This is a genomic window from Kaistia defluvii (assembly GCF_026343955.1).
GTDB lineage: Bacteria > Pseudomonadota > Alphaproteobacteria > Rhizobiales > Kaistiaceae > Kaistia > Kaistia defluvii.
In genome coordinates, this window is record NZ_JAPKNI010000004.1 from 56568 (window position 1) to 114238 (window position 57671).

A 57671-nucleotide genomic window follows, 5' to 3' on the forward strand; every position below is an offset into this window, starting at 1 on the left:
TATCACGTCTGAAACAGCGTGATCGGCTGGGCGCTGGCGTAGATCGCGCTCTCGTCAATGGAAAACATGCGCTGATGCATGATCAGCGCACCGCCGAGCGCCGGGCCTTCAAGCCCCAGCGCAGAGACCTCGATCCTGGGCATCGGGAACCCTTCGAGGAACTCGCTGCGCATGGCTTCCTCGACCTCTTCGGCGACGAAGCGGAACAGCGGCGCCACCGTGCCGCCGAGGATGATCACGCCGGGGTTGAGCACGCTCGATAGCTGGATCAGGCCGATGGCGAGGCCGCCGCCCCATTCGCGCGCCGTGCGGATCGCGCTCGCCTCGCCGGCTGCCAGCGCTGCCAGCAACTGGTCGAGATCCGCCCCTTCGGCGGCGCCATTGGCGCGGTAGCGCGCCAGCACGGCGTCCTTGCCGATATAGCTTTCGAGATGGCCCGGCTTGTGCCGCCCGGCATAAAAGCCCTCGCTGCCGAGCACGATCTGGCCGAATTCGCCGGCAAAGCCGGACGAGCCGCGAAACAGCCTGCCACCGATGACGATGCCGCCGCCGGCGCCATTCTCGATCAGCAGGAAGGCGACCGTCTCGGCGCTGTGCTGGGTGTCGCGATAGGTCTCGGCGATGGCGAAGGCATTGGCGTCGTTCTCGATCGAGACCGCCAGTTCCAGCTTGGGAAAGCGGGCGGCGAGGCGTCGGGCGATCAGGCTCTTCAGGTCGACATCGCGCCAGCCGATGATCAGCGCGTTGAGCACCTTGCCGTCGGCATCGAGCAGCGCCGGCAGGGTGACGCAGAGACCGCGGATCTGGCCCTGGTCCGGCAGCCCCTCGATGATCTCGCCGATCATCGCGGCGATGCGGTCGATGCCGTCCTCGACGGGCAGCTGATGGGTCGGGAACGGGGTGGAGATGCGCCGGATTTCGTTGGCGCAGAGGTCGATGGCGACGACGGTCAGCCGGTCGACGCCGATCTCGGCGCCCAGGAAGGTCGCACCGGCCGGATTGATCTCGATGTTGATGCCGGGCCGCCCGGTCCTGGCGGCGTTCTCGCCCCGGCCACCATTCGGCAGTTCGACGACGAGCGCATCGGCCATCAGGTTGGTGATGATGTTGCCGGTGGTCGAGCGGTTGAGCCCGAGCCTGCGCGCCAGATCGGCCCGGCTCATTCCCCCGCTGCGAAACAGCGCGTTCAGCGCCCGGATTTCGTTGAGGTAGCGGACGGATTGAGGGGTTGCCAAGATCTGGGACTCATTCTGGAACGACTTGGAGGCTTCCCGGAACGCGCGAGACTTGAACCCGCGCGGGCGGAGAGGGAGAGGCGGCCAAGACCGCCTCTCCAAAGGGCCTGCGCGCAATCTCTGCGCGCTACGCCTGATTACTGCGTCTTGCGCATTTCGAGAAGGCCGTCGACGTTATCGAGCGTGACGGGGATCCAGGGCACGGAGTAATGCTGCGACTTGCCGCCTTCCCAGGCCAGCTTGCCGCCATTGACGTCCCAGACCTTGGCCTGCGGCTTGTAGTCGGGCTGCTTGGCGACAAGGGCGAGGTCGATCGCGCCCTGGGCCTGTGCGTCGGCATCCTGCAGCGTCGACATCATCTCGCCGCGCTTGACGGCGAGCAGCGCGTCGGTGACGCCATCGACGCCGGCGACCGGGATGGTCTTCGGGTCGAGGCCGTGCGCCTTGATCGCCTCGAGCGCGCCGATGGCGATCTCGTCATTCTCGCCGATGACGCCGTTGATCTCGCCGGCATGGGCGGTCAGCCAGTTTTCCATCAGCGACAGGGCCTCGGCGCGCGACCAGTTGGCGGTCTTCTGCTCGAGAACCTTGATGTCGGGATAGTCCTTCAGCGTCTCTTCGATGCCCTGCAGGCGCTGCACCTGGGCCGACTGGCCGATCATGCCTTCGCCGATGACGACATTGCCCTTGCCGCCCATCTTGTCGAAGACGGACTTGGCCAGCATCTTGCCGGCTTCGACGTCGTTGGAAGCGATGTAGGCGTTGTAGAGGTCGGTATTGGAGATCAGCGTGTTCGAGCCGATGACGGTGATGCCGGCATCCTTGGCGCGCTGGACGGGATCGTTGCCGGCGTCGATGTCGACGGGCACGAAGATGATCGCGTCATACTTCTCGCTGATCGCGGTGTCGAACTGGTTCGACTGGGTCAGCGCGTCCATGCGGCCGTCGAGCACGGTCAGCTTGACGCTGCCGTCCTTGACCAACGGATGCTCGTTGGCGGCATTGGCCCAGAGCACGTTGAACTCCGTGTCGAGGCTCTGCACCACGGCGGCGATGCGGACAGGGTCGGCGGCTGCCGCCTGCCCGATCGTCAGCGCCGCGATGCCGACGCCGGCCAGCATGGCCAGCCCCCGGCGGGTAAAGGTGTTGAGTGCCATTATGGGTTTCCTCCCTCAGTCATAGCTCTGCATTCCCGCGCGCAAGCGCGCGGATCCCATCAAGGATTCAGGTTTCTGGAGCGGTCGATCAGGACGGCGACGACGATGATCGCGCCCTTGATGATCTGCTGGTAGTAGGACGACACCCCCATCAGATCGAGACCGTTCGAGATGACGCCGATGATCAGCGCGCCGATCAGCGTGTAGACCACCGAGCCGACGCCGCCGGTCAGCGAGGTGCCCCCGATGACGACCGCGGCGATCGCGTCGAGTTCGTAGCCGAGGCCCGCCTGCGGCAGCGCCGAGGTGGTGCGGGCCGTCAGGATCATGCCGGCGAGACCGGCCAGCGCGCCCATCAGCAGATAGGCCGAGAAGATCACCGTGCGGGTCGGGATGCCGCTGGTCTTGGCGCTCTTCACATTGCCGCCGACGGCGTAGATCCAGCGGCCATAGACCGTGTAGCGCAGCGTGATCCAGGCCGCGATGAAGACGATCGCGAAGATGATGACCGGAACCGGGATGCCGGCGATGAAGCCTTGGCCGAGCCAGCGGAATTCGGGCGAGAGATTGGGGATCGGCCGACCGTTCGAGTAGAGCAGCGTCGCGCCGCGCGCCATCGACAGCATGCCGAGCGTGACGACGAAGGCGGGCACCGAAAATCGGGCGATCAGCGTGCCGTTGACGGCGCCGAACAGAGCACCGACGCCCACGGCCGCGAAGAAGGCGATGGCCGGATTATAGGGATCCCCGCCGGTGACCAGGCTGCCGGCGACAACGCCGGTCAGCGCCAGCACCGAGCCGATCGACAGGTCGATGCCGCCGGTCAGGATGACGAAGGTCATGCCGATGGCGAGGATGCCGTTGATCGACACCTGCCGCAGCACGTTCATGAGATTGGCGGTCGACAGGAAGTTCGGATGCGCGAAGGAGAGGATCACGAACAGGATGAGGAACGACAGCAGGATGCCGTAGCGCGACAAAAACCGGCCGATCGCCTGGCTTCTGGCTCCGGCAGCGCCGGCGGTGGTGGTGAGTTCGGTCGACATGGGGCGCCTCGGTCGCTCAGCTTGCCAGATGGACGAGCGCCTCTTGGGTCGCAGCCGCGCCCTTGAGTTCGCCCGCGATCCGCCCGCGCCGGAACACGAGGATCCGGTCGGCATTGGCGAGAATTTCGGGGATTTCGGAAGAGATCATCAGCACGGAATTGCCGGCCGCCGCGAAGGCGGAGAGGAAGGCATAGACCTCCCGCTTGGCGCCCTCGTCGATGCCGCGGGTCGGCTCGTCGCAGATCAGGATCTTCGGCTCGGTCTCGACGCAGCGCGCCAGCACCACCTTCTGCTGGTTTCCGCCGGAAAGGCTCTGGACCGGCAGGTCGCGCGAGGCTGTACGGATGCGGAAACGCGCGATCTGGCCGTCGACATTCGACGCGACCTTCTTGCCATCGACCAAGCCTAGCCTCGAAAACTGGTCGAGCGCCGCCAGCACGACGTTCTCCGAGACGCTGGAGGTCAGGACCAGGCCCGTCTCCTTGCGATCCTCGGTGACGATGGCGATGCCATTCGAAAGCGCATCGGACGGCGAGCGGATCTCGACCGGCCTGCCCTCGATCGTCACCGTCCCGGCATCCTTGGGCGCATTGCCATAGAGCGCATTGGCGAACTCGCTGCGGCCGGCGCCCATCAGCCCGTAAAGGCCGAGGATTTCGCCCTTGGCGAGATCGAGCGAAATGTCCTCGAACTGGCCGTGGCGGGCGAAGCCGGAGACCGAAATCATCGGCTCGCCGGTGCTGGTGCTGTCGCGGGCCTCCTGGTCGCGCAGATCGCGGCCAACGATCAGCGAGATCAGCCGCTGCCGGTCGATATCGGCGAGATCGCCCGCCTCGATGAAGCGGCCGTCGCGGAATACCGTGTAGCTGTCCGCGATCGAGAATATGTCGGTCAGGCGGTGCGAGACATAGATGATGCCGACGCCCTGGTCCTGCAGCGAACGGATCGCCTGGAACAGCGTCGCCGCTTCCTTCTCGCCGATCGCCGAGGTCGGCTCGTCCATGATCAGGATGTCGCTCTCGCGGCTGATCGCCTTGGCGATCTCGACGAGCTGGATCTTGGCGACGGAGAGCGAGCGCATGGTGACGCGCGCATCGATGTCGAAGCCGAGGCGGGCGAACAGCGCGGCCGCATCCGCCTCCATCTTCGCCTTGTCCGCGAACCAGCCCAGCCGGCGCGGCTCGCGGCCGAGATAGATGTTTTCGGCCACGGTCATGTCGAGGACCGGGCTCAGTTCCTGCGTGATGATGGCGATGCCGTCGGCCAGCGCCTCGGCGGCCGAGGCGTAGTGCACCACCCTGCCCTTGACCATCACCGTGCCGGCATCGGCGCGGTGCAGGCCCATCAGGATGTTGAGGAAGGTCGACTTGCCGGCGCCATTGCCGCCGCAGAGCGCATGAACGCTGCCGCGCTTCAGGCGGATGCGGCCATCGACCAGCGCCGGAACGCCGGCAAAGGCCTTGGAAATGCTGGTGGCGGCGAGGAGCAGATCCGTATCGGCGACGGCACCCTGTTCAGGCGCGGACGGCGACACGGAGGCTGGCGGAACGAGGACGTGATGCGCCTGTTCCGGCTTGCCCTCACCAGGGGAGGCAGGCTCGGCCACTAGGACGTTTCTCCCGGTTGATCGGTGCTCGAGGGCCCCGTTCTTTTTTGTTCGTTGCGACACCAAACATATTTGCGTGGGTCCGTGGAGTCAACCTGCCCTCCGGTCAGGCGGGCAGGGATTGGGCATAAGCGCAGAACGGGAATACGGTTGGGTAGCGCGCGCATTGAACCGCACGCATTACTTGCACGAATACGCGCAAGCCGCGGAAATAACGCGAATATCGGGCGATGACATAGGACGGCGGAAACGGTCGGCGTCACGCGCCACGCAATCGCGAGAGCGACGCCTCCCTCGGCCGGAAAGGATGGATGGCAGCCATTGCAGGCGCCATCCACCAAGGTGCGACACGCCCCCGGGAGGAGGGTCGGGACGAGCCGCGGATCAGGGGCAGCCAGGGGTCAGCCGCCCCCCTGCCCTCAATCAGACCGTGCGCGCGGTGATCGCCTTGCGGGCGGATTCACCCATGCGAGCCTCGATATAGGCCTTGGCCAGGCGCGCCACTTCGACATTGTCGGTCCAGGTGTTGCGCCAGATCGCGCAGGTGATCGACAGATCCTTGTCGACAACCTCGGTCGAGAAGCTCTCGAAGGTGATCCAGTCCTGGTAGTCGATCTCGAGCAGCGCGTCGAAGATCGCCGAGAAGTTGATCACGCCGGAACCGAGGAAGCCGCGATTGCTCTCGCCGATGTGGAAATAGCCGAGCTTCTTGCCGGCGGTGCGCAGCGCCTGGACCGGATCCGCTTCCTCGATGTTCATGTGGAAGGTGTCGAGGTGCAGGAAGATGTTGTCCGAGCCGGACTGCTCGATGAAGGCGAGGCCCTGCGCGGTGGTGTTGAGCAGGTTGCTCTCGAAGCGGTTGACGACCTCGAGGTTCATCGACACGCCGGCGGCCTTGCCGATGTCAGCGGCGCGGGCGAGCGCGGCGACGCTGTTGTCCCAGCCCTTCTGGGTCGGCATGCTCTGGTACTTGGTGTGGGCGGAGAAGATGATGCCGCCGAGCTTCGAGCCGCCGAGATCGCGGGTGATCGAGATGGCCTCGGCCAGCAGGGCCTCGCCGCGCTTGACCACGGCCGGGTCTTCCGACGACACGTCGCAATCGAGCGGCAGGCCCATGGTGACGACGACCTTGAGGCCATAATCCTGCAGCCGCTTGGCGAGCCAGTTGACGTCGAACTTCTTCGGGTCGAGGCGCGGAAACTCGATCAGGCCGTAGCCGAGGTCATGCGACTTCTTCATCGCGCCTTCGAGGTCTTCCTGCGTCGTGCCGCCGGTCCAGACGAACGAATGAATGCCAAGCTTCTTCATCAGCGTTTCCTCGTGGTTCCATCGCCGGGCCGGCTTCCGGCCGGATCGACATCCAGTGCGATTTCAACATCGCTTATTTGTTGGCAGTAGCAGCAAACAAACTTGCTTTCAAGCGGGGGGCGGGTCTAGTTTAGCGGAACGCACCGCCACAAACGAGCGGTGAGAAGCCATGCGCCCGGTTCGGACATGAGGTCCGGCAAGGGCTTTGGGAGGAAACCGAAATGTCTGCCAACCAGGCGTTCACCGCCGACCTGACGCGTCCCTTCGACATGACCGGCAAGGTCGCTCTGATCACCGGCGCCGCCGGCGGCATCGGCCGCGCGCTCGCCACCCTCTTCGCCGCCAATGGCGCCACGCTCGCCCTGCTCGACAAGAACGAGGCGGTGCATGACTTCGCAGCCTCGCTTGGCGCAGGCCACAAGGGCTGGACCGGCGACGTCACCGATGCTTCCGCCATCGAGCGCGCCGTCGCCGAAGTCGCGGCGCATTTCGGCAAGATCGACATCCTCGTCAACAATGCCGGCATCGGCACGCTCGCCCCCGCCGAGGCGACGACGACCGAGAGCTGGGACCTGCAGCTCGCGGTCAATCTACGCGCGCCCTACATCTTCTCGCGCGAGGTCGCCGGCCACATGATCGCCGCCGGCTATGGCCGCATCGTCACCATCGCCTCGCAGGCCGCCGTCATCGGCATCGAGGGCCATGTCGCCTATTCCGCCTCGAAGGCCGGCCTGCTCGGCATGACCAATTGCATGGCGCTGGAATGGGGCCCGAAGGGCATCACCGCCAACTGCATCTCGCCGACCGTCGTCGAGACCGAGCTCGCCAAGGTCGGCTGGGCCGGTGAAAAGGGCGAGCGCGCCCGCGCCGAAATCCCGACCCGCCGCTTCGCGCAGCCGGAAGAGATCGCCTATGCCGCGCTCTACCTCGCCAGCGACGGCGCGGCGATGGTCAACGGCGCCAACCTGCTGGTCGACGGCGGCTACACGGTTCGCTGATTTCTGGACATTGATGGAGGAGACACCATGGCCGTATCGATTGCCGGCAAGGTGATGATTGTGACCGGCGCCAGCTCCGGCATCGGCCGCGCCGCCGCCCGCCGCTTCGCCGCCGAGGGCGCCAGGCTGGTGCTGGTCGCGCGTTCGGCCGAGAAGCTGGAGGCGCTGGCGAAGGAACTGGGCGGCGACGCGATCGCCGTTCCCGCCGACCTGACCAAGGCCGCCGATGTCGAGGCGATGGTCGCCAAGGCCGAAGCGCATTTCGGCCGGATCGACATCCTGTTCGCCAATGCCGGCAGCTATGTAACCGGCGACGTCGCCACCGGCGATCCGGACGAATGGGACCGGGTCATCGGCGTCAACGTCAATGGCGTGTTCCGCACGGTGCGCGCGGTGCTGCCGGGCATGATCGCGCGCCGATCCGGAGACATCGTCGTCACCTCGTCGATCTCCGGTCATCAGGCGATCCACTGGGAGCCGGTCTATTCGGCCACCAAGCACGCGGTGCAGTCCTTCGTGCACGGCGTCCGCCGCCAGCTCGGTCCGCACAATGTCCGCATCGGCGCGCTGTCGCCGGGAATCGTGCTGAACGAGCTCTGGGGCATCACGGATCCGGCCGAGATCGAGCGCCGCGCCGAGGCGCATGAAGGCCTGCGCTCGGAGGATATCGCCGACGCACTGGTGTTCATGGTCACCCGCCCGCCCAACGCCACCATCCGCGACCTCGTCATCCTGCCGCAGAACCAGGATATCTGATCCGGCTTCCTTGCCTCTGCCTCCGGGCTCCCTCTTCAATATGCTGAAGCGGCCCGGAGGGCCGTCTCGAAGCACGCAACGCCACCGCCTTCAGGGCAGAAAGCCCCTCACCCCACCCTCTCCCGCGCGCGGGAGAGGGAGCGCACCGCACCTCGTCGCTGTTTTCCCAGCCTTAGGAATACCTGGCCTCCCCCTCGACGCCACGCCGGCCAAAAGGCCCTCGGCCGCTTGCCGGAGAGGTTGGGTGAGTGTCTTGCTTTCGACCGAGCGAAGCCGAGCAACCGACCCGCGCCCTGCCCGTATCGAAAAAAATCTTCCCCCCCTGTCGAAATCGCGCTTCCCCGCCCGTCGAGACCCTGAGGCGGCCATGCGCCGCTCGCGATTCCCATGTGAGGAGACAGGACGATGGACACCAGGACCGACGAGACAAGCGCCTTCGCCAGTATGCCCAGGGTGCTGAGCGGCGTTGCGCCGTATCTGAGCGTCGGCGGCGCCGTGAAGGCCTCGGAATTCTACCAGCGCGCGCTGGCGGCCGAGGAAGTGATGCGCGTCCCCGTCGACGAGAAGGGACGCACCATGCACATCCACCTCTACATCAATGGCGGATCGGTCATGCTGGCCGACCCCTATGAGGAATACGGCCATCCGCTGGAGACGCCGCAGGGCTATACGCTGCACCTGCAACTCGGCGACGACATCGACACGTGGTGGCAGCGGGCGATCGATGCCGGCATGGAGGTCGTGATGCCGCTCGACCTGCAGTTCTGGGGCGACCGCTACGGCCAGCTACGCGATCCGTTCGGCGTGCTGTGGTCGCTGGGGGCGCGGGCGAAGGCGGCCTGAGCCGATCCGCCAACTTGCGAGGGGCCAACCAGCGCCCCTCGCCTTTTTCGTCTTGTACGATCAGCCGACGCCCGGCGTGTGGCGCGCCAGCGCCTTGATCACCTGCTTGGCGGTGACGCGGCCGATCTGCTTGCCCTCGCCATCGACTACGCCGACCCATTGATGCTCGGCGAACAGCGGCAGCACGTCCTCGCAGCACGCATCCATCGATACCGACTGCTCGCAGGGCTCGGTCACGCCGCGCTCCAGGATCGAGCGCACATGGATGGCGCGGGCCTTGTTCACCTCGCGCACGAACTCCTCGATATGCTCGTTGGCCGGACGCAGCACGATGTCCTCGGGCTTGCCCTCCTGCTGCAGGGCTCCGTCCTTCAGCACCGCGATGCGATCGCCGATCTTCAGCGCCTCGTCGAAATCATGCGTGATGAACAGGATCGTCTTGTTCAGCGATTTCTGCAGCGTGATCAGCTGGTCCTGCATGCCGGAACGGATCAGCGGATCGAGCGCCGAAAACGCCTCGTCCATCAGGATGATGTCACTATCCATCGAAAGCGCCCGCGCCAGGCCGACGCGCTGCTGCTGGCCACCCGAAAGCTGGCGGGTGCGGGAATTCTCATAGCCCGCGAGCCCGACCGTCTCGATCCATTTCGCCGCCGTCTCCAGCCGCTCCTTGCGGCCGACGCCGCGGACCTCGAGGCCATAGGCGACATTGTCGATGACCGAACGATGCGGCAGCAGGCCGAACTTCTGGAACACCATCGCCACCTTGGTGCGGCGATAGGCGCGCAGTTCGTTGAGGCTCATCTTCAGCACGTCGGTGCCGTGCACGATGATCTCGCCCGCCGTCGGCTCGATCAGCCGGTTGACGTGGCGGATCAGCGTCGACTTGCCGGAGCCGGAGAGCCCCATGACGACGAAGATCTGCCCGGCCGCGATATCGAGCGAGACATTGTCGAGGCCGACGACATGGTTGGTCTCGGCCTGGACCTCGGCCTTGGATTTCCCCGCCCGCAGCAGCGCCAGCGCGCCCTCCGGGTCCGGGCCGAAGATCTTGGTGACCCCGCGCATGGCGATGGCGAGATCGGTCTTCACGATGGGATCGGACATTAGCGGGCCTCCTGCATGCCGATGCGGGCCTGCAACTGGCGGCCGAACGCCTGGGTGATGCGATCGAAGATGATGGCGAGCGCCACGATGCCGAGACCGGCGAACAGGCCGCGGCTGACTTCGAGGCGGCCGATGCCCTGCAATACCTGGTAGCCGAGGCCGCCCGCGCCGATCATCGAGGCGATGACCACCATGGAGAGCGCCATCATGGTGGTCTGGTTGATGCCGGCGAGAATGGTCGGCAGCGCCAGCGGGATCTGTACGCCGAGCAGGCGCTGGCGCGGATTGGTGCCAAAGGCGCGGCTGGCCTCCATCACGGCCGGATCGACCGAGCGCAGGCCGAGATCGGTGAGCCGCACCAGCGGCGGCGCGGCATAGACGATGGTGGCGATCAGCGCCGGGATCTTGCCGGGGCCGAAGATCATCACCGTCGGGATCAGATAGACGAAGCTCGGCAGCGTCTGCATGAGGTCGAGGACCGGCGTAATGCCCTGTCGCATCCGGAGCGAGCGCGACATCCAGACGCCGACCGGGATCGAAAGGATGATGGCCGTCAGCGTTGCCGCGATCATCAGCGCCATGGTCGTCATGGCGTCCTTCCACAGATCCATCACGCCGAGGAATAGCAGCGCGCCCAGCACCACGGCCGGAAGCTGCCAGCGTCGCGTGGCCAGCCAGGCGATGCCCGTCAGCAGGCCGATGATCAGCCACCAAGGCGTCGCGATCAGCAGGTTCTCGATCGCCTTCAGCAGCATGAGAAGCGGATAGGCGGCGGACTCGAAGGTCCCGCCCCAATGGCGGACCACCCAGTTCAGGCCATCGTCGACCGCGCGGCGCCAGGGCCGCGTATCAATCAGTTGAGGAAACAAGCTCTGTCTCTTTCTTCAGCCCGGCGACACGGATTGGCTTCCCAGGCGGCGTGGCAGCTTGCCCGCCCTGCCCGGCCGCGTTGCCGGGAAGCAAGGCACGGCCCAACGGGAAACGGCCGGGAAATCCCGGCCGCTCGTTTGCCTATTGGCAATGTCAGTTGAGGCTGGCCTTGACCTTGGCCGCCACTTCCGGCGCAACCCAGCTCGTCCAGCGGTCTTCCTTGGTCTTCAGGAAATTGCGCGCCGTCGCCGCCGCGTCCGCCTTGTTCTCGTCGCCATAGACGAGGATCTCGCTGATCTCGGCATTGGTCAGGCCGACCTTGGCGAGATAGGCGGCCACATTCGGCGCGTCGCTCTCGATCCACTTCGCCGCGCCGACGACGGCCGGCGAGGACGGATAGGCGGTCACGCCCGGCTTGTCGGTGCAATCGCGGCTGGTGTTGCAGGCATAGACGTCCGGCTTCGTCTCGCCGAGGTCGAGTTGCACGGCGTCGTACTTGCCGAGAATGGCCGTCGGACCCCAATAGTAGAACAGGATCGGCTCTTCACGGGTGAAGGCGCGGGCAATCGAGGCGTCAAGCGCGCCGCCGGATCCGGGCGAGAACAGGTTCCAGCCCTTGTCCTTCATGCCGAGCGCTTCGAAGAGCGCGCCGGTCGAGATCTCGCAGGCCCAGCCGGGCGGGCAGGAATAGAGCCGGCCCTTGCTGCTGTCCTCGGGATCCTTGAACAGCTCGGGATGCGCAATGACGTCCTGGGCGCTCTTGAGATCGGGATGAGCCGTCTGGACATAACGGGGAATGAACCAGCCCTCGACCGTGCCGTCCGTGATGGCGTCGGCCAGTTCGACGACCTTGCCGTCGGCCAGGCCCTTCGCCCAGGGTTCCTTGATCGTGCTGGTCCAGAGTTCAGGGGCCACCGACGGGCTGCCGCGCGTCAACATCGAGGACGAGGTCGGAACGGTGTCGCCGGTGACGATCTCGACATTGCAGCCGAAACCCTTCTCCAGAATGATGGCATGGATATGCGCCAGCGCGGCCGCGGAGGGCCAGGTCATCTCGGCGATATCGATGGTTCGGTCGGTGCCGCAGCTGACCGCGTCCTTGGCCTTCGTATCAGCGGCCTTCGTATCAGCGTCCTGGGCAAGCGCGGAAAAGCTCGTCGCGGACAAAAGCGCAACGGCGATCGCGGCGGCAATGCCACCGGATTTAAACATCATTGGATATGACCTCACGTCAGTTGATGAACACAACCATACGCATCCAGTCCAATTGTGTCAAACCAGCCAATATCTTGCCACATATCGGCGAGATAATCGCCTTAATCTTGATAGATCATCGATCGTTATGCTCTAGGCCTGCTATCTAAAGAAAAAATGATCTGAAGCATGTCCATCTCAAGCGAAACGGATACGATCCCAAAGAAAAAATAAATTTCACCCTTCGATGGATATCCTGCTGCGTCCCAGCCAAATCGCCGATTGCCGCCGGATGCGGCGCGACGCGCGGGCCAACCCCTTCCTCTAGGGAATGCCGCGCCTTAAAACTTCGGCGCCCTGCCCCGTCCCCACCTCGCGCCCCTCGTAGCGACAGCTCGAACGGATCGAGCGTCAGGCTTCGACAGCGCGGTGCGCGCCCTCGGGCACGATCCTTCCGCGCCACGTTCCGTCGGCTCGCGCTGGCGCCGGTCGCGGGGCGAAAGCGATACCGCAGCGGGCCTCGCCAACAGGGGCGCCGGGCCATGGAGGCGCCTGGCCTCAAGCCTATGCCCAGGGCGGCCTTGCGGAACGCATGGGGAACAGGTATTCTGTTCGCGTTTTGTACCTGAATGATTCCCGGATCGCCGCCTGGCAGTGGCTCGAGGGGATCGGCCTTCGGGTACGGCGATAGAACTTGGCAATGCCCCCAGCGCGAGATCACCATGCTCACCCGGAAGCAGTATGAACTCCTCATGTTCATCCAGGAGCGGCTCAAGGAAGCGGGCGTTCCTCCCTCTTTCGACGAGATGAAGGATGCGCTGGATCTCCGCTCGAAATCCGGCATCCACCGCCTGATCAAGGCGCTGGAGGAACGCGGCTTCATCCGCCGGCTGCCCAACCGGGCCCGTGCGCTGGAAGTCGTGCGGTTGCCCGAGACGATGACGCCGGCCATGGCGCGGCCGAAGAAGCAGGCCTTCTCGCCCAGCGTGATCGAAGGCAGCCTCGGCAAGGTCCGCCCGATCGACGACATGCACGACGTGGCCGAGCCGGTGATCATCCCCGTCATGGGCAGGATCGCCGCCGGCGTGCCGATCTCGGCCATCCAGACCCAGAGCCATTCCATCACCGTGCCGCCGGAGATGCTGCGCGGCGGCGAGCATTTCGCGCTCGAAGTGCGCGGCGATTCGATGATCGAGGCCGGTATCCTCGACGGCGACACGGTGCTGATCCGCAAGAGCGACAACGCCGAATCCGGCGACATCGTCGTGGCACTGGTCGATGAGGAAGAGGCGACGTTGAAGCGGCTGCGGCGCAAGGGCGCCTCGATCGCGCTGGAGGCAGCGAACCCCGCCTATGAAACGCGGATCTTCGGGCCGGACCGCGTCCGCATCCAGGGCAAGCTCGTCGGGCTGCTGCGCACCTACTGATCGGCAAGCTCGTCCTCATAGGGCGGCATCCAGGGCCGTCGCACCGGTGCATAGGCGGTGCGGATCTCGAAGCGCCGGGCTAGCCATGGATCGGGCGGCGCAGGGCGTGACTCCGCTGTGGCCGAGGGTTCCGGCGGCAGCACATCCTCGTCGTCGGCATTGCGCTCGACGCGGTCGTAGCGCGATGGCTCCATGGGGACGGCGATATCGGGGATGAATGTCTCCGGTTGCGCCGCGGGCGGCTCCGGCCCGGCGCTGCCCGCCGTTTCGGATGCCGGCCCGTCGGCACTCCCCTCTGATGAAGCACCCGCCCCGCGCGGCTCCATGAAGGTACTGGCCCCGGCGATAGCCGTCTCCAGTTGCGCCTCGGTCGACTTCGGTCCCGCCCTTCCGGCCATTTCGGGTGACTGCCCCGCGGCACTCTCCGGTGGCGATGCCACCGTCCCGCGCGGCCACATGGCCAGCGATCCTGAGCGCTCCAGCGTTCCTCGATCGATCACGGCGGTATGGCGGAGGCAGGTTTCCGGCGCGGACAAGGGCGTCAGCACCAGCACGGCGCGGCGGCAATCCTCCTCGAAGGCGGCTCGGTCGAGCGCCAGCGCCACCCAGTTCCCATCCGGCATTCGGCCGACGCAGCCGGCCGCGTCGCAACCACCCGCCTGCAACGCCGCCTTCGGGTCCCTCTCGTCGCCATCGGATCGAAGCCAAATATCGCTGACGAAGCGGTCCGGCCTGCGCGCGACGATGCGGTAAAGGCCGTCGCCGCCCCGGATCGCCATCTGCCTGCCATCCGCGCTGACCAGCAGGTCCGGTCGCGCCGGGAACAGGGCGAGTGCAATTCCCGCCAGCATGGGCACAATGCCGAGCATCCGCCAGCGCTCGCGCCAGAGCGCCAGCCAGACGAAACCACCGACGAAGAGCAGCAGGGCCGCGACGCCCGGCATCGCCGCGCCGCCGGATTGGCCCGACCATCGGGCGACCGTCGCCGACACGCCGAGCATGCCGTCAATCCCCCAGTGCACGACCGCGAGCGGCAGCGCCTCCATTCCAAACGGCATGGCGAGCACGGAGAGCAGCGCGAAGGGCATGATGAGAAAGTCGGTGAGCGGCATCGCCGCGACATTGGCCAGGATCGACAGCGGCGCCATGCGCTGGAAGTGATAGAGCGCGAAGGGCGTGGTGCCGAGGCCGCCGAGCAGCGAGGTCAGCGCCATGCCGGCGACGAACAGGAAGGCACGCCTCGGCAAGGCGGCCGCGCCGCTGCGGGCGCGCAGGCTGGGCGAGGGATTGTTGCGGCGTCGGTCGGACAGCATCTCGAAGCCGGCGACGAGCGCGATCGTGGCGGCAAACGACATCTGGAAGCTAGCCGAGAGGATGCTCTCCGGCGTGATCGCCAGCACGACCAGCCCCGCCAGCGCGACATTGCGCATCGAGATCGCCCGGCGGTCGACGAGGATGGCGAGGAAGGCGATCGAGGTCATGATGAACGAGCGCTGCGCGGCGACGTCGAGCCCGGAGATAAGCAGGTAGAAGCCGCTGACCAGCAGCGCCGCGATCGCCGCCCATTTCTTGATCGGCCGCCGCAGCGCCAGCGACGGAATCAGCGCCAGCCCCGCCCGCGCGCTCCAGAACACGACGCCGGTCACCAGCACCATGTGCAGGCCCGAGACGGACAGCACATGCGCGAGGCCAGAGAGGCGCAGGTCGTCCTCCGTCGTCTCCGCCAGGCCGCCGGCATCGCCGATGATCAGCGCGGAGGCGATATAGCGGCTCTCGCCGTCGAGATGGGCGACAAGGCGCGCGCGGATTGCCTCGCGGACCGCCTCGAGCGGCTGGCGCAGGCGGATCGACAGCGGCGCGGGGCCGAGTTCGGCCGGCTGCGCCGCGCCATAGCCGAAGCCGGTGGCGCCGATGCCGCGATAATAGGAATCGCGCGCGAAATCATAGCCGCCCGGCAGCACGGGCCCGGAAGCCGGACGCAATCGCGCCAGAATCCGGATGCCGTCGCCGACCGCCGGGGCCGACTTGCCGCGCACCGTCACGGTGACGCGCTGCGGGATGACCGTCACGCGCCTGGCGTCGAGGCCGGCCACCCGGACGGTCAGGCGATAGCCGCCCCGCCGCGCCTTGCGCTCCTCGACCCAGCCGGTGACCGTGCCCGTCACCTGCCGCTCCAGCACGCGCGTCGCCAGCGTATCGGTGCGCAGCTTGATCGCGCTGGCGCCGGTCGCGGCCATGGCGAGCACGATCAGCAGGCGGACGGACGCCGTGCGATGCCGGCGCGCCACCGCCAGTCCCCACAGCAGGACCGCAAGCCCGGCGAGCGCCAGGATCGACGGCTCGGAGGGCAGCGCGAAATAGATCAGCGCGCCGATTCCGAAGGCAACGGGAAGCCAGGGAAAGCCGCGCCCGGCCTCGATCTCGCGCTCCAGCCAGGCGCCGGCGCCGAGCCAGAGCCGATCCAGCGCCACCGCGGCGCGAAACCCCGGCGGGATGCCGGCGGGAACGAGAAAACGGCGCGCGCGAAGGCGCGCCGGCCCGTCGCTTATGCCTTCCTCGTCGCGCGGATCGCTTGCAGCCATGCCCCCGCCTTTGCGCAGCTGGGCAAACAGGCCGGGCGCCCCCAAACCCGTTTGGCCCCTGCGCCCCCCTATGCTACATGACCAGCCGCAGATCGCCGAGTGGCGAGACTCCATGCCCCTTGCGGCTTCCCGCACATCGAGAACAGTCCATGTCCAAACCGGTTGTCACCCGCTTCGCCCCCTCGCCTACCGGGTTCCTGCACATTGGCGGTGGCCGCACCGCGCTGTTCAACTGGCTCTATGCGAAGCATACCGGCGGCAAGATGCTGCTGCGGATCGAGGACACCGACCGCGAGCGCTCGACCGAGGCCGCCATCGACGCCATCCTGGACGGCCTCAAGTGGCTCGGCCTCGACTGGGAGGGCGAGACCGTCTTCCAGTTCGCCCGCGCGCCGCGCCACCGCGAGGTGGTCGAGGAACTGCTGGCGGCCGGCAAGGCCTATCGCTGCTACTGCACGCCGGCCGAGCTCGACGCCATGCGCGAGAAGGCGCGGGCCGAGGGCCGCGCGCCGCGCTATGACGGCACCTGGCGCGACCGCGACCCGTCCGAGGCGCCGGCCGGCGTCAAGCCCGCCATCCGCATCAAGACCCCGCTCGAGGGCGAGACCGTGATCGACGATCAGGTGCAGGGCCGCGTCGTCATCCCCAACAAGGATCTGGACGATCTCGTCCTTCTACGCTCGGACGGCAACCCGACCTACATGCTCTCCGTCGTGGTCGACGACCATGACATGGGCGTCACCCATGTCATCCGCGGCGACGACCATCTGACCAATGCCGCGCGGCAGATGGTGATCTACCACGCCATGGGCTGGGACGTGCCGGTGATGTCGCACATCCCGCTGATCCACGGCTCGGACGGCGCCAAGCTGTCGAAGCGCCATGGCGCGCTCGGCGTCGATGCCTATCGCGCCATGGGCTACCTGCCCGAGGCGATGCGCAATTATCTCGTCCGCCTCGGCTGGGCGCATGGCGACGACGAAATCATGTCGCTCGACCAGATGGTCGAGTGGTTCGACATCGTCGATGTCGGCCGTTCCGCCTCCCGCTTCGATTTCGCCAAGCTGGAGAATCTGAATGGCCACTACATGCGGGCGACCGATGACGAGACGCTGCTGAAGATCTTCCTCGACACGTTGCCCTATCTGCCGGGCGGCGCGGCGATGCAGGTCCAGTTGACGCCGGAGAAGACCGAGCAGCTGCGCCTGGCGCTGCCCGGCCTGAAGGACCGCGCCAAGACGCTGGTCGAGCTCAAGGACGGCGCGAACTTCCTGATGGTGCAGCGCCCGCTGACGCTGGACGAGAAGGCGACGACCATTCTCGACGCCAATGCCCGCGCCCTGCTGAAGGACGTGCATGACGTGCTGACCGGCGTCAACGACTGGACCGTCGAGGCAACCGAGGAGGCGGTCAAGGCATTCGCGGAAACGCGCGCGCTGAAGCTCGGCAAGATTGCTCAACCCCTGCGTGCAGCGCTGACGGGGCGCGCCACGTCGCCGGGAATTTTCGACGTGCTGATCGTTCTCGGCCGCGAGGAAAGCCTCGGCCGCATCGCCGACCAGGCCTTGTGAAAACCGGCGGCGCGGCAGGAGCGAACCGCCTCCCTGCCGCGCCGTCCCGTTGATATCAAAGCCTTATCATAGGCCACGCCGGGCCCGCTTGCCGCGCTGCAATAAATCGGATACCCATCGGACCGTTAATTTTCTCGGCAGCGCTGCCAGATTCACGCATGACACGCGCGCGAGCACCCGCCCGAACAAAACAATTCTTCAAGGGGGTAGGTTTCATGAGCGAAACCAAAGCGACACTCACAGTTGGTGGCGAGTCCTGGGACTTCGACGTCAAGCAAGGCACCCTCGGACCCGACGTCATCGACATCGGCTCGCTCTATTCCAAGACCGGACGCTTTACCTACGACCCCGGCTTTACGTCCACCGGCGCCTGCGACAGCAAGATCACCTTCATCGACGGCGACAAGGGCGTTCTGCTCTATCGCGGTTACCCGATCGAGCAGCTGGCCGAGAATGGCGACTTCCTCGAAGCCTGCTACCTGCTGCTCTACGGCGACCTGCCGACCGCGGCCCAGAAGGCCGATTTCGATCAGCGCGTGACCTATCACACGATGGTCCATGAGCAGATGTCGCGCTTCTTCACCGGCTTCCGCCGCGACGCGCATCCGATGTCCGTCATGGTCGGCGTCGTCGGCGCGCTCTCCGCCTTCTATCACGACTCGACCGACATCTCGGACCCGCATCAGCGCATGGTGGCCTCGCTCCGCCTGATCGCCAAGATGCCGACGATCGCGGCCATGGCCTACAAGTACCATGTCGGCCAGCCCTTCGTTTATCCGCTGAACTCGCTCGACTACGCGTCGAACTTCCTGCGCATGTGCTTCGCCGTGCCGGCGGAAGAGTACAAGGTGAACCCGATCCTCGCCCGCGCGATGGACCGGATCTTCATCCTGCACGCCGATCACGAGCAGAACGCATCGACCTCGACGGTCCGCCTCGCCGGCTCGTCGGGCGCCAATCCGTTCGCCTGCATCGCGGCCGGCATCGCCTGCCTCTGGGGCCCGGCGCATGGCGGCGCCAACGAGGCGGCGCTCAACATGCTGCAGGAAATCGGCAGCGTCGATCGCATCCCCGAATACATCGCCCGCGCCAAGGACAAGAACGATCCGTTCCGCCTGATGGGCTTTGGCCACCGCGTCTACAAGAATTACGACCCGCGCGCCAAGATCATGCAGAAGACCTGCCATGAGGTGCTCGGTGAGCTCGGCATCACCGATGATCCGATCCTCGAGGTCGCGCTCGAACTCGAGCGCATCGCGCTGCATGACGACTATTTCGTCTCGAAGAAGCTCTATCCGAACATCGACTTCTATTCGGGCATCACGCTGAAGGCGCTGGGCTTCCCGACGACCATGTTCACCGTGCTGTTCGCGCTCGCCCGCACCGTCGGCTGGATCGCCCAGTGGAAGGAAATGGTCGAGGATCCGAGCCAGCGCATCGGCCGTCCGCGCCAGCTCTACACGGGCGCCGCCTCGCGCGACTACGTCCCGGTTTCCAAGCGCCACTAGGCGTCGGGGTTCTGAAATGCAAAAGGGCGCCTTCGGGCGCCCTTTTTCGTTGGTCCGGCGTCGGCTGGCCACTCGCCCCGGCTAAACCCGCAAAGCAAGCCCCTCACCCCAGCCCTCTCCCGCGCGCGGGAGAGGGAGTCGGCTGTGCCAACGCCCTGCGGCTTGTCACTCCGGCCTTCGCCCCATCCTCGCCGTCATCCTGGGCCTGACCCGGGATGACGGCGAGGGTGGATTCAGGAAGAAGGAGGTCCGCGCAGGGGCGCAGCCCCTACCCGCGAGCGGCCAGCAGGGTGAGAACGGTGTCGGCGGCGCGCTCGGAGGGCGCGACGCCGCCCGTACTCATCAGCGCGTCGAGGCGGGCGAAGCCATCGAGCTGGGCCTGCCGGGCCGGCCCCTCGGCAATCAGCGGCTCCAGCGCCGCGACGAGCTTCTCCGGCGTGCAGTCATGCTGGATCAGCTCCGGCACGACAGGCCCGTCCAGGATGATGTTGGGCAACGTCGCGAAGCGGCCGGTGATGAAATACTTGACCAGCCGCGCCTCCCAGCCGGGAACGCGATAGGCGGCCGCGAAGGGCACGCCGGCCAGCGCCAGTTCCAGCGTCACCGTGCCGGAGGCGGCGAGCGCCACCCGGGCCGAGCGGAACGCCGCCAGCTTGGCCGCCTCGCCCGCCACGATATGCGGCCGCACGGGCCAGTCGCGCGTCATCTCGGTGACGCGATCGACCAGCCGCGGCAAGGTCGGCAGCACCAGCGTGAAATCGTGCCCCCGCGCCTTCAGCAGGGCCAGCGCCTCGCCGAAAGGCTCGCCGAGCCGCTTCAGTTCCATGCGGCGACTTCCCGGCAGGACCAGCAGGACCGGCGGCTCGCCATGGCGCAGCGCCAGATCGGCGGCAGTCGGCTGCAGGTCCGGGATTTCGCTCAGCAGCGGATGGCCAACATAGGTCGTCTCCGGCCCGCCGAGGCGATACATGGCCTCGGGCTCGAAGGGCAGCAGGGCCAGCACATGGTCGATCGATCCGTGCATCGCGCGGGCCCGGCCCGGCCGCCAGACCCAGACGGTCGGCGCCACATATTTCACGATCAGCAGGTTGGGCAGCCGCCGGCGCACCCGCGCCGCGACGCGGTGGGTGAAATCCGGCGCATCGACCAGGATAAGGATATCGGGCGGGCTGGCGACGATCGCCTCGACCGTCTGGCGCATCCGCTTCAGGATGGTCGGCAGCTTGCCGAGCACGGCGCTGAAGCCCATCGCCGTCAGATCGTCCATCGGATAGAGGCCATGCAGGCCCGCCGCTGCCATGCGGTGGCCGCCCACGCCACGATAGCGCACCGGCCCCGGCCGCTTCTCGGCCAGCGAGCGCATCAGCCCGGCGGCGAGGATGTCGCCCGATTCTTCGCCTGCGATGAGGAAGACGTCGAGCGGCTTGCTGGCCGGCAGGGTCATTTGTCGAGTCCGATGATGAACAGGCCCTTCTCGTCCGCGATGCGCACGATGGCCTCGATTTCGGCGGCGATGACGCCGCCCGCCTCGACCGCGACGCCGGCCAGCCCGGCCTCGGCGGCAAGCTCGATGGTGCGCGGGCCGATCGACGGCATGTCGAGCCGCCGGTCCTGGCCGGGCTTGGGCGCCTTGACCAGCACGCCGGCGCGGCCATGCAGCTTGATCCGGCCATTGGCGCGCAGCTCGCGGCAGCGCGCGAGCATCAGATCGGTGCCTTCCGCCGCCTCGACCGCCAGCACGCGACGGCCGCCGACGACGACGCCCTGGCCGATGTCGAACGGGCCGAGCGCGCGCACCACGTCGCGGCCGAACTCAGCGGCGGCGAGATCGTCCGCGCCCGGCCGGTGCGCGCCCAGCACGCCGGCCGGCACGAGGATATCCGGCGCGATCTCATGCGCGCCGACCAGCTCGAAGCCGTTTTCCTCGAAGATGCGCCCGACCGCGGAAAGAAGATGATCGTCGCCACCCCGGAACATGCCGAGCACGCGCGGCAGCAGCTTGAGCGAGCCCCAGTCGACCCGGAGCTTGCGGATGCTCGGGCGCAGCACCGTGCCGACGAAAACCACCTGGCGGCAGCCATGGCGCTTGAGAACGGAGGAAAGCTTGCCGAAGGCGCCGATATGGATCCACTCATGCGGATAGCGCGCCACGGCGGCGGGCTCGGCAAAACCATGGATCGGCAGCAGGAAGACGTCGCGCCCGGCCTTGAGCGCCGCCTCGGCGACCACGACCGGAAAGGCGCCGCCACCGCAGATGATGCCGAGCGTGCCCGAATCGGACGCGCTCGGCTGGGATCGGGCCGCTTCCGTCACGGCCTGCCTCTCACGCGTCCGCGTCGTGATGTTCGGTCGCGGCCGCCCGCGGCGTGGTCAGCCGGCGCTTGCCACGATTGCGGATGAACTCGATCACATGCATGACGTTGGCATCGTCGGTATAGCGCTCGGCCACCGTCTCGATGCGCTCGGCCAACTGGCCGGGGCCGAAGAACAGGTCGCGATAGGCGGCGCGCAGGCGCTGGATCTGCGGCCGGTCGAAACCGCGCCGCTTCAGGCCGATGATGTTGAGCCCGCCCAGGCCTTCCGCGCCCTCGCGGACGGCACCGAACGGAATCACATCGTGCCAGATCGGGCAGAGGCCGCCGATGATCGCCTGGTCGCCGACGCGGACGAACTGGTGCAGCGCGCAGAGGCCGCCGAGGAAGACGTTGTTGCCGATCTCGACATGGCCGCCCAGGGTCGCGCAGTTCGCCATGATGACGTCGTTGCCGAGCTGGCAATCATGCGCGATGTGCACGGCGGTCATCAGGAAGCAGCGATCGCCGATCTTGGTCTCGCGCCGCTCGCCGACCGAGCCGATGCTGATCGTGACGTTCTCGCGAATGACGCAATTCTTGCCGATCGTCACCAGGCCCGGCTCGCCCTTGTAGTGCACGGACTGCGGGTTGCCGCCGAGCGATGCGAAGGGGTGGATCACCGTCCCCTCGCCGACCGTGGTCCGCGCGGTGACCGAGACGTGGTTCTGGACCACCACGCCATCGCCGAGCACGACGTCGCGGCCGATCAGGGAGAATGCGCCGACGCGGACATCGGCGCCAAGACGGGCCCCATCCTCGATGACGGCTGTGGGATGAATGTTGCTCATGAAGCTCCGTTCACTGATCAATCAGCATGGCGCTGATCTCAGCCTCTGCGACCTTGGTGCCTGCGACGATACCCTCGCACTGGAACTTCCAGACCGCGCCGCGCGAACGCGTCTTGCGGACGTGGTATTCGAGCACGTCGCCGGGAACCACCGGCCTGCGGAACTTCGCCCCGTCGATCGTCATCAGGTAGACGACACCCGGCGGGCCCGACTTGCCGGCATTGGCGATGCAGATCGCACCCGCCGTCTGCGCCATGCCCTCGAGGATCAGAACCCCCGGCATCACCGGATGGGCGGGGAAATGACCCTGAAAATGCGGCTCATTGAAGGAGACGTTCTTGATCCCCTTGGCGCTCTCGTCGCGATCGATATCGACGATCCGGTCCACCATCAGAAACGGATAGCGGTGCGGCAGCAGCGCAAGGATCTTGTGGATGTCGGCCGTGGCCAGCACCTTGGCGTCTTCGGTCATGGGATTATTCCCCCTCACTGTCCTTGTTGTGCCCGGACTTGATTTCCCGCTGCGCGAGACGGCGCATCGCCACCTCTTCGCGATACCATTCCCGGACATTGCGCGCGGGCGCGCCGCCATAGCGGCCGCCGGCGGCCAGATCATCCTTGACGCTCGCCGTCGCCGCGACCTGCGCGCCGGAGCCGACCGTCACGTGGCCGACCACGCCGACCTTGCCGCCGAGCACGACGAAATCGCCCAGCGTCACGCTGCCGGCCAGCGCCACCTGCGAGATGATCACGCAATGGCGGCCGACGACGACGTTGTGGCCAATCTGAACCTGGTTGTCGATCTTGGTGCCCTCGCCGATCACCGTGTCGCGGTTCGCGCCGCGGTCGACCGTCGTGTTGGCGCCGATCTCGACATCGTCCTGGATGATGACTCGGCCGATCTGCGGCACCTTGGCATGGCCCTTGGCGCTCATCTGGTAGCCGAAGCCATCCTGGCCCACGCGGACACCCGGATGCAGGATAACCCTGTTTCCGATCAAGGTGTTGGTAACGGTTGTTCCAGCGGCGATCGAACAATCACGGCCGATGCGGACGCCCGCGCCGATCACCGCGCCCGGGCCGATCACCGTGTTGGAGCCGATTTCGACATCGGCGCCGACGACGGCCGTCGGCTCGATCGTCACGCCCGATTCGATGCGCGCCGTCGGATGGACATGCGCGGCCGGAGAGATGCCCTCGCCGAAGACGATCGCGGGCCGTAGCGAGGTTGGATAGAGCCTGGTCTGAACCGCGACATAGGCCTCGTAGGGCTTGGCGGTCTCCAGCGCCGCGACGCCGGCCGGCACGGCGGCGGCGTGCTTGGGCGAACAGAAGCAGGCGGCAGCCTGGGTCTCCGCCAGCAGCGGCGCATAGCGCGGATTGTCGATGAAGGTCAGGTCCGACGAACGGGCCTGATCGAGCGGCGCGACACCCAGGACCTGCCGGCTTCCATCGATGCCGTTGGCGATCCGCGCGCCCGTGAGGGCAACGATGTCATCGAGCGTGACCGGGCCTGACGGAACGAAGAAGACGGGATCTGTCATGCCGCGAAGGTCCACAAATAGAAAGGCCGCCGGCTCACCCGGCGGCCTATCAGATCTCTATAGAGGCTATCAGAACTGGGTGCCAGCGCTGAAGCGGAAGACCTGCGTCTTGTCGTAGTCGGCCTTGGTGAGAGCCTCCGCGAAGTCTGCGCGCAGCAGACCGAACGGCGAGTTCCAGATGACCGAGGCACCGACCGACGAACGGACCATCGAACTGTCCTGCAGGTACGTTCCGGCCGGAAGCCCCTCGAGATCCGAGCCCCAGAGCGAGCCGGCATCGGCGAACACGGCGCCGCGCAGACCGAACTCTTCCGGGAAGAGCGGCAGCGGGAACTGCGCTTCGGCCGTGACGTTCCAGTAGTTCTTGCCGCCGATCGGGTAATCGTCGTCCAGACCCTGGACGCGACCGCCGTAACCGAACGATTCGAAGCCGCGGATCGTCTCGCCGCCACGGAAGAAGTTGTCGAGAACCGCAACGTCCTTGCCGAGGCCGGTGATGTTGCCGGCGCCGCCCTTGACGAAACCGATGACACCGCTGTCGGGCCACAGTTCCTTGTAGTAGCGCGCATCGACGATGGTGCGCATGAACTGGCCGTCGCCACCGACGCCGGCAAAGTCCTGCGCGAAGCGCACGAACACGCCGTCATGCGGATCCTGAAGATTGTCGATCGTCGAGTAGGTGAGCTGGTAGCCGACCGACGAGTTGATCCACGAACCCTCGGGATAGAGAATCGGCAGCAGACCGTTGCCAGGAGGATTTGCCCAAGTCGGGCCATCCTGGTCATACGAGCTGCCGTACGACGTGACGTCGCGCTGCACCAGCTTGTAGTTGAACTGGACGTTGAAGTCGTCGGTGATCGGCAGGCCGAGACGAACCGTGCCACCCCAGCTGTCCATGTTGTACGGACGGAAATCCGTATCCTTGGCCTGGTTGTAGAACACGTCGAAGCCGAGCGACATGCGGCGACCGAGGAAGTAGGGCTCGGTGAACGAGAGGTTCGCCGTGCGATCGTCGACGCCGCCGCCGACCGAGACCTTGAGGTACTGGCCACGGCCGAGGAAGTTCTTCTCGGTCATCGAGACGGAGGCGATGAAGCCGCCGCCCTGGTCGGTGGTGTAGCCACCGCCGACCTGGAACGAACCGGTCGACTGGTCTTCGACCTGCACGTCGATGACGACCTTGTCGGGCGTGCTGCCCGGCTGGGTCGTAACCGAGACGGTCTTGAAGTATCCGAGATTCCGGAGGCGACGCTCGGCCTTGTCGATGATGACGCGGTTGTACGCATCGCCCTCGGCCAGATCGAACTCGCGACGGATGACGTAGTCACGCGTCCGGGTGTTGCCGCGCACATTGATGCGCTCGACATAGAGACGCGGACCCTCATCGATCAGATAGGTGAGATCGATGGTGTGGTTTTCATAGTTGCGGTCGCCGCGCGGACGGATCTGCGCGAAGGAGTAGCCCTTGCGGGCGACGGCCGTGTTCAGGTCTTCGGTCGTGCGCTCGATCAGCGTCGCGTTGAAGACGCGGCCTTCGCGGGTGCGGACCAGGCCCTTGAGATTGGCGGCGTCGACTTCCGGGATCGACGAATCGACGTTGACGGTACCGAAGCGGTAGCGCGGACCCTCGTCGACCGTGATCACCAGACGATAGCGGTTGGCCGCCTCGTCGAAATTCGCCTCGGCCGAAACGATGCGGAAATCGGCGAAGCCGTTGCGCATGTAAAGGCGGCGGATGAGTTCCTGGTCGGACTGGAAGCGCGATTCATCGAAGGTGTCGCGCTTCGACAGCCAGCTGGTGATGTTCGTCCGCTTGGTCGTCATCGTGTCGCGAAGACGGCTGTTGGAGAACGCCTTGTTGCCGACGAAGTCGATGCTGGCGATGCCCGTGCGCGTGCCTTCGTTGATGACGAAGGTGACGTCGATGCGGCCATTGTCGCGCGGCGTCGTCTGGACCGTGACGCCGGCCTCGGAACGACCGTTGCGGCGATACGCTTCCTTGATGCGCTCCACGTCGCCATCGAGCTTCTCCTGGGTCAACACCCCACGAGATTTCGTCTCGATGATCGGCTGCAGCATGTCCTTCTTGAGCTTCTTGTTGCCCTGGAAGCGCACGGTGCCGACGACGTTGTTTTCCTTGACGCTGACGACCAGGTTGTTGCCCTGACGCGAAATCTTCACGTCGGAGAACAGGCCGGTGCCGTAAAGCGCCTTGACGGACTCGTTGATCTCGGCCGCGCCGAAGTTGCGGCCGGGTTCGATCGTCAAGTAGTTGCGGACGGTTTCCGGATCGACGCGCGAGTTGCCCTGCACGACGATGTTACGCACGACGTCGGCATGGGCTTGCGTTGCCCCAATGACGGACATCTGCGCGGCAAGCGCCGGCACGGCCACTGTCATGACCGCGGCACGGGCCGCTCCCCGCGTGAAAGTCTTGAAGGAATTCATTGGGTTCAAACGCCCTGCTCTATTCTGACTTCCCAGACCGAGCCCCGAGACGGGATTCGTGCCGGACCGATGGACTGCAGCTTTGTGGCATGCGACCGAACCGTTCGCAAGCCGAGCCCCATAATGGCACGACGGAATTTAACCGTCCGTTGCCAACGAGCCACGCTCGTCAAAGAGAGCTCAAGTGGATGATATCGTTCCAGGTTGTGAAGATCATCAGCATGAGAACCGCCGCGAGGCCGATGCGGAAGCCAATGTCCTGGGCCCGCTCGCTCAAGGGACGGCCGCGGATGATCTCGAATAAATAGAACAGCAGGTGGCCGCCATCGAGCATCGGCACCGGGAAAAGATTGAGCAGACCGATCGATACCGACAGGATTGCCGCCAGATTGATCAGCGCAACCAGGCCGAGCGTCGCCACCTGTCCGGAGACCTGCGCCACCCGAATCGGTCCGCCCAGTTCCTCGGTCGACTCGCGGCCGGTGAAGATGCCGCCGATATAGTCGAAGGTGCGCTCGACGATGAACCAGGTCTCCTTGGCGCCCTGCCAGATCGCCTGGGGCGGCGAGAAGCGCTCCAGCTTGACGTCGCCGCCGGCCGCGCTGCGGGAAAGACCAAGCTGGCCAATCTTGTGGACATTGCCGAAACGGTCGGTGACTTCGCGTCGCTGCGGCGTCGCCTCGAGCGTCACTTCGCTTCCCGCGCGCTCGACGCGAATCGAAAGCGGCTGGTCGGCGCTGGCGCTGACGATCCGCTGCAGGTCGTTGAAGGACGAGATCGGGCTGCCGTCGATCGACAGCACGAGGTCGCCGACCTGGAAGCCGGCCGCCTCGGCCGCGCCTCCCGCGACGATCTGGTCGACCCGGGCGCTCGTCACCTCGCGACCATAGATCGTGAAAATGCCGGCGAAGATCAGGATGGCGAGGATGAAATTGGCGATCGGGCCGGCCGCGACGATGGCCGCGCGCTGCCAGACATTCTTGGCGAAGAAGGTGTCCTTGCGGTCTTCCTCGGGCATGGCGTCGATCGCCGTGCGGCTCGGCGTGCTGGCCGCGTCCTCGTCGCCGAGGAACTTGACGTAGCCGCCCAGCGGAATCGCCGAGATCTTCCAGCGCGTGCCGCGGCGGTCGTTGAAGCCGATCAGTTCGGGGCCGAAGCCGATGGAAAAGGCCTTGACCCGCACGCCGCACCAGCGGGCGACCAGGAAGTGGCCCAGCTCATGGAAGAACACCACGATGGTCAAAACGAAGAGGAACGGGATCAGGTAGCCGAGCGTGCTCGATCCGAAATGTCCCAGAGGGGCCAGAAAATCCATTCCTCACATCACCTTTCCGCTTTCGCGTGCACACCGTCAGCCGGCGCGCCGTCCTCGGAATTCAATTCGCTCGGCGGCCAGACGCCGCCCTTCGCCGTCCAGCGCCAGCACCGTTTCGACCGTGTCGAGCACGGTTCCGCCGACCGTCGCGGTCGCACGGTCGAGCACGGCCTCGACGGTCGCGGCGATCTCCAGGAACTCGATGGCTCCATCCAGAAACGCCGCAACGGCCACCTCATTGGCGGCATTCAGAATATTGGTGGCCCAATCGCCGTTTTCCAGCGCGGCCCGCGCGATCGAGAGCGCTGGAAAGCGCTCCAAATCCGGCTTTTCGAAGGTTAGGGTTCCCACCGCCGCCAGATCCAGCCGCGGCGTCGCGGTTTCGAGGCGGCGCGGCCAGTTCAGGCAATGCGAGATCGGGATGCGCATGTCGGCGGCGCCGAGCTGGGCGATGACCGATCCGTCGGCATAGGTGACGAAGCCATGCACGATCGACTGCGGATGCACGAGAACGTCGAGCCGGGCCGATTCGATATCGAACAGATGATGCGCCTCGATCAGTTCGAGGCCCTTGTTCATCATCGTCGCCGAATCGATCGAGATCTTCGGCCCCATCGCCCAGCGCGGATGCTTCAGCGCCTGGGCGGGCGTCGCGCCCCGCATCTCGTCCAGCGTGGCCGTGCGAAACGGTCCGCCCGAGGCAGTGATGGTGATCCGCTCGACGGCGCGAAGGTTGTTGGCTTCCAGCGACTGGAAGATGGCGTCATGCTCGGAATCGACCGGCAGGACGCGCACTGCGGCCGCCGCCGCGCGCCGGTTGAACAGCGCCCCGGCGCAGACCATGCATTCCTTGTTGGCGAGCGCGATGTCGGCGCCGGCGTCGATGGCCGCGAGCGTCGGCTCCAGCCCGGCCGCGCCGACGATCGCCGCGACCGCGAGATCGACCGGGCGCGACGCCGCCTCGACGATGGCCCCCGGGCCGGCGGCAACCGCGATTCCCGTGCCCGCCAGGCGCTCGCGCAGGTCCGCAAGACGGGTGGCGTCGCCGATGACGGCCAGCCGCGCGCCGAGCTGGACGGCCGTCTCGGCCAGTTCATCGACCCTGCTCTGGGCCGTTATGACCTCGACGTCGAAGGCATCGCCATGCTGCAGCACGACGTCGGCCGTGCTGCGGCCGATCGAGCCGGTGGCGCCGAAAATCGACAGGGTGCGGCGGGCCTTGTCGGCCCGCGCCCGCCCTTCCGGCAAGGCCGGGCTTCTCACCATGAAAGCAACCCCTGGCCGATATGGTGATTGCCGCCATGCAGCGCGCCGATCAGGGCCGCGCCGACGGCGGCGAAGATCAGGCCGTCGACCCGATCCATCATGCCGCCATGGCCGGGGATGATGCAGCCGGAATCCTTCTTGTCGAAATGACGCTTGATCGCGGATTCGAACAGGTCGCCCGCCTGCGAGACGATCGAGAGCAGCGCCAGGAAAAGCACCAGCACCGGCCCGATACGGACGCCGAACAGCATCGCCGCCAGCGCCGCGACCAGGACGCCGCCGATCAGGCCGCCAATCGAGCCGGACCACGTCTTCTTCGGCGAAACGCGGGGCCAGAGCTTGGGGCCGCCGATCGTGCGGCCGGCGAAATAGGCGAAGCTGTCCGTGCCCCAGACCAGAACCAGCAAAACCACCACGGCGGTGAGGCCGTCGGCGCCATCGCTGCGCAGCGCGGCGAGACAGACGCCCAGCAGGCCGGCATAGGCGACGCCGCCGGCCAGCCATGCCGAACGCGAGAGCAGCGCGACGCCGACAAGACCTGCGGCGAGCACGGCGAGCCCGGCGCCGAAGCCCTGCAATCCCGCCACGATGGCCGAGAGCGCGACAAAGGCGATACCGACGGAAACGTCCGTTGTGGAGGGCAGCAGACGCGGCGAGCGCCCGACGATGTTCGCCCATTCGGCGAAGACGATCGCGGAGACCAGGGCGACCAGCAGGAAGGACGGCAGGCCGCCCCACCAGGTCACCACCAGGGCGAGCGGAATCAGCACAGCGGCGGACCACACCCGAAGCGTCAGGTCGCTTCGTCGCGGCTTGCCGTCGTCATTCGCGGGCACGCCCACGGGATGCTGGGATTTCAACCGCTCCTCCGGGCGGCAATCCCGCCAAAGCGCCGCGCACGACGCGAATATTCCTCGACCGCCTGCAGATAGGCAGCGCGGTCGAAATCAGGCCAATAGGCCGGCAGGAAGACGAGTTCGGCATAGGCCGCCTGCCAGAGCAGGAAATTGGACAGCCGCATCTCGCCGCTGGTGCGGATCACCAGATCGGGATCCGGCATGTCGGCCGTGTCGAGGCGGGAGCGAATGGTGTTCTCGTCGATCGCGTCCGGCGCCAGCCGGCCGTTGGCGACCTCCTCCGCAAGCCGCCGCACGGCGCGGGTGATCTCGTCGCGCGCGCCATAATTGAAGGCGATGACCAGGCGAAGGCCGGTATTGTCTCGGGTCAGCGTCTCGGCCTGCTCGAGCAGCGAGCGGATGTCGGACGACAGGCGCACGCGGTCGCCGATGACGGTGACGCGCACGCCGTTGCGATGCAGATTGGCCAGGTCGCGCTGGATGAACAGGCGCAGCAGGCCGAACAGGAACTGGATTTCCAGCGGCGGCCGCGACCAGTTCTCCGAGGAAAAGCTGAACAGCGTCAGATAGGAAACGCCGAGCTCGCGCGACGTCTCGACGGCGGCGCGAACCGCCTCCATCCCGCGCCGGTGCCCCTCGGTGCGGGAAAGGCCCCGCCCCTGCGCCCAGCGGCCATTGCCATCCATGATGATGGCGACATGACGCGGAATGCTCAGCGGCGAAACCGCCGTGCCAGAGGGTTTCGCCAGAAGCTCGGCGCCCGAATCGTCGGCATTCGAGTTCATGGCCAATCCGCCCTGGTCAGATCTGAGTGATCTCCGCTTCCTTCGCCGCGAGGACCGCGTCGATCTCGGCGATGGTGTCGTCGGTGAGCTTCTGGACCTTTTCCGACATCTTGCGGCTGTCGTCCTCGCTCATGCTGCCGTCCTTCTCCGCCTTCTTCAGGCCGTCAATGCCGTCGCGACGGACATGACGAACCGAGATGCGGGCCGACTCGGCATATTTATGCGCGACCTTGACGAATTCCATGCGGCGCTCGGTGTTGAGCTCCGGGATCGGAATGCGGAAGACCTGGCCTTCGACGACCGGATTGAGCCCGAGGCTCGACTCGCGGATCGCCTTCTCGACGGCGCCGGCCGTGGCGCGGTCCCAGACCTGGACCATGATCAGCCGCGGCTCCGGAACGCTGATCGTCGCGAGCTGCGTGATCGGCATGTGCGAGCCATAGGCATTGACCATGATCGGGTCGAGCATTCCAGACGAGGCGCGGCCGGTGCGAAGGCCTGCGAGTTCTGTCCTCAGGACCGAGATGGCGCCGTCCATGCGGCGTTTCAGGTCGTCCAAGTTCATGGCATCCTCTTTATACTTGGTGCGCGTCGGAGAGTACCGAGGCGCGCATCACTCGTCAGCGACAATCGTCGCGCGGCCATGGCCACGCAGGATGTCGACGAACGCGTTGGGTTCCTGGATCGAAAATACGACAAGCGGAATGCCGTTGTCACGGGCCAGCGCCACAGCGGCCGTATCCATGACCTGCAGCCCGCGCGCCAGCACTTCGGCGTGGGTGATGCGCTCGAAGCGGACGGCGTTCGGGTCCTTGCGCGGATCGGCGGAGTAGACGCCGTCGACCTGCGTGCCCTTGAACAGCGCCTCGCAGCCCATCTCGGCCGCGCGCAGCGCCGCGCCCGAATCCGTCGTGAAGAACGGGTTGCCGGTGCCGCCGGCGAACAGCACCACCTTGGAGCGCTTCAGCGCCCGCTCGGCGCGCTGCTGGCTGAACGTCTCGCAGATGGTGGGCATCGGCACGGCCGAGAAGACGCGCGAGGAGATGCCGCGGCGCTCCAGCGCCTCGTGCATGCCGATCGCGTTCATCACCGTCGCCAGCATGCCCATATGGTCGCCGGCGACGCGGTTGCCGCCCGCCTTGGCGATCGTCATGCCGCGAAAGATGTTGCCACCGCCGACGACGAGGCCGACTTCGACGCCCAGTTCCACCGCCTGGCCGACTTCCCCCGCGATCCGGTCGATGACTTTCTCATCGATACCGAAGGGTTGATCACCGAGAAGCGCTTCGCCAGAGACCTTGAGGAGGACACGTCGAAAACGGACCGACTCCGCCATGCTTGCTTCCTCTTCGCTTTATGAAAGGCGCCTTCGGATACACGAAGGGCGCCGGGATGTCATCCGGCGCCCTGTCTTTTCTCGAAAAGGAACGGATGTTCCCCGAATTATTTGGTGCCCGCTGCGGCGGCCACTTCGGCGGCGAAATCGGACTCTTCCTTCTCGACGCCTTCGCCGAGGCGATAGGAGACGAAGGTGGTGAGTTCGATCGGCGCGCCGACCTCCGCCTCGGCAGCCTTCAGCGCCTTCTCGACGGTCAGGTCCGGGTTGATCACGAAAGCCTGCGAGAGAAGGACGACTTCCTCGTAGAACTTGCGGACGCGACCCTCGACCATCTTCTCGATGATGGCTTCCGGCTTGCCGGATTCACGCGCCTGCTCGGCATAGACCGCGCGCTCGCGTGCCACCACGTCGGCATCGAGATCATCGCTGCGGACCGAAAGCGGGTTGGTGGCGGCGATGTGCATCGCGACCTGGCGGCCGAGGGCGATCAGCTTGTCCTTGTCGCCCGTCGACTGCAGGCCGACGAGAACGCCGATCTTGCCGAGGTTCGGCGCGACGGCCGAGTGGACATAGGTCGCCACGATACCGTCGGTCACCGAAACGGCGGCCGAACGGCGCAGGTTCATGTGCTCGCCGATCGTCGCGACGGCGGCGGTGATCGCGTCTTCCACGGTCTTGTCGGAGCCCGGGAAGTTCGATGCGGCAACCGCTGCCACCGAGCCGTCGGTGGCGAGAGCGGCCTGCGCCACGTTCTGCACGACCTGCTGGAACTCGGCGTTGCGCGCCACGAAGTCGGTCTCGGAGTTGACTTCGACGACGACGGCGGTCGTGCCCGAGGACGCGACGCCGACAAGGCCTTCCGCCGCGACGCGGCCGGCCTTCTTGGCGGCCTTGGCGAGACCCTTGGTCCGCAGCCAGTCGATCGAAGCCTCGACGTCGCCGCCGTTCTCGATCAGCGCCGCCTTGCAATCCATCATGCCTGCGCCGGTCTTCTCGCGCAGGTCCTTCACCATCGAAGCGGAAATGGTCATCGTCTGCCTCGTTTTCTCGTGTTTCTAACGAACAGCCGGGCAAAAGCGCCCGGCTGCGTTTGTCCTCAGTTCCAACACCACGCAGAGATGCGTGACGGCGGGATGACTTAGGCGGCGGGAGCGGCTGGAACTTCCTCGGCCGGAGCTTCCTCAGCGGGAACGTCCTCGGCCAGCGCCTCTTCGTAGACTTCGTCCTGGGCGCCGAGATCGACGCCGGCATGGCCCGAAGCGCGCATGATGCCGTCGAGCGCCGCACGGGCGATCAGGTCGCCATAGAGCGTCAGGGCGCGGCCGGCGTCGTCATTGCCGGGGATCGGATAGGTGATGCCATCGGGATCGGAGTTCGAATCGATGATCGCCGCGACCGGGATGTTCAGACGACGGGCTTCCTGGATCGCCAGGGCTTCCTTGTTCGTGTCGATGACGAACAGGAGGTCGGGAATGCCGCCCATGTCCTTGATGCCGCCGAGCGCGTTCTCGAGCTTGTCGCGCTCGCGCGACAGCGTCAGACGCTCCTTCTTCGTCAGGCCCTGCACGTCCGACGAGAGCAGCTCGTCGAGGTGGCGCAGGCGCTGGATCGAATGCGAGATCGTCTTCCAGTTGGTCAGCATGCCGCCGAGCCAACGCGAATTGACGTAGTACTGTGCGCAACGCTTGGCAGCCGCAGCGACCGGCTCGGAAGCCTGGCGCTTGGTGCCGACGAAGAGCACGCGGCCGCCGCCGGCGACGGTGTCGCTGACAGCCTGGAGGGCGCGGTGCAGCATCGGCACGGTCTGGGCCAGGTCGATGATGTGGATGTTGTTGCGCACGCCATAGAGGTGCGGTGCCATCTTCGGGTTCCAGCGATGCTTCTGGTGACCGAAGTGGACGCCAGCTTCAAGCAACTGACGCATAGAGAAATCCGGAAGAGCCATGGCCCTATCTCCTTGTTTACCGGTTCAGCCTCCGTGGGGAAAGCCGCGATTGCGACACCGGTGGGTTCCGTCGGACGATGCAAGGATCGCCGCCGGAGCCCGAGCCCCACGTGTGGAATGCGCGCCTTATAGGCGGCGAAAGGCCATAGCGCAAGCGTTTCGGCGCGACGCACCGACACGAGATGGGGATCGCAGGCCGCTTTGGCGAGGCCCGGGACCAGCTGCGCCTCGCAGCCCGCGTTTTGAAGCAATTCCCTCACCCCAGCCCTCTCCCGCGCACGGGAGAGGGAGCCGGCGGAGCCCAGTCTCGCCGTGCAGACCCCACCGGCCGAAAAGCCCTCGCCCGCTTGCGGGAGAGGGTTGGGTGAGGGGCTTGCTGGCTTCTCTGTACACAGCACCCTGACGGCGAGCCCACTGGGCGCAGCGGCTGCCCCTATACCAGCTCGACCTGCACGACGCCGCTGACGGCGCGGAGCGCGCCGGCGATCTGCGGGGAGAGCAGGTAGCGGCCGGGAAGCGCCACCTCGACCTCGCGCTGGCCCTTGTCGAGCATCAGCACGAGACTGACATCGCCGTCGCCCTTGCCGCGGGAGAGATGCCGCTCGATGCTCTTCAGCGGCTCCTCGCCGCGCATGAAGATGCGGAGCTGCTTCAGGCCGGTGGTCATCTGGTCGAGCGGCTTGACGGTGACGATCCGGACGCTGATGCCTTCCGGGCGATCCTCGGCCGCGACCTGGACGATCACCGACTGGCCGGGCTCCAGCTTGTCGCGATACTCGTTCAGCGCCTCGGAGAACAGGATCGCCTCGAACTGGCCGGTCGGGTCGGAAAACTGGACGATGCCCATCTTGTTGCCCGACTTGGTCCGCCGCTCCTGCCGCGTCGTGACCGTGCCGGCCAGGCGCCCGGCGGCGGAGCCGAGGCGCACGGCTTCCGAAAACTCGGCCCAGGTCTGGACGCGCATCCGCTTCAGGATCGGCGCATATTCATCGAGCGGATGGGCGCTCAGATAGAAGCCGACGACGGCGTGCTCGCGCTGCAGCCGTTCCGACGGCATCCAGGGGTCGACGAAGGGCAGGGTCAGCGCCTCGCCCTGCCCGCCCCCGCCGAACAGCTCGTCCTGGCCGATCGCCTGCCCCTCGACCACGCGGCTGCCGATCGCCATGATCCGCTCGACGCCGGCCATGACGCGGGCGCGGTCCGGGGTGAAGCCATCCAGCGCGCCGGCGCAGATCAGGCTTTCCAGCGTGCGCTTGTTGAGCACGCGCGGATTGATGCGGGCGGCGAAATCGGCGAGATCGCGGAACGGCCGGCTGCCGCGGCTCTCGACCAGATGCTCGACCGCCTGGCTGCCGACGCCCTTGATGGCGGCGAGCGAATAGATGATGCGGCCCTCTTCGACGTCGAACACCGCGCCCGAGCGATTGACCGAGGGCAGCTCGACGGTGAAGCCGAGGCGCATCGCCTCGCGGCGGAAGTCGTTCAGCTTCTCGGTATTGCCCATGTCGAGCGTCATCGACGCGGCGAGGAACTCGACCGGGTAATTGGCCTTCAGATAGGCGGTCTGGTAGGCGACGAGCGCGTAGGCGGCCGCGTGGCTCTTGTTGAAGCCGTAGTCGGCGAACTTCGCCAGCATGTCGAAGATGGTGTTGGCGTGGTCCTTGGTCAGGCCCTGCTTGACGGCGCCGACGACGAAACGGTCGCGCTGGGCGTCCATCTCCGCCTTGATCTTCTTGCCCATGGCGCGGCGCAGCATGTCGGCTTCGCCGAGCGAATAGCCGGACAGGATCTGCGCGATCTGCATCACCTGTTCCTGGTAGATGACGACGCCGTGCGTCTCCTTCAGCACGACCTCGATCAGCGGATGGTAATAGTCCGGCTTTTCCTCGCCATGCTTGCGCGCATTGTAGGTCGGGATGTTGTCCATCGGACCCGGGCGATAGAGCGCCACCAGCGCGATGATGTCCTCGAACCGGTCCGGCCTCATGCCCATCAGGGCCTTGCGCATGCCCTGGCTTTCAAGCTGGAACACGCCGACCGTCTCGCCGCGCGCCAGCATCTCGTAGGAAGGCTTGTCGTCGAGTGGAATGGCGGCGAGGTCGACGGTGATGCCGCGCTTGGCGATCAGCTTCACCGCCGTGTCGAGCACCGTCAGCGTCTTCAGGCCGAGGAAGTCGAACTTCACCAGCCCGGCGCTTTCGACCCATTTCATGTTGAACTGGGTGACGGGCATGGTCGAGCGCGGATCGCGGTAGAGCGGCACCAGCGCATCGAGGCGCCGGTCGCCGATCACGATGCCGGCGGCGTGCGTCGAGGCATGGCGATAGAGCCCTTCGAGCTTCTGCGCCATGGCGAGCAACTGGGCGACGGCAGGATCCTCGTCGCGCGCCTCGCGCAACCTTGATTCATCGATCAGCGCCTGCGCCAGCGACACCGGATTGGCCGGATTCTGCGGCACCATCTTGCAGAGGCGGTCGACCTGGCCATAGGGCATCTGCAGCACGCGGCCGACGTCGCGCAGCACGGCGCGCGCCTGCAGCGTTCCGAAGGTGATGATCTGCGCCACCTGGGCGGCGCCGTATTTCTGCTGGACGTAGTCGATGACCTCGCCGCGCCGGTCCTGGCAGAAGTCGATGTCGAAGTCCGGCATCGAGACGCGTTCGGGGTTGAGGAAGCGCTCGAACAGCAGCGCGAAGCGCATCGGGTCGAGATCGGTGATGGTGAGCGACCAGGCGACGAGCGAGCCGGCGCCCGAACCACGGCCGGGCCCGACCGGGATACCCTGCAGCTTCGCCCATTGAATGAAGTCGGCCACGATCAGGAAGTAGCCGGGGAACTTCATCTTCTCGATGACGGACAGCTCGAATTCGAGCCGGTCCCAATAATCCTTGTCGGTCAGCCCCGGTGCCAGGCCATGGAAGGCGAGGCGCTTCTCCAGGCCGGTCCTGGCCAGGTCGCGCAGCGCCTGGACCTCGGCACGCTCGGCGGCCTCCGGCTCGGCATCGGCGCCGGCGAAGCGCGGCAGGATCGGCTTGCGCTTCATCGGCCGGTAGGAACAGCGCAGCGCGATCTCGACGGAATTGTCGGTCGCCTCGGGAAGGTCGGCGAACAGCGCCACCATCTCGGCGCGCGACTTGAAATAATGCTCCGGCGTCAGCCGCCGCCGCTTCTCGTCGGCGACCACCGACCCCTCGGCGATCGCGACCAGCGCGTCATGCGCTTCATAGTCGTCGCGCTTCGGGAAGAAGGCCTCGTTGGTGGCCACCAGCGGCAGGCCAAAACGATAGGCGAGATCGATCAGCTCGGGCTCGGCGCGCTGCTGCTCGATCGCCTGGTGGCGCTGCAGCTCGACATAGAGTCGGTCGCCGAGCAGGCCGGCCATGCGCTCGATCCGCTTCTCCGCGACGGCGCCCTGCCCGATCCGGATTGCCTGGTCGAGCGGTCCGGCGCCGCCGCCGGTCAGCACGATCAGACCCTCATGGGTTTCTTCCAGATCGCCAAACTTGATATGCGGCTTGTCGCCGGGATCCGTCTCCATGAAGGCGCGCGACACGAGGCGGACGAGGTTCCAGTACCCCGCCTCGTTCGAGGCGATCATGACCAGATCGGAAAGGTTCTTCTGGCCCGGGACCGGGCGACGCGACGGTTCGAACCCGTCGTCGAAGTGGACCGCCACCTGGCAGCCGATGATCGGCTGGATGCCGGCCTCGACCGCCCTCTCGGAGAATTCCAGCGCGCCGAACAGATTGCCGGTGTCAGTCAGGCCAAGCGCCGGCATCTTGTCCGCCGCCGCCAGCTTGATCAGCGATTTGAGCGGCAGAGCGCCTTCCAGCAGCGAATAGGCGGAGTGGACGCGGAGATGAACAAATCCGACGTCGCGAGCAATGAGACTCATCAGGCGATCCTCTTCCGCCTGATTTACGTCCAGAGCGCCGCGCCTGTCCATCACGCCGGCGCCTTTCCCCCGCTGAGGCGGATCAGACGACGTGGACGAGCAGATCCGACCAGAGGCTCACCATCGCGATGAACAGCATCAGGGCGCCCAGGGCGGCAACGTCACGGATATAGGCGGTCATGGCTATCTCCTTATCGGACTGTCGATATCTCATATGTTCATGTTTTGTTCTCGTCGTCAAGTCTTTCCGTCGGGACGGCATTTTGCCGCCTGTCGGCAGGCAGGAATGGCGGGATCACAAGGAGGCCGCGCGGCACGCGCAAGACGGCTGTGCATCAACCGTTCTTTCGGGACAAGGAGCCGCGCGGCGGGACGGGACGCGCTCGCAATCCTGCGCCGTCGCGCTATGGTAGCGTTGCTGTGCCATTGCATGTTTGCAGGCGGCCGGATGCCGGCCGCCAACCGGCCAACAGTTCAAGATCGTTCCGAACGATGGAGTTTTCCCAATGAGCGACCTCGTCTTTATCGCCTTCCCGTCCGAGCAGAAGGCCGAGGAAGTGCGCGACCGCGTCCTCGAGATGCAGAAGGAATATCTGATCGAGCTCGGCGACGCGGTGGTCGCGGTGCGCGACGCCAATGGCCGCGTCAAGCTCAACCAGCTGGTGAACACCACGGCGACCGGCGCCGTCTCCGGCGCCTTCTGGGGCACGCTCATCGGCTTCATCTTCCTGATGCCGCTGGTCGGCACGGCGATCGGCGCCGCTTCCGGCGCACTCGGCGGCAAGCTCACCGATGTCGGCATCAACGACCAGTTCATGAAGGATGCGGCGGAGTCGCTGGCGCCGGGCAATGCCGGCCTGTTCCTGCTGATCCGCAAGATGACCACCGACAAGGTCCTGGCGGACCTGCGTGGCGTCGGCGGCACGGTGATGCGCACCTCGCTCACCGACGAGCAGGAAAAGGCGCTGCGTGAGGCGCTGGCCGATCATGCCGCCGCGCCGGCCGAGACCACCGCTCCCAGCGAGCCGGCCGCCCCCGCCGGCGGCGCCACGAGCTAACCGGATTGATGTCGCCCTTGCCCGTGTGCCGCCGATGAACCCGATTGTCGATCCCCGCAAGGGCGACATTGAAGACGACGCCTCCAGCACGAAGCAGCGCTCGCTGTTTTCGATCGCCGGATCTCTCCTGGCCGAGATCAGCCCGCTCAAGCTGATCCTTGCCTGGACCCTGCTGATGGGTCTGCCCGGGCTCGCGCTCGGGCTCACTCCCTTCTTCCTGTCGATCTGGATCAGCAAAGTGTCGCGACAAGCGGCGGAGCTGTTTACCGGCCTGGTACCCATCCTGCTGCTGGCGATCCTCGGCCTGGTCGCCTGGTATGGCGGCCGGCCGCTGTTCCGCATGATCGAGAGCAGCTTCTGGTCACTGAATTCGATCGCGGTGCAGCCGGCCTATGCGCTGTGCCGCGAGACGCTGCGCCATCTGATCGAGCATCGACTGCTGCGCCGCATCGATGCCAGGCCCGCGACGATCGCCCGGGCGCGCGCCATGACGGCGGCGATCGCCGGCCTGACCGTCTGCGTGCTCGCCATCGGCGTCGCGGCGCTGATCTGGCCGGCGACGCACTGGACCGGAACGCTGGCCGATCTCAGCGCGCCGCGCCGGGTGGTGGGGATCGCGCTTGCCAATGGCACGGTGCTGCTCTGCGCCTATCTCGCCATCGCGGCCCTCGTCTGGGGCATCGCCGACGCCACCATGGCGCAACCGCGCGGCTTCACCGGCTTCCGCCCGGCGCCCGACGATGCGCCGCGCTGGCGGGTCGCCCATCTCTCCGACATTCATTGCGTGGGCGAACGCTATGGCTTCCGCATCGAGAGCGGCCGGGTGGGCCCGCGCGGGAATGACAAGTTCAAGGCGACGCTGGAGCGGCTGCGCGCCGTGCACGCGGCAAGGCCACTCGACGCGATCCTGATCACCGGCGACATGACCGATGCCGGCATCTCGACCGAATGGGCCGAATTCTTCGACGCGCTGGAGCCGTTCCCGGACCTTGTGCCGCTCGTGACGATCCTGCCCGGCAACCACGACGTCAACGTCGTCGACCGGAACAACCCCGCCCGCATGGACCTGCCGACGAGCCCGAACAAGCGGCTGCGGCAGTTGCGCACGCTTTCGGCGATGGAGGCCCTGCAGGGCGACCGCTACCGGCTGGTCGACCGCGAACACAACCGTCTCGGCGAGACGTTTCGCGAGGCGATGGAGCGTCGGCGCGCTTCGATCGAGGCGTTCGCCGACCGCGCCTCGCGCCGGGCCTGGCGCCCCGTCGCGGATATCTGGCAGACATCCTTCCCGATGGTGCAGCCGCCCTCACGCCCGGACGGGCTCGGCATCATCGTGCTGAACTCGAATGCCGAGACGCATTTCTCCTTCACCAACGCGCTCGGCATGGTGTCGCTGGAGCAGGCGCGGGCGATGGACGCGGCCAAGGCCGACTATCCGCAGGCGTCCTGGCTGGTCGCGCTGCACCATCACGTCGTCGAATACCCTCAGCCGGCCAATGCGCTGTCGGAACGGATCGGCACGGCGCTGATCAATGGCAGCTGGTTCGTCCGGCGGCTTCAGCGTTTCGCCGGCCGGGTCGTCGTCCTGCATGGCCATCGCCATGTCGACTGGATCGGCGAGAGCGGGGGCATGCCGATCCTCTCGGCCCCCTCGCCGGTGATGGAGGGGACCAACGCCAAGGGGAGCTATTTCTACGTCCATACCCTGCATGTCGACGGCAAGGGCCTGGCACTGGCAAGGCCGGAGCGCGTCCTGGTCGCCGCGCCGGAGCCGGAAACGGCGTGAGCGCTGACGGGGTGCTAACGGGCCGTTACCAGAACGGGCGCTGTTAACCCCGCCTCAGCCGGCTTCCGGATCGGCCGGCGGGGAGCCGAGGATGTCGGCGATCCAGCGGCTCGAATCATGATGCGCGCAGATGGTGACGATGGCGATGACGATCGGCACGCCGATGAAGGCGCCGGCGATGCCCCACAGGAACGTGCCGAAGAACACCGCGAACAGCACCATGACCGGCGAGAGCGACAGCGACTTGCCGGCGATCCGGGGCTCCAGATAGCTGCCGACCAGGAACTGGATCAGGTTCAGGAAGACGAAGATCAGGATCGCCGCCTGCCAGGTCTCGAACTGGGCGATGGCGAACAGCGTCGGCAGCACGGTGGCGAACAGCGGTCCGATCACCGGGATGTAGTTGAGCGCGAAGGCGATCACGCCCCACTCGGCCGACAGGCTGAGGCCGGCGCTGTAGGTCAGGCCCCAGACCAGCACGCCCGTCATGATGCTCATCAGCGTGCGCACCAGCATGTAGCGGCGCAGCTTGGCGCCGGTCTCGCCGCTGCCGACCAGAAAGGCATGGCCAAGGCTACCGGTCTTGAAACGGCGCAGCTTGCGGCCGATATCGCCGACTTCCAGCAGGCCGAGCATGACGTAGATCAGCACGACCAGCGAGAAGGTCAGCGTGCTGTTGAGCCGGCCGGTGACCTGCTGGACGATGCGCAGGATCCAGCTGACGCTGAAATGCTGTTCCCAGAGGCCGGAAACGGCGATGCCGTGGCCCTCGAGCCAGGCCGCGAGCTCGTTGTACATCGTCTGGAAGCGCGCCGTGTCGCTCAGCACATAGATGCCGACCCGATTGAGGCTCCAGCCCAGCAGCAGCGTGAAGATCCCCATCACCACGATAGTGCCGACGAGGCAGACCAGAAGCGCCACCAACTGCGGCAGACGGGCCTGGAGCGCGCGCTGCAACGGCCAGACCATGGCGATGATCAGCAGCGCGAAAGAGATGGGCGCGAAGACGTTGCTGGCCCAATACATCGCCGCCACGATCAGGATGACCGCGCAAAGGCCGATCATGGCCGGTACGGGGCTGCGTCCCGTGCTGCTCGTCGAATCGTTCATGGAAGGCCCTGGCTACATCCCGTTCGCGCTCTCGCTCCGAGCGTCGTAGCACGCGCGTCCCGATTCGACTGCGCAATCCCGACGCAAAACCGGCGCCGGTTGCCTGACCAATCCGCCGCAAGGCGTCGCCGCGGGATGGCCGCCTCAGGCGGGGGCGCCGGGATCGTCTGGAGGAAGATCGCCCGCCAGGGCCTCGCGGATCCGGTCGAGCAAGGCCGGGCCCAGCAGCGGCTTCTCGACCAGCGCGACGCCGGCCGCCTCGGCCTGACGGGCCAATGCCGGCGACGGGTTGGTGACGGTCAGGATCGCGGGGATCGGGCAATCGCGCCGGCGCATCGACTGGATCAATTCAAGCCCGCTCATGCCCTTCAGCCGATAGTCGACGACAATGCAGGCGCCCGGACGGCATTCCGCCAGCTTCAGGAACGCCTCGGCATCGGCGAAGGTGTCGACCTGAAAACCTTCGATCCCCAGCGCGAACCACAGGGAACGACGGACGGCGCCATCGCCGTCGACGACGAAGACCAAAGGCGGTCGCGGTTCGGAGGGTGCGGAAACGGCCATCGCTCTCGGGTTCGCGCGGAAAGCCTACACCCTGCCCGGCTCCCCGAGCGGCCGCATTGATCCACCTCAAGGCGGCCGGTCAACCTTCCCTTGCGGCGAAGCTTCCTTCTGCGCCCACGACGAGCGCCATGCGCACGAGTTCCGACAGGCTCGATGCACCCATCTTGGTCATCACATGCGCGCGGTAGATCTCGACGGTGCGCGGGCTGATATCGAGGTCATGCGCGATCCGCTTGTTGGCATGGCCGGCAACAAGCCCGTCGAGCACCTGCTGCTCGCGGTTGGACAGCGCCGCCAGGCGCTGCCGGATCGCGACCCGCTCCTGTCCCTGCTCGCGGGTCGTGCCGTGACGGGCGAAGGCGGAGCGGACGGCGCGAAGCATCGCTTCGTCGTCGAACGGCTTCTCCATGAAGTCGACCGCGCCGCTCTTCATGGCCTCGACGGCGAGGGCAATATCGGCATGCCCGGTAATGACGATGACCGGCAGCGTTATGGCCTGCGCCCTGAGACGCTTCAGCAGTTCGATACCATTGATCTCCGGCATCCGCACGTCGGTGACGATGCACCCATCCGGGAGAGCCGGCGCAATGGCCAGGAAAGCTTCTGCGGAAGGGTATGTCGCCACCGCGATGTCGGCGCTTTCGAACAGGAAGGCGAGCGAATCGCGCGCGGCATCGTCATCGTCGATGACATGGACCCTACGTTCAGTGGACACGCTCCGCCTCCTCGATCCGCACGGCCGGCACGGTGAAATTGAACACGGTGCCGCCGCCGGGATTGCCCTCGGCCCAGATCCGCCCGCCATGCGCCTCGACGATGGTCCGGCAGATCGACAGGCCGACGCCCATGCCATTCTGCTTGGTCGTCAGGAAAGGCTGGAACAGCCGCGCCATCACCTCGGGCGCAATGCCGGTCCCCCGGTCCGAAACCTTCACCCGGATCATGTCGCCCGCCTCGACCTCGCTGGAAATGACCAGATCCCTACCGCCGCCCTCCTCCATAGCGTCGATGGCGTTGCGCATCAAATTGACCAGCACCTGCTGGATCTGGACGCGATCGCCGAACAGGAGGTCGACGTCGGGAGCGAGCTCGAACCGAATGCGGATGCCCTTCTCCTTGGCGCCGACGAGGGCCAGCGCGCTCGCCTCCTCGATCAGCCGCGCCAGGCTCTCCACCCGCTTCTCGGTCTCGCCGCGCGCGAGGAAATCGCGCAGGCGGCGAATGATCTCGCCAGCCCGCAGCGCCTGGTCCGCCGCGCTTTCCAGCGCGGCCCGAACCTTGGGGATGTTTTCCGGCGTCGCGTTTTCCAGCAGCCGGCGCGAGCCGCGCAGATAATTGGCGACCGCCGAGAGCGGCTGGTTCAGCTCATGCGCCAGCGTCGAGGCGATCTCGCCCATCGCGGTGACACGCGAAATATGGACCAGTTCCGACTGCAGTTCCTGCAACCGCGCCTCCGTCTCCTGCCGCTCGGAAAGATCGCGGACGAAGCCGGTGAAGAATCGCTGCTCGCCGGAATGCATCTCGCCGATCGCCAGTTCCATCGGAAAGGTCGAGCCATCCTTGCGCTCGCCCACGACGATGCGGCCGATGCCGATGATCCGCCGCTCGCCCGTTTTCCTATAGCGCTCGAGATAGCCGTCATGCTGCTCGCGGTAGGAAGACGGCATCAGGAGCTTGACATTGCGCCCAAGGATCTCCGCCGCCGTGTAGCCGAACATGCGCTGCGCGGCCGCGCTGAAGGACTGGACCAGCCCCGCCTCGTCGATGACGATCATCGCATCGGGAATGGTCTCGAGGATCGAACGAAGATGCGCCTCGCGATAGCGCAGGTCCGCGGCCGCCGTGGCGAGTTGCCCCCGGACGCGGTGCAGCCACTCGCCGAGTGCGACAAGGCCGCCGCCGATCACCGCAAAGGCGACGCCATTCCAGACATGCGAGGTGCCGAGCCCGTCCGCCTGGCCATAGATCGCCATGCCGAGCCCCAGGCTGGCGACGATCGCCACGATCCCGGGCCAGAGCCCGCCAATGCCCGCCGCGACGATGACCGCTGGAATGTAGAGCAGGAACGTCGCCTGCGCACGGAAGACGGGGTGCAGCGACAGCCAGGATGCGGCGATGACCAGACAGGAGACAAGCAGGAAGGAGAGCAAAGCCCGTCTCAGGCCGGGGATAGGCCAGGAAAAAATCTTCATGGCCGAGCCACGCGCCTCCGACATTCGCCCGCGGCGCCGATGGCCGCCGCTCCGCGCAAAGCAAACAAGCAGACTACCTCCCGCCCCGCCGCCGAGCACCTACGGGATATCCCTTAGGTACATGATCTGAATGTCGGCGCAGCCGTCTTCATCCTATTCCAGCGTTCATACCGATCGAATGCGAGGAAGACGACATGCTGAGCGCCGTTGCCACTGCCCGGACCATCCTTCCGGAAATGAGAGACCGCGCGGCTGGCATCGTCGTCAAGGGCTCGCGTTTCGCGCCGTCGAACTACATCGGCCTGATGGGCGTGACGATGCACTTCGAACGCGGCGCCGAGATCGTCGCCGAGGAGGACCCGGCGGAGTATGTCTACCAGGTCATCAGCGGCACGGTGCGGACCTGCAAGCTGCTCAGCAATGGCCGCCGCCAGATCGGCGCCTTCCTCATGGAGGGCGACTATTTCGGCATGGAGGCGCGGGCCGTTCACTGCTTCGCCGCCGAGGCGATCACGGACACGACCATCCACATGATCAACCGGAACACCGCATTCGCCGCGGCCGGTCGCGACCCGGAGATCGCCCGCGCGCTCTGGGACATCACGGCGCGCAGCCTCGATGCCTGCCAGCAGCATTCGCTCCTGCTTGGCCGCAAGACGGCGCTCGAGAAGATCGGCTCGTTCCTGACCGAGATGGCCGAGCGTCAGGGCAGCCACGTGGAAATCGACCTGCCCATGTCCCGACAGGACATCGCCGATTATCTCGGCCTGACGATCGAGACCGTCTCGCGCACCATGACCCAGCTGGAATGCGCCGGCACCATCGCGCTGCCGACCTCACGCCATGTGCTGGTGAAGCGGCGGCACGAACTGGCGCGTCTCAGCGCCTGCTGAGAGGTCAGGATCCGTGCAGCGCCCCGGCGCTGCCGGTGACCCGCTCCAGTATCGTCTTGACGAACAGGGTCAGGAGCGCGACCAGCGTCAACACCAAGGCCGCTGCAAAGGCGCCGGCCGCGTTGTAGTCGTGATAGAGCAGCTCGACATGCAGCGGCAGCGTGTTGGTCTCGCCGCGGATGTTGCCCGAGACGATCGAAACGGCGCCGAACTCGCCCAGAACGCGCGCATTGCAGAGCACGACGCCATAGAGCAGGCCCCAGCGGATGTTGGGCAGCGTCACGCGGAAGAAGGTCTGCCAGCCATGCGCGCCCAGCGTCGCGGCGACTTCCTCGTCGCCATTTCCCTGAAGCTGCATCAGCGGGATCAGTTCCCGCGCCACGAAGGGCGCGGTGACGAAGGTCGTCGCCAGGATGATGCCCGGCAGCGCGAACATGATTTTCAGATCGTGCGCTTCGAGGAACGGGCCGAACAGCCCCTGCCCGCCATAGACGAACAGATAGGAAATGCCCGCGACGATCGGCGAGACCGAGAACGGCAGTTCGACGATCGCCAGCAGCAGCTTTCGGCCTGGAAAGCGGAACTTGGCGATCGCCCAGGCGGCGGCGATACCGAATACCGTGTTGATCGGCACCACGACGATGGCAACGGTGATGCTGAGCCAGATCGCGGCCCGCGTATCCGGCTGCGCCAGCGAATCCAGCGCATAGCCGACGCCCTGTGACAGCGCCTGGACGAAAACCGCGGCCACCGGCGCGCCGATGACGAGCGCCGTGACCAGCAGCACGATGCCGATCACGACAGGACGCGACCATCCACGTCCTGCGGCACCGGCGAGCGGCGGGGAGGCCTGGCTCATGGCGCCAACTCGTGGCGGCGTGCAAGAGCCTGCACAGCGTTGGTGACGACCAGAAGCACGAAGGCGGTACCGAGCATCACGGTCGCAATCGCGGCGGCGGCGGGATAGTCGTATTCCTCGATCCGGATGAAGGCGAGCAAGGCGGTGATCTCGGTGCTGTAGGGTTGGTTGCCGGCGATGAAGATCACGGCGCCGAATTCGCCGAGGCAGCGCGCGAAGGCAAGCGAGACGCCTGCGAGCAACGCCGGCACAAGGATTGGCAGCACGACGCGGAAGAAGATCGTGACCGTGCCGGCGCCCAGCGTGCGGGCCGCTTCCTCGATCTCGCCGTCGAGCTCTTCCATCACCGGCTGCAAGGTGCGCACGATGAAGGGCAAGCTGGTGAAAGCCATGGCGAGGGCGATGCCGATCGGCGTGTAGGCAACCTTGATGCCGAGGGCTCCCAGCGGTTCGCCGAACCATCCGTTCTTGGCGAAGATCGCCGTCAGCGCGACGCCGGCCACCGCCGTCGGCAGGGCGAAGGGCAGATCGACGATCGCGTCGAGCACCCGGCGCCCCGGAAATTCATAGCGGACCAGCACCCAGGCGAGCGCGAAGCCATAGACGGTGTTGAACATCGTGGCGAGCGCCGCGGCGCCCAGCGTGACGCGGTAGCTCGCCAGCGCGCGGGGCGAGCTGACGACAGCCCAATAATCGGCAGGCCCGAGGCGCGCGCCGACGAGAATCAGCGTCGCAAGCGGCAGGCAGATGATGATCGCCGCATAGAAGAGCGTGATACCCAGCGAAAGGCGAAAGCCGGGTACGACCCGGCCCTGCCCCTTGCCACCAGCCGTCGATAGGCGGCGGCGCGGCAACGCGCCGGCTCCGCCCATCCCCATATCAACGGAACTCACTGGCCTGCGAGCTGCTGATCGAGAAGCCCGTCGGAGCCGAAATAGGTCTTGTTGGCAGCCGGCCAGCCGCCGAAGACCGCCTCCACGGTGACGAGACGCACGGGCTTGAAGGAGTCCGCGAACCTGGCGGATACAGCCTCATCGCGAACGCGATTGCCATGCTCGGCCAGGATCGTCTGGCCCTCCGGCGAATAGAGGAAGTTCAGATAGTCCTTGGCGATCTCGGTCGAGCCGCGCTTCTCCGCCACCTTGTCGACGATCGCGACGGGGAAATCGGCCAGCAGGCTGACGGACGGAACGACAGCGTCGAACTTGTCGGTGCCGAACTCCTTGCGGATACCCGTCGTCTCCGTCTCGAAGGTGATCAGCACGTCGCCGATCTCGCGCTCGACGAAGGTCGTGGTGGCAGCGCGCCCCCCGGTGTCGAACACGACGACATTGGCGAGGAACTTCTTGACGAAGTCGTTCACCTTGGCCTCGTCATTGCCGAAGGCTTCCTTGGCGTAGGCGGTCGCGGCCAGGTAGGTGTAGCGGGCATTGCCGGAGGTTTTCGGGTTCGGGAAGACGAGCTTGACGTCGTCACGAACCAGATCGTTCCAGTCCTTGATGCCCTTGGGATTGCCGGCGCGGACCAGGAAGACGGGCAGCGAGTAATAGGGCGACGCGCCATGCGGGAACTTCGAGGTCCAGTCGCTGGCGACAAAGCCCTTGTCGGCCAAGACCTGCACGTCGGTCGCCTGATTGAAGGTCACGACATCGGCGTCAAGGCCTTCGAGGATCGAGCGCGCCTGCTTGGACGAACCGGCATGCGATTGCTTGATCTCCAGCGTCTTGCCGGTGTCCTTCAGATATTTCGCGGCATAGGCCTGATCGACCGCGACGAACAGCTCGCGCGAGACGTCGTAGGACGCGTTGAGGATCGTGCTCGGCGCGTCGGCGAATGCCGGAAGCCCGCCAAGCGCCAAGAGGACCGCAGCCGTTACAACCGGAAGGCGACGCATCGTGGTTCCTTGCTCATGTTTTCGGCGCAGCAGGACCGCAGCCGACGAATGGGATGAGCAAAGTAGCAAGCGTATGCGGGGCGTTCGAGAAACAGGGATCTCATTTCCCGCAGCCCCCAGGATGGAAGTCCTAGGAAACGCACCGACCGCGCACAAACGTCATGCGCCTCAAAATTCGACGATCTTGCCCGCCTGAAGGGTGATGCGGCGATCCATCCGCTCCGCCAGTTCCATGTTGTGGGTGACGAAGAGCGCGGCCAGGCCGGAGGCGCGCACCAGGGCCTCCAGCGCGTCGAACACATAGTGCGACGTCTTCGGGTCGAGATTGCCGGTGGGTTCGTCGGCCAGAAGCAGGCGCGGCGCGTTGGCCACGGCGCGGGCGATCGCCACGCGCTGCTGCTCGCCACCCGAAAGCTCGGACGGACGGTGCGTCACGCGCGCCTCCAGCTTCATGTAGGCCAGCAGTTCGGCGGCGCGGCGGGCCGCCTCCCTGCGGTTGAGACCGCGGATCAGCTGCGGCATCATCACGTTCTCGAGCGCCGTGAATTCCGGCAGCAGATGGTGGAACTGGTAGACGAAGCCGATCTCGAGCCGGCGGATCGCCGTGCGGTCGCCGTCGCCGAGCGAACCGGCGAGGCGGCCACCGATCTCGACGTCGCCACCATCCGGACGCTCCAGCAGGCCGGCCATGTGCAACACCGTCGACTTGCCGGCGCCGGAGGGCGCGACGAGCGCGACGATCTCCCCCGGATAGATCGCCAGGCTGGCGCCGGTGAGGATCGAGAGCTTGCCGGTACCTTCCTTATAGTGGCGCTCGACGCCCAGAAGGCGGAGTGCGGGCGCCTGTTCCGCGGCGGGTTTCGGCTTCTGCCGTTCTTCGGTCAAGACGTTGCTCATTCGTATCGCAGGGCCTCGACCGGATCGAGCCGCGCCGCGCGCCACGCCGGATACAGCGTGGCGAGATAGCTGAGCACGAGCGCCATGATGACGATCGAGAGCGTTTCGCCGGGGTTCATGTCCGCCGGCAGCTTCGACAGGAAATAGAGCTCGGGCGAGAATACCTCGGTGCGGGTCAACCAGGACACGAACTGGCGGATCGATTCGATATTCAGGCACACCACGGTGCCGAGCAGCACGCCGAAGGCGGTGCCGACGGTGCCGATGGCGGCGCCCGTGATGAAGAACACCCGCAGGATCGAGCCGCGCGTCGCCCCCATGGTGCGGAGGATGGCGATGTCGTGGCTCTTGTCCTTCACCAGCATGGTGAGGCCGGAGATGATGTTCAGCGCCGCGACCAGCACGATCAGCGTCAGGATCATGAACATCATGTTGCGCTCGACCTCGAGCGCCGAGAAGAAGGTCATGTTGCGCTGGCGCCAGTCGGTCAACAGCACGGGCCGGCCGGCGGCAGTCTCGATCGGCTCGCGCAATGCCCCGGTCTGTTCGGCGTCGGAGAGGTAGATCTCGATCGCGGACGCCTTGTCGTCCAGATTGAAAAAGGCCTGCGCCTCGGCGAAGGGCATGAAGACGAAGGACGAATCATATTCCGACATGCCGATCTCGAAGATCGCCACGACGGGATAGGCCTTGATGCGCGGCGTCATTCCCATCGGCGTGACGTTGCCGCGCGGCGAGACCAGCGTGAGCTTGTCGCCGATGGTGAGGCCCATATTGGTCGCGAGCCGCGTGCCGATGGCCACGCCCTCGGCTTCGTCGAAATTGTCGAGCGTGCCGAGCTTCACGTTCTTCGAGATGCTCGGCAGGTTCGGCAGGTCCTCGGACCGCACGCCGCGAACGAGCGCACCGGTCGAGTTGTTGGCACCCGACGCCAGCACCTGCCCCTCGACGAGCGGAATAGCCGCCGTCACGCCCTTGACCATGGTGATCCGGCTGGCGACATCGGCGAAATCCGTGAACGGCGTCTCCAGCGGCTGCACGACGATGTGGCCGTTGATGCCGAGGATCTTGTCGATCAGCTCGCCGCGAAAGCCATTCATCACCGACATCACGATAATCAGCGTCGCGACGCCGAGCATGATGCCGATGAAGGAAAAGCCCGCGATGATCGAGATGAAGGTCTCACGCCGGCGCGCGCGCAGGTAGCGCAACGCCAGCATCCATTCGAAAGCGGAAAACGGTTTCGTGCCGGTCGGCTCAGCCATTCCTGTCCCGATCGCGGCGCGCCGCGCGTTAAGAGCTGCCCAGAAGTTTGGCCACTGCCGCATCCAGGCTAACGGATTCGCGTTCGCCCGTCGCCCGTCGCTTGATCTCGACTTCGCCACGCTCAAGTCCCTTCGGACCGACGATCAGCTGCCACGGAAGGCCGATCAGGTCCATGGTCGCAAACTTAGCCCCGGCGCGGCCCTCTACATCATCGTAAAGGACTTCGATTCCGGCATTCGTAAGGCGCTCATAGAGCCCGTCGCAGGCCAGATCCGTCGCGGCATCGCCGACCTTCAGATTGATCAGGGCGACCTTGTAGGGCGCGATGCTCTCCGGCCAGATGATGCCCGCCTCGTCATGGCTCGCCTCGATGATGGCCGCCACCAGCCGCGACACGCCGATCCCGTAGGAACCCATATGCACGGGACGATCGACACCGTCCGGTCCGGTGACCGTGGCGCCCATCGGTTCCGAGTATTTGGTGCCGAAATAGAAGACCTGGCCGACCTCGATGCCGCGCGCCTCGATGCGGTTCTCTTCCGGCAGGGCCTCGAAAACCGCCTTGTCGTGCATCTCTTCGGTGGCAGCGTACTTCTCGGTCCAGGCCGAAACGATCGGCGTGAGATCGCCGTAGAAATCGATGTCGTCGCCGGGAACCGGCGTCTCGAGCGCCGCCCTGTCGAGGAACACCGCGCTCTCGCCGGTCGAAGCCAGAACGATGAACTCGTGCGTGGCGTCGCCGCCGATCGGGCCCGAATCGGCGCGCATCGGGATCGCCTTGACGCCAAGCCGATCGAAGGTGCGCAGATAGGCGACGAACATGCGGTTATAGGCGCGGCGCGCCGCGGCCTCGTCGACGTCGAAGGAATAGGCGTCCTTCATCAGGAATTCGCGGCCGCGCATGACGCCGAAACGCGGACGCAGTTCGTCCCGGAACTTCCACTGGATATGGTAGAGGTTCATCGGCAGCTCCTTGTAGGAGCGCACGTAGCTGCGGAAAATGTCGGTGACCATTTCCTCATTCGTCGGGCCGTAGAGCATCTCGCGCTCCTGCCGGTCCTGGATGCGCAGCATCTCCTTGCCGTAATCGTCGTAGCGTCCGCTCTCGCGCCAAAGATCGGCCGATTGCAAGGTCGGCATCAGGATCTCGACGGCGCCGGCGCGGTTCTGTTCTTCGCGGACGATGCGCTGGATGTTGCTCAAGACCTTCTGGCCGAGCGGCAGCCAGGAATAGATGCCCGCGCTCTGCTGGCGAATCAGACCGGCGCGAAGCATCAGACGGTGAGAAACGATCTCGGCTTCCTTCGGCGTCTCGCGGAGAGTCGGCAGGAATGAGCGGGAAAGGCGCATCAGAAAAGGGCTCCAGCGAGTCGAATGGGCGCACATCAAGCCATACGCGGACGAAAACACAAGTCCTGGAAATCAGCGCCTTTGTCGCGGCATGCCCAAGCCTTGTGCAGAGGTGCCTGAACACGTCCAAAGCAAAATCCGACGCGCGAATCCCCCCTTCGCACCTCGCTGCCACTAAGGTCAGTCATACTGACGCAAAAAATATGGGCTGCCCTTGCACAATTAGATGACAAGCGCGTGGGCATTGGATAACGTCGGGTCATAACAAAGGAACACGCAATAAAGCGTGGCTCCAAACAACGGCACGCGGTCTAAGTCTTGGGAGGAAGCCCCCTCTGGCGCGCTGAAAAGCAGCTGCCGCCGAGCTCGCCATAACGAGCTCGATCAAAGCCAATCGAGCGAAAAGCTCGGCTGAGGGGTTGAACGCGAACTATTCAAGGCAAGATCCTCGCGGATCTTGCCTTTTTTATTGCTCGCACGCGGCGCTGTTCTTTTTTCGGCTCAGAACGAGAAGTGACTGAGAACTTCCGCTGTCCAGCCCATCTTCACATAGCCGTACCAGATGCCGTAGACGATGATCGCGCTGATGACCGAGGTGATGATCATCTTGCGAACCAGATGCAGATTCGCCGGCGCGCTCTCGGTAGTGCCCAGCAGAACATCGCCCTGCTCGTCATGGGTGCGAACGCCAAACGGGAGCACCATGAAAATCACCAGCCACCAGACAATGAAATAGACGGCGAAAATGCTGTAGATCGGCATGCTGTTCAGGCCTCCTCGAGTTCGACCAGCGTTCCGCAAAGGTCCTTGGGATGCAGGAACAACACCGGCTTGCCATGCGCGCCGATCCTCGGCTCGCCATTTCCCAGGACCCGGGCGCCATCCGCCTTCAACCGGTCACGCGCGGCCAGGATGTCGTCCACCTCATAGCAGAGGTGATGAATGCCGCCATCCGGATTGCGGGCCAGGAATTTCGCGATCGGCGAATCCTCACCCAGCGGCGCCAGCAGTTCGATCTTGGTGTTCGGCAGTTCGACGAAGATCGTCACGACGCCATGCTCGGGCAGGCGCAGCGGCGCGGAGACGCGCGCGCCCAGCGTGTCCCGATAGGTCCGCACCGCGGCGTCGAGGTCCGACACCGCGATCGCGACATGGTTCAGTCGGCCGATCATGCCCTGCTCCTTCGCGGACGTTGCGTCCGCACAGGCGTCATACGATCGCGACGAACACAGTGCAAAGTGGCTTTTTGCCCCAAGCCTGCCGGATCGAGGCCCGCACCGAGCGGCGAATCGCCTCGCGGACCAGTTCGGCGTCGCGGCGGCGCGCGCGCGGGATGCTCTCGATCGTGCCGAGCACCGCCGTCATGACGGTCTCCTCGAACGGGTGGCCGGAGACGCCCTGGATGGGCAGTCCGGTCAGCGCGATTTCCGGATCGACGGCGACGCCGCCCTTGGAATCGAGCACCACCGAGATGGCGACATGGCCGGCGAAGCCGAGCTTGCGCCGCTCCGGGACGCCGACGCCGTCCTCGTCCGAGATGATCATGCCGTCCTTGTAGAGGCGGCCGACCGGCACATCGTCGATCTCTTCAGCGGGACCCGGCGCCAGGCGAACGATATTGCCGTTCTCGGTGAGCACCACCTGCTTGACGCCCATGTCGCGGGCAAAGGCCGCGTGCGCCCAGAGATGCATGGCCTCGCCATGCACCGGAATGGCGATCTCGGGACGAACCCAGCCATACATCTCGGCCAGCTCATCGCGGCGCGGATGGCCGGATACATGCACGAGGCGGTCACGATCGGTGATCACCACGATGCCCTGGTCGCAGAGCGCATTGATGATGTTGCCGATCGCCTTCTCGTTGCCGGGGATCGGACGCGCCGAAAAGACGACCGTGTCGCCCGGCGAAAGACCGACGAACTTGTGTTCGTCCTCGGCGATGCGGGCCAGGGCCGCGCGCGGCTCGCCCTGGCTGCCGGTCAGGATCGCAACGACCTTGGAGCGCGGCAGGTAGCCATAGGATTCCTCGTCGAGGAAGGGCGGCAAGCCCTCCATATAGCCGAGCTCGGTTGCCACCTCGATGGCGCGACGCAACGCGCGGCCGACGACGACCACCTGTCGGTCCGCCGCCTGCGCGGCCAGCGCGATAGACTTGATGCGGCCCACATTCGACGCGAAGGTGGTGAACGCGACGCGGCCCGTCGCTTCCTTGACGATCTCGGTCAACGACAGCCCGACTTCGGTCTCGCTCGGGCTGCGGCCCTCCCGCATCGCATTGGTCGAATCGCAGACGAGCGCCAGCACACCTTCGTCGCCAATCGCCGCGAACCGCGCGGCGTCGGTCAACGGACCGATGACCGGGTCCGGATCGAGCTTCCAGTCGCCGGTGTGGACCACCGTGCCAAGCGGCGTGCGGATCGCCAGCGACATGGGCTCCAGGATCGAATGCGCCACCGCGATGAATTCGACCTCGAACGCGCCGATCGTCACGCGGTCGCCGGGGTGGACGATGGTGATCGGGATTTCGGGAGCGCCCGGCTGGGCAGCCCGCTTGGCGTTGAGCAATCCGGCGGTGAAGGGGCTGGCATAGACAGGCACGCGCAGGCGCGGCCACAGATCCAGCAGCGCGCCGAAATGGTCCTCATGCGCATGGGTGATGATGATCGCGTCGATGAAATCGCGCTCTTCTACCATGTAGCGGATATCGGGCAGCACGATATCGACGCCCGGCAGGTCCGGGCCGCCGAAGCTGATACCGAAATCGATGCCGATCCAGCGCCGCCGATTGGAAGGGCCGTAGCCGTAGAGGGCGAGATTCATACCGATCTCGCCGACGCCACCCAGGGGAAGAAAGACGAAGTCGTCCGTAGCTGCTGTTTTTGCGCTCATTGCCTCGACGTCGCCACTGTACCGAAATGGACTTCGCCGGCGGCGATCGTCCTAACCAAACCCTCGGGAGAACGAATGACGAGGCGGCCTTCCTCATCGATCGTCTCGAAAACTCCAGAGAATACCTGTTCGCCCACCCGCACGGCGACCGTCTCGCCGAGCCCGGCCGCACGATCGAGCCAAAGCCGTCTAACCGCCTTGAAACCGCGCCCTTCATTCCAGACGCGTGCAACACTCGCCCAAGCGTCGGAAAGCGCTTCGAACAAGCGAAACGCATCGATCCCGACACCCAGTTCGACAAGTGCCGTCGCAGGATACGGCAAGCCCTCGGGGGCTGCGACGACATTTACACCGATTCCGATCACAACCGCGAGGCGGCCATCCGGGAGCGGCTCGGCCTCCAGTAGGATGCCGGCCAGCTTGCCACCGTCGAGCAGGACATCGTTCGGCCATTTGAGCCGGAGGCGATCCCGCCTCCCGGCCGGGCCATCTCCCTCAATCCCGTCCAACCCGATCCGGAATGCAAGGCCGGGAGCCACCGAACGCAGCGCCTCGTCGAGCGCCAGTCCCGCCACGAAACCGAGCGTCGCAGCGGTTGCGGGCTGATTGGGGACGATGACCAGGAGGCTGGCGGCGAGATTGCCCGCCGGCATGGCCCATGGCCGCCCCCGGCGCCCCCTGCCCGAGGTCTGCTGCGCCGTCACGAACCAGCAACGGCCGGGATCCCCGGCGCGCGCGGCCGCCAGGCCCTCGGCATTTGTCGAACCCGTCGTCTCGAAGAACTTGAGACGGTAGGCGCTTTCTGCGGAGGCCCGGCCGAGCTTGAACTCCATCAAATCAGAAGAAGGTCTTGGCTGCGACGCTCGCCGCCGTGCCCAGCGGGCCGGCGATGAAGACGAAGAGAATGACGAACAGCCCCGACAGACCGAGAACGACGCGCAGTTCGCCGGACATCGGCTCGAAGGCGCCGGCCGGCTCGTCGAAATACATGATCTTGACGAGACGGAGATAGTAGAACGCGCCGACCACGCTCGACAGAACGCCGATCACCGACAGCACATAGAGGTTCGCCTCGATGGCTGCGAGGAAGACGTAGAACTTGGCGAAGAAGCCGGCCAGCGGCGGAATGCCCGCGAGCGAGAACAGGATCATCGCGAAGATGAAGGCGACCACGGGATGGGTGCGCGACAGGCCGGCGAGATCGCTGGTGTCCTCGACCATCGTGCCCTGGCGCCGCATGAACAGGATCACCGCGAAGGCGCCGAGCGTCATGGCGACATAGATCGCCATGTAGATCAGCACGCCCTGCACGCCTGCCTCGGTGCCGGCCGCGAGGCCGACAAGCGCGAAGCCCATATGGCCGATCGACGAATAGGCCATCAGGCGCTTGATGTTGCGCTGGCCGATCGCGGCAAAGGCGCCGAGGATCATCGAGGCGATGGCGATGAAGGTGATGACCTGCTGCCAGTCGGCGGTGGCCGGGCCGAGGGCGCCGACCAGAACGCGGACGAACAGGGCCATGGCGGCTGCCTTCGGCGCGGCGGCGAAGAATGCCGTGACCGAGGTCGGGGCCCCCTCATAGACGTCCGGAGTCCACATGTGGAACGGCACTGCCGAGACCTTGAAGGCAAGGCCGGCGATGACGAACACCAGGCCGAACACCACGCCGACCGAGACCGGGCCGGCGCTCAGCGCGGTGGCGACGCCCTGGAACTGGGTGTGGCCGGTGAAGCCGTAGATCAGCGAAATGCCGTAGAGCAGCATGCCGGACGACAGCGCGCCGAGCACGAAGTATTTGAGGCCGGCTTCCGTCGACCGGACCGAGTCCCGGTTGCTGGCGGCGACGACGTAGAGCGCGAGCGACTGCAGCTCGAGGCCAAGATAGAGCGCGATCAGGTCGTTGGCCGAAATCATCAGCATCATGCCGAGGGTCGCGAGCAGGATCAGCACCGGATACTCGAAGCGGGCGATCTTCTCCCGCTTGGTATAGTTCGTCGACATGATGATGGCGAAGCCGGAACCGGCGAGCGCAAGCAGCTTCATGAAGCGGGCGAAGGGATCGAGCACGAAGGCGCCGTTGAAGGTGACGCCGTCCTCGGCCTTGAAGACCAGGACCAGTCCGGCGACCAGAACCAGAAGCACCGCCAGCGTGGTGACGAGCGAGGTCGTCCGTTCGCCGCCGAAGGCGCCGATCATCAGAAGCACGAGCGCACCGACCGCGAGCGTCAGCTCCGGCAGGAACGGCATGAGCGAGGGGAACGTAGCGAGGTCCATCATGATCTGTCCGTGTTCCTCACTGCGCTGCCAGCGCGAGCTTGCCGGCAGCGGAGAGCGCGGCCTGATAGTTGGTGATCAGCTTGTCGACCGCCTGCCCCGTCACGTTGAAGACGGGCGTCGGATAGACGCCGAAGAAGATCGTCAGCACGACCAGCGGAACGAGAATGGCGATCTCGCGACGCGACAGGTCGAACATCGACTTGAGGTTCGCCTTGTCCAGCGCGCCCATGATCACCTTGCGGTAGAGCCACAGGCCGTAGCTGGCCGACAGGATGACGCCGGATGTGGCGAAGGCCGCGACCCAGGTGTTGGCGCGGAAGACGCCGATCAGGACCATGAACTCGCCGACAAAACCGCTGGTGCCCGGCAGGCCGACATTCGCCATGGTGAAGACGAGGAAGGCCGTCGCGTAGAAGGGCATCCGGTTGACGAGGCCACCATAGGCCGCGATCTCGCGGGTGTGCATCCGGTCGTAGATGACGCCGACGCAGAGGAAGAGCGCACCCGACACGATGCCGTGCGACAGCATCTGGAAGATCGCGCCTTCGACGCCCTGGGCGTTCATCGTGAAGATACCCATCGTGACGTAGCCCATGTGGGCGACCGACGAGTAGGCGATCAGCTTCTTCATGTCCGTCTGAACAAGCGCCACCAGCGAGGTGTAGATGATGGCGATGACGGAGAGCGTGTAGATCATCGGCGCGAAATCGGCCGAGGCGATCGGGAACATCGGCAGCGAGAAGCGCAGGAAGCCGTAACCGCCCATCTTCAGCAGCACGCCGGCCAGGATGACCGAGCCTGCCGTCGGCGCCTCGACGTGCGCGTCCGGCAACCAGGTGTGCACCGGCCACATCGGCATCTTCACCGCGAAGGAGGCGAAGAAGGCGAGCCA

Annotated in this window: 49 protein-coding genes (1 of these 49 only partly in view); 9 read left to right on the plus strand and 40 right to left on the minus strand. The window is 66.0% G+C overall.

Annotated elements, in window-relative coordinates:
- Positions 1 to 2 precede the first annotated feature (2 nt).
- From OSH10_RS11305 to OSH10_RS11325, 5 genes are all read right to left on the minus strand, one after another.
- A complete protein-coding gene (locus OSH10_RS11305; RefSeq protein ID WP_266331844.1) occupies positions 3 to 1235 on the minus strand; it encodes an ROK family transcriptional regulator in 1233 nt (410 codons plus the stop codon).
- 137 nt (positions 1236 to 1372) lie between these two features.
- Positions 1373 to 2392, minus strand: a complete 1020-nt coding sequence (locus OSH10_RS11310) for a substrate-binding domain-containing protein (protein WP_266331845.1) — start codon at positions 2390 to 2392, stop codon at positions 1373 to 1375.
- 59 nt (positions 2393 to 2451) lie between these two features.
- Positions 2452 to 3438: an ABC transporter permease gene (locus OSH10_RS11315; RefSeq protein WP_266331846.1), complete on the minus strand. Its 987-nt coding sequence runs from the start codon at positions 3436 to 3438 to the stop codon at positions 2452 to 2454.
- A 16-nt stretch (positions 3439 to 3454) separates the two neighbouring features.
- The gene (locus OSH10_RS11320) at positions 3455 to 5044 is read right to left on the minus strand and encodes a sugar ABC transporter ATP-binding protein (RefSeq protein ID WP_323181584.1); all 1590 of its coding nucleotides are present in this window, start codon (positions 5042 to 5044) and stop codon (positions 3455 to 3457) included.
- Positions 5045 to 5467: 423 nt separating this feature from the next.
- On the minus strand, positions 5468 to 6352 hold the full coding sequence (locus OSH10_RS11325) for a sugar phosphate isomerase/epimerase family protein (protein WP_266331847.1): 885 nt from the start codon (positions 6350 to 6352) through the stop codon (positions 5468 to 5470).
- A gap of 221 nt (positions 6353 to 6573) precedes the next feature.
- Here OSH10_RS11325 and OSH10_RS11330 point away from each other — a divergent pair, with 221 nt between their 5' ends.
- The 3 genes from OSH10_RS11330 (at position 6574) to OSH10_RS11340 (ending at position 8949) form a co-directional block, all read left to right on the plus strand.
- Complete coding sequence (locus OSH10_RS11330; protein WP_266331848.1) at positions 6574 to 7350, plus strand: GolD/DthD family dehydrogenase; 777 nt, start codon at positions 6574 to 6576, stop codon at positions 7348 to 7350.
- 27 nt (positions 7351 to 7377) lie between these two features.
- Positions 7378 to 8106, plus strand: a complete 729-nt coding sequence (locus tag OSH10_RS11335; RefSeq protein ID WP_266331849.1) for an SDR family oxidoreductase — start codon at positions 7378 to 7380, stop codon at positions 8104 to 8106.
- Between the two features lie 405 nt (positions 8107 to 8511).
- Complete coding sequence (locus OSH10_RS11340) at positions 8512 to 8949, plus strand: VOC family protein (protein ID WP_266331850.1); 438 nt, start codon at positions 8512 to 8514, stop codon at positions 8947 to 8949.
- A gap of 60 nt (positions 8950 to 9009) precedes the next feature.
- Here OSH10_RS11340 and OSH10_RS11345 read toward each other — a convergent pair whose 3' ends face one another.
- The 3 genes from OSH10_RS11345 to OSH10_RS11355 all read right to left on the minus strand — a co-directional run bounded on the left by OSH10_RS11345 (position 9010) and on the right by OSH10_RS11355 (position 12141).
- The gene (locus OSH10_RS11345; protein WP_266331852.1) at positions 9010 to 10056 is read right to left on the minus strand and encodes a quaternary amine ABC transporter ATP-binding protein; all 1047 of its coding nucleotides are present in this window, start codon (positions 10054 to 10056) and stop codon (positions 9010 to 9012) included.
- A complete protein-coding gene (locus OSH10_RS11350) occupies positions 10056 to 10925 on the minus strand; it encodes an ABC transporter permease (protein ID WP_266331853.1) in 870 nt (289 codons plus the stop codon). Before OSH10_RS11350 ends, OSH10_RS11345 begins: the two co-directional genes overlap by 1 nt.
- Positions 10926 to 11079: 154 nt before the next feature.
- Entirely contained in the window at positions 11080 to 12141 is a 1062-nt protein-coding gene (locus OSH10_RS11355) for a glycine betaine ABC transporter substrate-binding protein (protein ID WP_266331854.1), read from the minus strand.
- Positions 12142 to 12842: 701 nt separating this feature from the next.
- On the opposite strand from OSH10_RS11355, the gene lexA reads away from it, so the two are divergent.
- Positions 12843 to 13547 (plus strand): transcriptional repressor LexA, encoded by a 705-nt coding sequence (gene lexA / locus OSH10_RS11360; protein ID WP_266331855.1) that lies wholly within the window; start codon positions 12843 to 12845, stop codon positions 13545 to 13547.
- On the opposite strand, the gene OSH10_RS11365 is transcribed toward lexA, so the two are convergent.
- Positions 13541 to 16129, minus strand: coding sequence for a ComEC/Rec2 family competence protein (locus OSH10_RS11365; protein WP_266331856.1), 2589 nt, complete (start codon positions 16127 to 16129; stop codon positions 13541 to 13543). The two genes, lexA and OSH10_RS11365, sit on opposite strands and share 7 nt — an antisense overlap.
- Positions 16130 to 16278: 149 nt before the next feature.
- Between OSH10_RS11365 and gltX the strand changes: the two genes are divergently transcribed.
- Together gltX and gltA are read left to right on the plus strand one after the other, a co-directional pair.
- Positions 16279 to 17700: a glutamate--tRNA ligase gene (gltX, locus tag OSH10_RS11370; protein ID WP_266331857.1), complete on the plus strand. Its 1422-nt coding sequence runs from the start codon at positions 16279 to 16281 to the stop codon at positions 17698 to 17700.
- Between the two features lie 215 nt (positions 17701 to 17915).
- A complete protein-coding gene (gene gltA / locus OSH10_RS11375) occupies positions 17916 to 19208 on the plus strand; it encodes a citrate synthase (protein ID WP_266331858.1) in 1293 nt (430 codons plus the stop codon).
- A 268-nt stretch (positions 19209 to 19476) separates the two neighbouring features.
- On the opposite strand, the gene lpxB is transcribed toward gltA, so the two are convergent.
- The 15 genes from lpxB to dnaE form a co-directional block, all read right to left on the minus strand.
- The gene (gene lpxB, locus OSH10_RS11380; RefSeq protein ID WP_266331859.1) at positions 19477 to 20652 is read right to left on the minus strand and encodes a lipid-A-disaccharide synthase; all 1176 of its coding nucleotides are present in this window, start codon (positions 20650 to 20652) and stop codon (positions 19477 to 19479) included.
- A complete protein-coding gene (locus OSH10_RS11385; RefSeq protein WP_266331861.1) occupies positions 20649 to 21521 on the minus strand; it encodes an LpxI family protein in 873 nt (290 codons plus the stop codon). The genes lpxB and OSH10_RS11385 overlap by 4 nt, the downstream gene beginning before the upstream one ends.
- A 10-nt stretch (positions 21522 to 21531) precedes the next feature.
- Positions 21532 to 22350 carry an acyl-ACP--UDP-N-acetylglucosamine O-acyltransferase gene (gene lpxA / locus OSH10_RS11390; RefSeq protein WP_266331862.1) on the minus strand — a complete coding sequence of 273 codons (819 nt, stop codon included), beginning with the start codon at positions 22348 to 22350 and terminating at the stop codon, positions 21532 to 21534.
- A 10-nt stretch (positions 22351 to 22360) separates the two neighbouring features.
- On the minus strand, positions 22361 to 22822 hold the full coding sequence (gene fabZ, locus OSH10_RS11395) for a 3-hydroxyacyl-ACP dehydratase FabZ (RefSeq protein WP_266331863.1): 462 nt from the start codon (positions 22820 to 22822) through the stop codon (positions 22361 to 22363).
- 4 nt (positions 22823 to 22826) lie between these two features.
- Positions 22827 to 23894: a UDP-3-O-(3-hydroxymyristoyl)glucosamine N-acyltransferase gene (lpxD, locus tag OSH10_RS11400; protein ID WP_266331864.1), complete on the minus strand. Its 1068-nt coding sequence runs from the start codon at positions 23892 to 23894 to the stop codon at positions 22827 to 22829.
- 69 nt (positions 23895 to 23963) lie between these two features.
- Positions 23964 to 26342, minus strand: coding sequence for an outer membrane protein assembly factor BamA (gene bamA / locus OSH10_RS11405; protein WP_266331865.1), 2379 nt, complete (start codon positions 26340 to 26342; stop codon positions 23964 to 23966).
- A gap of 169 nt (positions 26343 to 26511) precedes the next feature.
- Positions 26512 to 27657: an RIP metalloprotease RseP gene (rseP, locus tag OSH10_RS11410; protein ID WP_266331866.1), complete on the minus strand. Its 1146-nt coding sequence runs from the start codon at positions 27655 to 27657 to the stop codon at positions 26512 to 26514.
- Between the two features lie 36 nt (positions 27658 to 27693).
- Positions 27694 to 28923: a 1-deoxy-D-xylulose-5-phosphate reductoisomerase gene (gene dxr / locus OSH10_RS11415; RefSeq protein WP_266331867.1), complete on the minus strand. Its 1230-nt coding sequence runs from the start codon at positions 28921 to 28923 to the stop codon at positions 27694 to 27696.
- On the minus strand, positions 28917 to 29783 hold the full coding sequence (locus OSH10_RS11420) for a phosphatidate cytidylyltransferase (RefSeq protein ID WP_266331869.1): 867 nt from the start codon (positions 29781 to 29783) through the stop codon (positions 28917 to 28919). Before OSH10_RS11420 ends, dxr begins: the two co-directional genes overlap by 7 nt.
- A complete protein-coding gene (locus OSH10_RS11425) occupies positions 29780 to 30565 on the minus strand; it encodes an isoprenyl transferase (RefSeq protein ID WP_266331870.1) in 786 nt (261 codons plus the stop codon). The genes OSH10_RS11420 and OSH10_RS11425 overlap by 4 nt, the downstream gene beginning before the upstream one ends.
- Before the next feature lie 16 nt (positions 30566 to 30581).
- On the minus strand, positions 30582 to 31130 hold the full coding sequence (frr, locus tag OSH10_RS11430; RefSeq protein WP_266331871.1) for a ribosome recycling factor: 549 nt from the start codon (positions 31128 to 31130) through the stop codon (positions 30582 to 30584).
- A gap of 48 nt (positions 31131 to 31178) precedes the next feature.
- Positions 31179 to 31901, minus strand: coding sequence for a UMP kinase (gene pyrH, locus OSH10_RS11435; RefSeq protein ID WP_266331872.1), 723 nt, complete (start codon positions 31899 to 31901; stop codon positions 31179 to 31181).
- Between the two features lie 107 nt (positions 31902 to 32008).
- Entirely contained in the window at positions 32009 to 32935 is a 927-nt protein-coding gene (gene tsf, locus OSH10_RS11440) for a translation elongation factor Ts (RefSeq protein WP_266331873.1), read from the minus strand.
- Between the two features lie 107 nt (positions 32936 to 33042).
- On the minus strand, positions 33043 to 33849 hold the full coding sequence (gene rpsB / locus OSH10_RS11445) for a 30S ribosomal protein S2 (RefSeq protein ID WP_266331874.1): 807 nt from the start codon (positions 33847 to 33849) through the stop codon (positions 33043 to 33045).
- Positions 33850 to 34282: 433 nt separating this feature from the next.
- Positions 34283 to 37744, minus strand: coding sequence for a DNA polymerase III subunit alpha (gene dnaE, locus OSH10_RS11450; protein WP_266331875.1), 3462 nt, complete (start codon positions 37742 to 37744; stop codon positions 34283 to 34285).
- Positions 37745 to 38250: 506 nt separating this feature from the next.
- On the opposite strand from dnaE, the gene OSH10_RS11455 reads away from it, so the two are divergent.
- Together OSH10_RS11455 and OSH10_RS11460 are read left to right on the plus strand one after the other, a co-directional pair.
- Positions 38251 to 38802: a DUF1269 domain-containing protein gene (locus tag OSH10_RS11455; protein WP_266331876.1), complete on the plus strand. Its 552-nt coding sequence runs from the start codon at positions 38251 to 38253 to the stop codon at positions 38800 to 38802.
- Positions 38803 to 38836: 34 nt separating this feature from the next.
- Positions 38837 to 40588, plus strand: coding sequence for a metallophosphoesterase family protein (locus tag OSH10_RS11460; RefSeq protein ID WP_266331877.1), 1752 nt, complete (start codon positions 38837 to 38839; stop codon positions 40586 to 40588).
- 54 nt (positions 40589 to 40642) lie between these two features.
- Here OSH10_RS11460 and OSH10_RS11465 read toward each other — a convergent pair whose 3' ends face one another.
- The 4 genes from OSH10_RS11465 to OSH10_RS11480 form a co-directional block, all read right to left on the minus strand.
- Positions 40643 to 41698: an AI-2E family transporter gene (locus OSH10_RS11465; RefSeq protein ID WP_266331878.1), complete on the minus strand. Its 1056-nt coding sequence runs from the start codon at positions 41696 to 41698 to the stop codon at positions 40643 to 40645.
- 144 nt (positions 41699 to 41842) lie between these two features.
- Positions 41843 to 42262 carry a response regulator transcription factor gene (locus OSH10_RS11470; protein WP_266331879.1) on the minus strand — a complete coding sequence of 140 codons (420 nt, stop codon included), beginning with the start codon at positions 42260 to 42262 and terminating at the stop codon, positions 41843 to 41845.
- A 79-nt stretch (positions 42263 to 42341) separates the two neighbouring features.
- Positions 42342 to 42977 (minus strand): response regulator FixJ, encoded by a 636-nt coding sequence (fixJ, locus tag OSH10_RS11475; protein ID WP_266331880.1) that lies wholly within the window; start codon positions 42975 to 42977, stop codon positions 42342 to 42344.
- Positions 42967 to 44454, minus strand: a complete 1488-nt coding sequence (locus OSH10_RS11480) for a PAS domain S-box protein (protein WP_266331881.1) — start codon at positions 44452 to 44454, stop codon at positions 42967 to 42969. The genes fixJ and OSH10_RS11480 overlap by 11 nt, the downstream gene beginning before the upstream one ends.
- A 194-nt stretch (positions 44455 to 44648) precedes the next feature.
- On the opposite strand from OSH10_RS11480, the gene OSH10_RS11485 reads away from it, so the two are divergent.
- A complete protein-coding gene (locus tag OSH10_RS11485; RefSeq protein ID WP_266331882.1) occupies positions 44649 to 45347 on the plus strand; it encodes a helix-turn-helix domain-containing protein in 699 nt (232 codons plus the stop codon).
- A gap of 4 nt (positions 45348 to 45351) precedes the next feature.
- Here the strand turns inward: OSH10_RS11485 and cysW are convergent, their stop codons facing one another.
- The 12 genes from cysW to OSH10_RS11545 all read right to left on the minus strand — a co-directional run.
- Positions 45352 to 46206 (minus strand): sulfate ABC transporter permease subunit CysW, encoded by an 855-nt coding sequence (gene cysW, locus OSH10_RS11490; protein WP_266331883.1) that lies wholly within the window; start codon positions 46204 to 46206, stop codon positions 45352 to 45354.
- On the minus strand, positions 46203 to 47060 hold the full coding sequence (gene cysT / locus OSH10_RS11495) for a sulfate ABC transporter permease subunit CysT (protein ID WP_266331884.1): 858 nt from the start codon (positions 47058 to 47060) through the stop codon (positions 46203 to 46205). Before cysT ends, cysW begins: the two co-directional genes overlap by 4 nt.
- 35 nt (positions 47061 to 47095) lie before the next feature.
- Entirely contained in the window at positions 47096 to 48100 is a 1005-nt protein-coding gene (gene cysP, locus OSH10_RS11500) for a thiosulfate ABC transporter substrate-binding protein CysP (RefSeq protein WP_266331886.1), read from the minus strand.
- 168 nt (positions 48101 to 48268) lie between these two features.
- Entirely contained in the window at positions 48269 to 48997 is a 729-nt protein-coding gene (locus OSH10_RS11505) for an ABC transporter ATP-binding protein (protein WP_266331887.1), read from the minus strand.
- Positions 48994 to 50262: a lipoprotein-releasing ABC transporter permease subunit gene (locus OSH10_RS11510; RefSeq protein ID WP_266331888.1), complete on the minus strand. Its 1269-nt coding sequence runs from the start codon at positions 50260 to 50262 to the stop codon at positions 48994 to 48996. The genes OSH10_RS11505 and OSH10_RS11510 overlap by 4 nt, the downstream gene beginning before the upstream one ends.
- Before the next feature lie 28 nt (positions 50263 to 50290).
- The gene (gene proS / locus OSH10_RS11515; RefSeq protein ID WP_266331889.1) at positions 50291 to 51613 is read right to left on the minus strand and encodes a proline--tRNA ligase; all 1323 of its coding nucleotides are present in this window, start codon (positions 51611 to 51613) and stop codon (positions 50291 to 50293) included.
- Between the two features lie 501 nt (positions 51614 to 52114).
- Positions 52115 to 52375 carry a DUF1467 family protein gene (locus OSH10_RS11520; RefSeq protein ID WP_266331890.1) on the minus strand — a complete coding sequence of 87 codons (261 nt, stop codon included), beginning with the start codon at positions 52373 to 52375 and terminating at the stop codon, positions 52115 to 52117.
- 5 nt (positions 52376 to 52380) lie between these two features.
- Positions 52381 to 52785, minus strand: coding sequence for a methylmalonyl-CoA epimerase (mce, locus tag OSH10_RS11525; RefSeq protein WP_266331891.1), 405 nt, complete (start codon positions 52783 to 52785; stop codon positions 52381 to 52383).
- 37 nt (positions 52786 to 52822) lie between these two features.
- A complete protein-coding gene (locus OSH10_RS11530) occupies positions 52823 to 54502 on the minus strand; it encodes a ribonuclease J (protein ID WP_266331892.1) in 1680 nt (559 codons plus the stop codon).
- Complete coding sequence (locus OSH10_RS11535) at positions 54499 to 55335, minus strand: biotin--[acetyl-CoA-carboxylase] ligase (protein ID WP_266331893.1); 837 nt, start codon at positions 55333 to 55335, stop codon at positions 54499 to 54501. The genes OSH10_RS11530 and OSH10_RS11535 overlap by 4 nt, the downstream gene beginning before the upstream one ends.
- 4 nt (positions 55336 to 55339) lie before the next feature.
- Positions 55340 to 56779, minus strand: coding sequence for an NADH-quinone oxidoreductase subunit NuoN (nuoN, locus tag OSH10_RS11540; RefSeq protein WP_407660706.1), 1440 nt, complete (start codon positions 56777 to 56779; stop codon positions 55340 to 55342).
- 16 nt (positions 56780 to 56795) lie between these two features.
- Positions 56796 to 57671, minus strand: partial view of an NADH-quinone oxidoreductase subunit M gene (locus tag OSH10_RS11545; protein ID WP_266331894.1) — the 3' portion only. It continues 636 nt past the right edge of the window; 876 of the gene's 1512 nt are visible here — the last part of the coding sequence; the start codon falls outside the window, past its right edge — the gene reads right to left on this strand; the stop codon is at positions 56796 to 56798.

Coding starts and splice junctions, on each gene's coding strand:
- OSH10_RS11465 (WP_266331878.1), bottom strand. CDS start 41,698: ATGAACGATTCGACGAGCAGCACGGGACGCAGCCCCGTACCGGCCATG.
- nuoN (WP_407660706.1), bottom strand. CDS start 56,779: ATGATGGACCTCGCTACGTTCCCCTCGCTCATGCCGTTCCTGCCGGAG.
- OSH10_RS11330 (WP_266331848.1), top strand. CDS start 6,574: ATGTCTGCCAACCAGGCGTTCACCGCCGACCTGACGCGTCCCTTCGAC.
- gltA (WP_266331858.1), top strand. CDS start 17,916: ATGAGCGAAACCAAAGCGACACTCACAGTTGGTGGCGAGTCCTGGGAC.
- dnaE (WP_266331875.1), bottom strand. CDS start 37,744: ATGAGTCTCATTGCTCGCGACGTCGGATTTGTTCATCTCCGCGTCCAC.
- OSH10_RS11530 (WP_266331892.1), bottom strand. CDS start 54,502: ATGAGCGCAAAAACAGCAGCTACGGACGACTTCGTCTTTCTTCCCCTG.
- mce (WP_266331891.1), bottom strand. CDS start 52,785: ATGATCGGCCGACTGAACCATGTCGCGATCGCGGTGTCGGACCTCGAC.
- lpxA (WP_266331862.1), bottom strand. CDS start 22,350: ATGAGCAACATTCATCCCACAGCCGTCATCGAGGATGGGGCCCGTCTT.
- OSH10_RS11325 (WP_266331847.1), bottom strand. CDS start 6,352: ATGAAGAAGCTTGGCATTCATTCGTTCGTCTGGACCGGCGGCACGACG.
- lpxB (WP_266331859.1), bottom strand. CDS start 20,652: ATGACCCTGCCGGCCAGCAAGCCGCTCGACGTCTTCCTCATCGCAGGC.
- OSH10_RS11335 (WP_266331849.1), top strand. CDS start 7,378: ATGGCCGTATCGATTGCCGGCAAGGTGATGATTGTGACCGGCGCCAGC.
- lexA (WP_266331855.1), top strand. CDS start 12,843: ATGCTCACCCGGAAGCAGTATGAACTCCTCATGTTCATCCAGGAGCGG.
- OSH10_RS11340 (WP_266331850.1), top strand. CDS start 8,512: ATGGACACCAGGACCGACGAGACAAGCGCCTTCGCCAGTATGCCCAGG.
- tsf (WP_266331873.1), bottom strand. CDS start 32,935: ATGACCATTTCCGCTTCGATGGTGAAGGACCTGCGCGAGAAGACCGGC.
- OSH10_RS11510 (WP_266331888.1), bottom strand. CDS start 50,262: ATGGCTGAGCCGACCGGCACGAAACCGTTTTCCGCTTTCGAATGGATG.
- gltX (WP_266331857.1), top strand. CDS start 16,279: ATGTCCAAACCGGTTGTCACCCGCTTCGCCCCCTCGCCTACCGGGTTC.
- rpsB (WP_266331874.1), bottom strand. CDS start 33,849: ATGGCTCTTCCGGATTTCTCTATGCGTCAGTTGCTTGAAGCTGGCGTC.
- OSH10_RS11470 (WP_266331879.1), bottom strand. CDS start 42,262: ATGGCCGTTTCCGCACCCTCCGAACCGCGACCGCCTTTGGTCTTCGTC.
- OSH10_RS11365 (WP_266331856.1), bottom strand. CDS start 16,129: ATGGCTGCAAGCGATCCGCGCGACGAGGAAGGCATAAGCGACGGGCCG.
- OSH10_RS11480 (WP_266331881.1), bottom strand. CDS start 44,454: ATGAAGATTTTTTCCTGGCCTATCCCCGGCCTGAGACGGGCTTTGCTC.
- frr (WP_266331871.1), bottom strand. CDS start 31,130: ATGAACTTGGACGACCTGAAACGCCGCATGGACGGCGCCATCTCGGTC.
- cysP (WP_266331886.1), bottom strand. CDS start 48,100: ATGCGTCGCCTTCCGGTTGTAACGGCTGCGGTCCTCTTGGCGCTTGGC.
- lpxD (WP_266331864.1), bottom strand. CDS start 23,894: ATGACAGATCCCGTCTTCTTCGTTCCGTCAGGCCCGGTCACGCTCGAT.
- fabZ (WP_266331863.1), bottom strand. CDS start 22,822: ATGACCGAAGACGCCAAGGTGCTGGCCACGGCCGACATCCACAAGATC.
- OSH10_RS11315 (WP_266331846.1), bottom strand. CDS start 3,438: ATGTCGACCGAACTCACCACCACCGCCGGCGCTGCCGGAGCCAGAAGC.
- OSH10_RS11535 (WP_266331893.1), bottom strand. CDS start 55,335: ATGGAGTTCAAGCTCGGCCGGGCCTCCGCAGAAAGCGCCTACCGTCTC.
- OSH10_RS11520 (WP_266331890.1), bottom strand. CDS start 52,375: ATGCCGATCTACAGCATTTTCGCCGTCTATTTCATTGTCTGGTGGCTG.
- bamA (WP_266331865.1), bottom strand. CDS start 26,342: ATGAATTCCTTCAAGACTTTCACGCGGGGAGCGGCCCGTGCCGCGGTC.
- OSH10_RS11455 (WP_266331876.1), top strand. CDS start 38,251: ATGAGCGACCTCGTCTTTATCGCCTTCCCGTCCGAGCAGAAGGCCGAG.
- OSH10_RS11485 (WP_266331882.1), top strand. CDS start 44,649: ATGCTGAGCGCCGTTGCCACTGCCCGGACCATCCTTCCGGAAATGAGA.
- cysW (WP_266331883.1), bottom strand. CDS start 46,206: ATGAGCCAGGCCTCCCCGCCGCTCGCCGGTGCCGCAGGACGTGGATGG.
- pyrH (WP_266331872.1), bottom strand. CDS start 31,901: ATGGCGGAGTCGGTCCGTTTTCGACGTGTCCTCCTCAAGGTCTCTGGC.
- OSH10_RS11310 (WP_266331845.1), bottom strand. CDS start 2,392: ATGGCACTCAACACCTTTACCCGCCGGGGGCTGGCCATGCTGGCCGGC.
- OSH10_RS11355 (WP_266331854.1), bottom strand. CDS start 12,141: ATGATGTTTAAATCCGGTGGCATTGCCGCCGCGATCGCCGTTGCGCTT.
- OSH10_RS11425 (WP_266331870.1), bottom strand. CDS start 30,565: ATGAACTCGAATGCCGACGATTCGGGCGCCGAGCTTCTGGCGAAACCC.
- rseP (WP_266331866.1), bottom strand. CDS start 27,657: ATGGATTTTCTGGCCCCTCTGGGACATTTCGGATCGAGCACGCTCGGC.
- dxr (WP_266331867.1), bottom strand. CDS start 28,923: ATGGTGAGAAGCCCGGCCTTGCCGGAAGGGCGGGCGCGGGCCGACAAG.
- OSH10_RS11345 (WP_266331852.1), bottom strand. CDS start 10,056: ATGTCCGATCCCATCGTGAAGACCGATCTCGCCATCGCCATGCGCGGG.
- OSH10_RS11505 (WP_266331887.1), bottom strand. CDS start 48,997: ATGAGCAACGTCTTGACCGAAGAACGGCAGAAGCCGAAACCCGCCGCG.
- proS (WP_266331889.1), bottom strand. CDS start 51,613: ATGCGCCTTTCCCGCTCATTCCTGCCGACTCTCCGCGAGACGCCGAAG.
- OSH10_RS11460 (WP_266331877.1), top strand. CDS start 38,837: ATGAACCCGATTGTCGATCCCCGCAAGGGCGACATTGAAGACGACGCC.